The sequence below is a fragment of the Streptomyces sp. NPDC003284 genome, assembly GCF_053589675.1.
This window is the reverse complement of the sequence record NZ_JBSFSI010000009.1, coordinates 170,973-228,643: the sequence shown is the minus strand read 5'-3', so window position 1 is coordinate 228,643 and position 57,671 is coordinate 170,973. Positions and strand designations below refer to the sequence as shown.

The following is a 57,671-nucleotide window of genomic DNA, read 5'->3' as shown; positions in this document are numbered from 1 at the left end:
GTGCGCTTCGCCCGCGAGATCGGCTACCGCAACGCGGGCACCGTGGAGTTCCTGCTCGACCGGGAGGGCCGCCATGTCTTCATCGAGATGAACCCGCGCATCCAGGTCGAGCACACGGTGACCGAGGAGGTCACCGATGTCGACCTGGTCCAGGCCCAGCTGCGCATCGCCGCCGGGGAGACCCTGGCCGACCTCGGCCTCTCCCAGGACACCGTGCGGCTGCGGGGCGCGGCCCTGCAATGCCGTATCACCACCGAGGACCCGGCCAACGGCTTCCGGCCCGACACCGGGCGGATCAGCGCCTACCGCTCCCCGGGCGGCTCCGGCATCCGGCTGGACGGCGGGACCACGCACGCCGGGACGGAGATCAGCGCCCATTTCGACTCCATGCTGGTCAAACTGACCTGCCGGGGCCGGGACTTCAAGGCGGCGATCGGCCGGGCCCGGCGCGCGGTGGCCGAGTTCCGCATCCGCGGGGTCGCCACCAACATCCCCTTCCTCCAGGCCGTCCTGGACGACCCGGACTTCCAGGCCGGGCGGGTCACCACCTCGTTCATCGAGCAGCGCCCGCACCTGCTGACCGCTCGCTCCTCCGCCGACCGCGGCACCAAACTGCTCACCTATCTCGCGGACGTGACGGTCAACAAGCCGCACGGCGAGCGGCCCGGGACCGTCGACCCGGTCACCAAGCTGCCGCCGCTGCCCGCCGGCGAGCCGCCGGCCGGTTCCCGGCAGCGGCTGGTCGAACTCGGCCCCGAGGGCTTCGCCCGCCATCTGCGCGAGTCGCCCGGACTCGGCGTCACCGACACCACCTTCCGCGACGCCCACCAGTCCCTGCTGGCCACCCGGGTGCGCACCAAGGACCTGCTGGCCGCCGCGCCCGCCGTGGCCCACACCCTGCCCGGACTGCTCTCCCTGGAGTGCTGGGGCGGCGCCACCTACGACGTCGCGCTGCGCTTCCTCGCCGAGGACCCCTGGGAGCGGCTGGCCGCGCTGCGCGAGGCGGTGCCCAACATCTGTCTCCAGATGCTGCTGCGCGGCCGCAACACCGTGGGCTACACGCCGTACCCGACCGAGGTCACCGACGCCTTCGTCCAGGAGGCCGCGGCCACCGGCATCGACATCTTCCGCATCTTCGACGCGCTCAACGACGTCGGCCAGATGCGTCCGGCCATCGACGCCGTGCGCGAGACCGGGACGGCCGTCGCCGAGGTCGCCCTGTGCTACACGGCCGACCTGTCCGACCCCGCCGAGCGCCTCTACACCCTGGACTACTATCTGCGGCTGGCCGAGCAGATCGTCGAGGCGGGCGCGCACGTCCTGGCCGTCAAGGACATGGCCGGACTGCTGCGGGCCCCCGCCGCGGCCACCCTCGTCACGGCCCTGCGCCGCGAGTTCGGCCTCCCGGTCCATCTGCACACCCACGACACCGCGGGCGGCCAGCTCGCCACCTATCTGGCCGCGGCGCAGGCGGGCGTCGACGCGGTGGACGGCGCGGTCGCCTCCATGGCCGGCACCACCTCCCAGCCGTCGCTGACGGCGCTGGTGGCCGCCACCGACCACTCCGAGCGGCCCACCGGCCTCGACCTGAAGGCCGTCGGCGACCTGGAGCCGTACTGGGAGGGCGTCCGCAGGATCTACGCGCCCTTCGAGGCGGGCCTCGCCGCGCCGACCGGGCGCGTCTACCACCACGAGATCCCCGGCGGCCAGCTCTCCAACCTGCGCACCCAGGCGGTCGCCCTGGGCCTCGGCGACCGCTTCGAGGACATCGAGGCGATGTACGCCGCCGCCGACCGCATCCTGGGCCGCCTCGTCAAGGTCACCCCGTCCTCCAAGGTGGTCGGCGACCTCGCCCTGCACCTGGTGGGCGCCGGGGTCGACCCGGCGGACTTCGAGCGGACCCCGGACCGGTTCGACATCCCCGACTCCGTCATCGGCTTCCTCCGCGGCGAGCTGGGCACCCCGCCCGGCGGCTGGCCCGAACCCTTCCGCACCAAGGCGCTCCAGGGCCGCGCGGAGGCCAGGCCCGTCGCCGGACTGAGCGCCGAGGACCGCGAGGGCCTGGACAAGAACCGGCGCGCCACCCTCAACCGGCTGCTGTTCCCCGGCCCGACGCGCGACTTCGAGCAGCACCGCCAGACCTACGGCGACACCGGCGTGCTGGACAGCAAGGACTTCTTCTACGGGCTGCGCCCCGGCACCGAGTACGCCGTCGACCTCGAACCGGGCGTCCGGCTGCTGATCGAGCTCCAGGCGGTCGGCGAGGCGGACGAGCGCGGGATGCGCACGGTGATGTCCTCGCTCAACGGCCAGCTCCGCCCGGTCCAGGTGCGGGACACCGCCGCCGCCTCCGACGTCCCGGTGACGGAGAAGGCGGACCGCGGCGATCCGGGGCATGTCGCGGCGCCGTTCGCCGGGGTGGTGACGCTGGCGGTCGCCGAGGGCGAGGAGGTGGCGGCCGGGGCGACCGTGGCCACCATCGAGGCGATGAAGATGGAGGCCGCGATCACGGCCCCGCGCGCCGGCCGGGTGCGCCGGCTCGCCATCCACCGCATCCAGCAGGTGGAGGGCGGCGACCTGCTGATCGAGGTGGGCTGACCCGCCGCGCGACCGCGCGGACGAGGGGGGCGCCGACTGCCGGGAACGGCGGACGGCGCCCTCCTCGTCCGTGGTGTCCGTGCGCCTCCAGGACTTCCGCGCGGGGGCGTCCGTGCGCCCTCAGGACTCCTGCGGGGCGGGCACGTCCCGGCCGTTGAGCGCCCGGTAGGCGAACCGGGTGACGGCCTCCACGGCCTCGTCCTCGGGGAGGTCGGACCAGGGCTGGGTGACGCTGTCGAACGTCGCGGTCAGCAGGGTGAGGGTGGCCTCGGGGGAGGCCGGGAGGTCGGGGACGTGGCGGAGGTGGTCGCGCAGGTCGTCGAGCTGGGCGCGCCGCCAGTGCCGCAGGGTCGCGGCCAGTTCCTCGCTGACCAGGGACGCCTGATGCAGCGCGAGCAGGGTGGCGGCGTGCTCCCGGTACACCCGCACATAGGCGGCGACATGGAAGCGGATCGCGTCCGGGTCGGTGAAGTCCGCCTTGTGCTCCGCGCTGTCCGCGGTGCGGTCGCCGGCCGCCGAGACCTCCGCGAGCAGGGCCTCCAGCAGCTCCTGCTTGCCCGTGAAGTGGTTGTAGAAGGAGCCTGCCGAGCGCCCGGCCTCGGCCGTGATGTCGGTGATCTTGGTGTTCAGGTACCCGCGCGTGGTGAACAGCCGCTTGGCCGCCTCGATCAGCGCACCTCTGGTTTCGGCCGCCTGTACCGAACGTTTCACGCCGCTCTCCTCGTGACCTTGACAGGGCACGCTAGCAGCCCGCAGAGTGAATCTAAATTCAGTGAATGGAGATTCATTATGCGGGTTCTCATCGTCGGCGCCGGACCCACCGGACTGACCCTCGGCATCGACCTGGCGCGGCGCGGAGTGGAGGTGCGGATCGTCGACAGGGCCGAGGAGTTCTTCGCCGGGTCGCGCGGCGACGGCATCCAGCCCCGCACCCTGGAGGTCCTCGACGACCTCGGCGTGCTGGAGGCCGTCCTGAAGGAGGGCGCGCCGCCCGCCCCGACCCGTGTCCACCTCGACGGCCGCGCCGTGAGCGAACGCCGGATGTTCGCACCGCGCGAGCCGCGCCCCGACGTGCCGTACCCCAACCCCTGGGTCCTCGGCCAGTCCCAGCTGGAGGGCATCCTGCGCGCCCGGCTCGCCGCGTTCGGCGTGCGGGTCGAGTCCGGCACCGCGCTGGTCGGCCTGGAGCAGGACGCCGACGGCGTCACCGCACGGCTCTCCACCGGCGAGAGCGACCGGGCGGACCATCTGGTCGGCGCCGACGGCGGCGCCAGCCTCGTGCGCAAGGCGATCGGCGTGGCCTTCCCCGGCACCACCGACGAGACGTTCCGCATGCTGATCGGCGACGTGCGCGCCCCGGACCTCGACCCGGCCTTCGGGTACTGGTTCGCCGCGGGCGACGACCCGGCGGAGGGCGTCGGCCTGTCGCCGCTGCCGGGCACCGGCATGTTCCAGTTCGTCACCCGGCTCGGCACGGGCGACGACGCCTCGCTCACGACCATGCAGGCGGCCCTGGACCGGTTCTCGGCGGGCGTGCGCCTCACCGGCCACGGCTGGTCGACGGTGTGGCGGCCCAATGTGCGCCTCGCCGACCGCTACCGGTCCGGCCGGGTCTTCCTGGCGGGCGACGCCGCGCACGTCCACCCGCCGACCGGCGGCCAGGGCATGAACACCGGTGTCCAGGACGCCTACAACCTCGGCTGGCGGCTGGCCGCCGGACACGACCTCGACGGCTACGAGCGCGAGCGGCGCGCCGTCGCGGCGCGCGTCCTCGGGGCCACCACCGCGCTGCTGAACCGCTACACCGAGGGCCGCGAGGACGCCTACCGGCGCGGCGAGGAGAACTACGGCCTCGACATCACCTACCGCGCCCCCGGCGCCACCGGCCACCTCGTCACCGGCGACCGGGCGCCCGACGCCCCGGTCCTGGACGCGACCGGCGCCCGGGTACGGCTCTTCGACCTGTTCCGGGGCCCGCACTCCACCCGCCTCGTCTTCGGCGCCGACGCCCCCGCGGCGGAGCCGCACACCTACGCCGTACTGCGCCCCGGCGAGCGGCCCGGCCCCGGGCGGGGCGGCGAGTACGTGACCGACGCGGACGGCCACGCCCATGCGGCCTACGGGGCGTCTTCGGGCGACACCTTCGTCGTCCGCCCGGACGGCCATCTGGCCTGAGTCGGCGGCCCCGCGCGGCGGCGGCCGTACCTCAGCGGCCCGTGCCGTCCCCGGCACCGGCCAGCCAGGCGCGGGCGGCGGCGGTCAGCGTGGTGACACCGGTGCGCAGGGTCGGTTCGACGACCGGCGCGAAGAGCGGCGAGTGGTTGGACGGCAGGCCGTGGGCGATCCGGGCCAGCTCCTCGAAGGTGCGGGCCGCGGCGAAGGCCGCCGGGTCGGCGCCGCCCAGCAGCCAGTAGACGCAGGGCGCCCCGGCGGCCTCGGCCAGCACACCGATGTCCTCGCTGCCGGTGGCCGGCCCCGGATCGACCACCCGCGCCTCGCCCAGCGCCCCCGCGAGCGCCCGCCGGGTCAGCGCGGACGCCTCGGGGTCGTTGACGACCGCGGGGAACGACTCGGTGCACGAGATCTCCGGATCGCGCGGCGCGCCCGAGGCGGCGGCCTCGGCCCGGACGATCCGCTCCACGGCCGCCAGGACCGCGGTGCGCACCGCGGGCTCGAAGGTGCGCACGCTCAGCAGCAGCTCGGCGCGGTCCGCGATGACGTTCGGCTTGTTCCCGGCGTGCAGCGCGCCCACGGTGACCACCGCGGTGGCGGTGCCCGCGATCTCCCGGGCGACGATGCCCTGGAGCCGCAGCACCGTCGCCGCGGCCATGACGACCGGGTCGACACACGCCTCGGGCCGCGACCCGTGGCCGCCGCTGCCGTGCAGCACGACGCGCAGCGAGTCGGACGCGGCGAACGCGGGCCCGGCGTGCAGCCCCACGTACCCGGCGGGCAGCGGCGCCACGTGCTGGCCGAGCACGACCCGCGGCCGGCCGAACCGCTCGAACAGCCCGTCGTCGATCATCGCCTGCGCGCCCCGGCCGACCTCCTCGGCGGGCTGGAACACCAGCAGCAGCGTGCCCCGCCAGGAGGCGCGGTCCGCGGCCAGCGCCGCCGCGGCGCCCAGCAGACAGCTGACGTGCACGTCATGGCCGCAGGCGTGCATCAGGGGCACCGCGTTGCCGTCCCCGTCGGTGGCCCGCGCGGAGCTGGCGTAGGGCAGATCCGTGCGCTCCTCCACGGGCAGCGCGTCCATGTCGGCGCGCAGGGCCACGACGGGCCCCTCGCCGTTGCGCAGCACACCGACGACTCCCGTGCCGCCGATCCCGGTGGCGGTCTCGTACCCGGCAGCGCGCAGCCGGTCGGCGGCGATCTGGGCGGTGCGGTGCTCGCAGAAGGCGAGTTCGGGGTGGGCGTGGAGGTCGCGGTAGAGGTCGGCGAGGGCGGACGCTTCGGGGTGCGGGGAGGACGTGCTGGGCATCGTGCCACCTTCCGGTGCTCGGGACCGGCGCAGCCGCCGGGACGTACCGCTCGCCCTCAACATAACCAGCGCGGCCCGCCGGTACGCGCCCGTGGCGCCGGACCCCTCACCGTGCCGCGCGTCCGGTACGGGCCGGGGCCCCGTCCGGCTCAGGCCGCCCGGGAACGGCGGGCCGCCATCACCGCGTACACGAGGACGCCCGCGAACAGGAACAGCACCCCCTGGTACACGGCCGCGTAGCCCGCGCCCGCGACGAGCCACAGCGAGAAGGCGGCGGCCACCGAGGCGACCACGCCGTCCCGCACCAGACGGCCCCGGTCCACCCGGTCGCGGTGCCCGGAGACCAGGTGGAAGATCTGCGCGGCCGTGGCGAGCAGATAGGGCACGGTCGCGGTGAACGTGGTGACGAGGACGAGGACCCGGAAGACCCCGGCCGAGCCGGAGGCGTAGTTGTAGACGGTGAGCAGCGAGGCGAGGACCACGGTGACGCCCACCCCGAAGGTCGGCACCCCGCGCCGGCGCCGTGCGAAGGCCGCCGGGAACAGCCCGTCCCGGGCGGCGGCGTACGGCGTCTGGGCGCTCAGCAGGGTCCAGCCGTTGAGGCAGCCGGTCATCGACACCAGGGCGGCCAGCGCCACGGCCCAGCCGCCCCAGGAACCGCCGAACATGGCGTTCACGGCATCCGAGAAAGGTGCCCCGGACTCCACCAGACGGCTGTGCGCGACCGTGCCGAAGACGGACAGCGTGCCCAGCAGATAGACGAGGGCGGCGCCGGTGGTGCCGATGACGGTGGCCCGGCCGACGTTGCGCCGGGGGTTCCTGACCTCGCCCGCGCTCACCGCGGCCGACTCCACGCCCAGGTAGGAGAAGAGCAGCAGCGCGGCGGCGGCCGAGACCGCGCCGACCGTGCTGCCGCCGCCGGCGTGGAAGGGGCCGAGGTTGCGCGGGTCGAAGAAGAACAGCCCGCCGATCGCGACCAGCAGCAGCGGCACCAGCTTCAGCACCGTGGAGACGACCTGCACCGCCCCCACGTAGCGGGTCCCGGCGAAGTTGGCGAGCGCGGGCAGCCACTGGAGGGCGAGCGCGGCCAGGCACGCGGTCCAGCGGTGGCCGTTCACCGGGATCAGTACGTCCAGATAGCCGACCGCGGCGACGGCGAGCGCGGCGTTCGACACCCAGGTGGTGATCCAGTACGCCCAGGCCGCGAGGAACCCGGCGAAGTCGCCGAAGGCCGCGCGGGCGTAGACGTAGGGCCCGCCGGTGCGCGGATCGCGCTCGGCGAGCCGGCCGAAGACCAGGGCGAGGGCGACGGCCCCGGCGGTCAGGACGCCGAAGGCGACCAGGCTGACCGTGCCGTACGGGGCGACGGAGGCGGGGAGCAGGAAGATGCCGCCGCCGATGATGTTGCCCATGACCAGGGCGGTGGCGACCGGCAGCCCGAAGCGGCGGGCGTGCCTGCCGGGGGAGGGAGCCTCTTCGCCCGCGGGAGTGGTCCCGGCGGGAACGGGGGCCGCGGGGGTCTCCCGCGCGGCCGCGGCCGGCGGGACGGTCCCGGGGACGTGCATGGGGTGGTGCGCCTCTCGTCGGACAGTGCCCGGGGTCGCCGGGCGGCACCCGGGATCGCCGGGCAGGCCCCATGGTCGGGCAGGGTCCGGCATTCCGCCAAATCACACGTTTTTGTCCGGTATAGGATCGTCGGGAACCGGAAAAAGTGCGCCGTGGGGCGCCTGCGGGCGGGGATCGTCCGGCCTCCGGTGCGGCCCCGTCGCGGCCCGCGGCGGCGACCGGTGGGGAGCCCCGTGCCGGGGCCGCGCCGCGCGGGACCGGTCGCGCTCGGCGAGAGGAGTGACCGCAGGATGACCTAGCGTGGGCGTCATGTCCGAATTGCCGCACGGTGGGCACGGCCGGCCCCCCACCCCCGCCGAGCGCTGGGCCGCGTTCCGGAAGTCCCCGTTCCTGCCCGCGACCGTCCTGACGCTGATCCTCGCCGCGGCCGCCGGGCTCTTCGCCGGCTCCTACACGTACGCCATGGCCAACCCCACCCCGCACACCATCCCCACCGCTGTCGTCGGCCACCACGACACGCCGGAGAGCCGCCGCTTCGTCACCGGCATGGAGAAGGCGCTGTCCGCCTCCCTCAAGCTGCGCCCCTACGCCACCGCCGCCGAGGCCCGGACCGCGGTGGACGACCAGCGGGTCTTCGCCGTGCTCGACGTCCCGCCCGACCGGCGCACCGTCCTGCTCGACGTGTCCGGCGCCTCGGGCGCCACGGTCGCCCAGGTGCTGGAGGAGGCCGCGCAGCAGGTGGGGCGGGCCACCGGCGTCCAGGTCACCGTCCGCGACCTCAAACCGCTCCAGCACGGCGACCCGCGCGGCCTCGCGATCTTCTACATCTCGCTCGCCGCGGTGATCATCGGCTTCGTCGGCGCCATCCAGCTCAGCGTGCACGCGCGGGCGCTCGACCCGGCCGAGCGCATCGCCTTCACCGTCGCCTACGCGCTGCTCGGCGGCTTCGTGATCGCCGCCGTGGTGGACTGGCTGCTCGGCGCCCTCGACCTGCCGTTCGTCGAGTCCTGGCTGATCCTGGCGCTCACGATGTTCGCCTCCGGGATGGTCTTCTCGATGTTCAACACCCTCTTCGGGCGCTGGGCGATGCTGCCGACCTGGGGACTGATGGTGCTGCTCGGCAACCCCTCCTCCGGCGGCGCGGTCTCCTGGCCGCTGCTGCCGTCCCCGCTCGGCGCGGTCGGCCGCTGGCTGCCGCCCGGCGCCTCGGTGAACGCGCAGCACACGGCCGTCTACTTCGCCGGACACCAGCACGCCTTCCCGTTCCTGGTCCTCGCCGCCTGGGCCGTCGTCTCCTGCGCGGTCTTCTGGGTCTGGCGGCACCGCCACCCCGGCGGCCGCGAGGCCCGCCCGGCGCACGCGGCCGCCTGACGCGCCGACCGCTCCGCGGCTGCCGCCCCGCCGGTTACCTGTCAGGTCATCGACGCCGCCCCGCACCCGGTGCCACGATCACCGGCATACGCAGTGAGACCGGCGCGACCGACCGGAGGACGTCATGACCGCCTACGCCATAGCCCATCTGCGCGACGCCGCGCCGCACCCCGAGACCGCCGAGTACATCGAGCGCATCACCGCCACCTTCGCGCCGTACGGGGGCCGCTTCCTGGTGCACGCCACCGCGCACGAGGTGAAGGAGGGCGCCTGGCCCGGCCATGTCGTGGTCATCGGCTTCCCCGGGATCACCGAGGCGCGGGCCTGGTGGGACTCGCCCGCCTACCGGGAGATCGCACCGCTGCGCTCCCGCCATGTCGAGGGCGACATCATCCTGGTCGCGGGCGTGCCGGAGGGCTACGACCCGGCCGCCACCGCGCGGGCGATGCGCGAGGCGCTGCCCGCCGGACCGGCCCCGGACGCCTGACCCGTGCCGCCCGGACGGGCCCGGCCCGCCGCTCTCATCCGGCGGGCACCCGCCGCCCGCCGCGCCCGTCCGGACGCGGCAGCGCGGCCGGTGAGGACAGCGGCCCGCGGGGACCGGCGTCGTCGTCGAGGGTGCCGTTGACGCCCGCCGCCGCCTCGTCGGCCGCCGTGCCGGGCCCGCCCGCACGGCCCAGCCACTCCCGGTACGCCGGGGCCTGGCGCGCCGCCTCCCAGTACGCCTCCTCCAACTCGGCGTAACCCCGGTCCAGTTCGTCCTCGCTGCGCGCCGCGAGCAGCAGCCGCACCCCGATCGGGTCGCCGAGGAGAGGCCGGACGGCGAGGTCGGAACGCGGCCGCGTCGTGGGCTGGCTGACCGTCACCACCTCGCCGGTGGCCGCCAGCGAGTACGCGGTGAGGTAGTCGCCGTGCAGCATGTCGGGCCGCAGCCCCGCCGCGCGCAGCACCCGGCACAGCGCGTCCCACTCCCCGTCGACCGTGGAGTCCACCATCCACCGGTCCGCCGCCAGATCGCGCAGCCGCACCTCGTGCCGCGCCGCCGCCGGATGGTCGACGGCGAGACACACGAACTGCGGTTCGCGCTCCACCAGCACCCGCAGGCACAGCCCGGACGGCACCCGCAGCGGACTGCCCTCCACCTCGTGCACGAACGCCATGTCGAGCCGGCCCGAGGCCACCATGCGCAGCAGGGAGTTGGCGGAGACATCCATCTGGAGGGTCGGCTCGGTGCGCGGGGTGCGCGCCCGCAGCCGCCGCAGCCAGCCCGGGATGGCGCGGCTGGCCGTGGCGCCGATGCGCAACTGGGGTCCCCCGGCGCGGGCCGCGGCCGCCCGGGTCTCGGTGACCAGCGCGGCCAGCTCGCTCACCAGCGGCCGGGCCCGGCTCAGCACGGCGCGCCCCAGCGGCGTGGGCCGGCAGCCGGTGCGCGTGCGGACGAAGAGCTGACCGCCGAGGGTCTGCTCGATCCGGCGCAGCTGGGTGCTCAACGAGGGCTGAGCCATGCCGAGTTCACGGGCGGCCCGGTGCAGGCTGCCGGTGTCGGCGATGGCGCAGAGCACGCGCAGATGCCTCACCTCGAGCTCCATGAGGGGGAGCGTAGGGCGGGGCGGCGGCGCCGCACCAGACGAGCAAATGGCGACGGAACCGTACGAGTCGGCCCCCGATAGCCCCGTGCTATCCCAAGTTGCCATCATCCCGGCGGCGTTGGCCTGCCCGAGACTCATCCGCAACCGACCGTTCACACCCCACACCGAACGAGTAGGAGCCCCCACATGTCGTCCTCCCGCACCGGCGCCGCGGCCACGAAGTCCGTCCGCAGACTCGTGGCCCTCGCGCTCGGACTCGGCCTGGCCTCCGCCGCGCTGGGCACCGCCGGACCGGCCGCCGCCGCCCCGGACGCCTCCGGTCCCGCCACCGTCGCCCGGTACACGGGCACCGCCGCGCACACCGCCGACACCCAGGCGTTCTTCGACGCGGTCATGAAGTCGGTCGCCGAGAAGCAGGCCGCGCACCCCAACCTGAAGTCGGTCACCGTCTACTACAGCGCCGCCCAGGCGCCGAGCTTCCGTTCGCAGATATCGAGCGCCGCCTCCATCTGGAACAGCTCCGTCACCAACGTCAAGCTGGCCGCCTCCTCGGGCAGCGCCGACTTCTCGTACTACGAGGGCAACGACCCGCAGAACGGGTCCTACGCCTCCACCGACGGCCACGGCCGCGGCTACATCTTCCTGGACTACTCGCAGAACCAGCAGTACGACTCGGTCCGCGTCGTCACCCACGAGACCGGCCACGTGCTCGGTCTGCCCGACCACTACAGCGGCCCGTGCAGCGAGCTGATGTCGGGCGGCGGCCCCGGCCCGTCCTGCACCAACCGCTACCCGAACGCCAACGAGCGCGCCCGCGTCAACCAGCTGTGGGCCAACGGCCTGGCCAAGGCGCTGAGCAAGGTCAACAGCGTGCGCTGACGGCCCGGCGGCGCACTCCCCGAGCGAGCGCGACGGCGCGGACCGAGGCCCCGGCCCCGGTCCGCGCCGTCGCGCGCTCCGGCCGCCGCCCCGCCGCCCCAAGTGCCGTGCACGGCCCCGTCGTCGGCGCCACGGGCCCGTCCGGACGGGTAACGTCACCCCGTGCGCACCGGACGGCGGACGGCCGGGCGCACGACGAGGCGCGAGGGCGCGAGGGGGAGACATCGGATGAGCCGCACGGACAGTTCCGCCGAGGAGGCGGGCCACGGCGTCCCGCCGCGCGACCGCACCGGCCAGGCCGAGGCGTTCGACGCCATCGGCGACCGCTACGACGAGGCGTTCCCGCACAAGGAGGGCCAACTCGCGGCCACCGACCGGCTGATCTCCGCGCTGCCCGCCGGGGCCCGGGTCCTGGACGTCGGCTGCGGCACCGGGGTGCCGACCGCGCGGCGGCTGGCCGAGGCGGGCCTCGACGTCGTCGGCGTCGACCTGTCGGCCACCATGGTGGAGCTGGCCCGCGAGCGGGTGCCCGGGGCGCGCTTCCACCGGGCGGACCTCGCCGACCTGCGCCCCGGCGGCCCGCTCGGCCTCGGCCGGTTCGACGCGGCCGCGGCCTTCTTCTCGCTGCTCATGCTGCCCCGCGCGGAGATCCCCCTCGCCCTGACCTGGATCCGCGAACTGCTCGCGCCCGGGGGCCTGTTCGCCCTGGCGATGGTCGAGGCCGACGCGGACGACGTCCCGATCCCGTTCCTGGGCCGCACGATCCGGGTGTCCGGCTATCCCCGCGCCGCGCTGCGGACCGTGGTGGAAGGGGCCGGCTTCGACGTGCTGGCCGAGTCCTCGGCCTCGTACGCCCCCGCGGGCCCGGACGCGCCGCCCGAGGAACACCTCTTCCTGCACTGCGCACGACGCGGCTGACGGGCCGCGCGGCGCCCGCGCCGGTCGCTCGGCCTCCTCAGCCGGAGGACGGGCGCAGCACCAGGCAGACGAAACCGAAGCTGTCCCGGTAGCCGCGCAGCCAGCCCGCGCGGTGCTCGGCGGCCGCCGCGAGCGCCTGGGCGCCGTCCGGGTCGCCGGGGCGGTCCAGCGCCCAGGAGGCCAGCGACCCGGTCCACGCCCACTCGTAGGCGTCCAGTTCGCGGCGCGAGCTGATGTGCCCGCCGACCGGTGTCCAGCCATCGGCGGCGACGGTGTCCAGGACCGAGGGCAGGTCGCCGAGGTCCCCGAGCATCCCGACCGCCTCGGCCGAGGGCGGGTGCTCCCAGAAACCGTCGCCGATCAGCAGGCGCCCGCCCGGGGCCAGATGGCGGCGGGCCGCCGCCAGGGTGGCGCGCAGACCGCCGAAGGCATGCGTCGCGCCCACGCTGAGCACCGCGTCGAACGGGCGCGCGCAGGTGAACGCGGCCGCGTCCGCCTGATGCAGGAGCAGCCGGTCCCGTACCCCTTGGGCGTGCGCGGCGTCGCGGGCGCCGTCCAGCGCCTCCGCGGCGACGTCCACCCCCTCGGCGCGCAGCAGCGGACGCATGGCCAGGGCGCGCAGCAGCCACTCGGCGCCGCCGCAGCCGAGGTCGAGCACCCGGGCCTCCTCGCGGGGCAGCAGGCCGTCCAGCAGCAGGCGTACGGACTCGTCGTCGAGCGGGGCGGCGATCGGATGGCCGGCGTGGGCGAGCCGGGAGATCTGGGCACGGTTCACCGGCGGAGCCTGACACGGGGCGGCGTGCCGGGACACCGCATTTTCCCGGCGGCCCGCGGAAACCGGGCCCGCCGCCGGGGAACCACCGCCGGGGAACCATCCGCATCATCCGGGAGGAACCGGGGCGGTGCGGACCCGCCGTCGAGCACGCCGGAACCTCCAGGCACACTTTGGGTACCGCGATTCGCATGACCAGAGGATGATCAACGGATGATTACGCTGACGAAGGAAGACGGCCCGGCGGACCTGGACGGGGTCACGCATCTGTCCATCGGAGTGTCGTGGGACCCCACCGCGGGCGCCAGCGGCGGCGTGATGGGCATGCTGCGCCGCAAGGCCGGCACCGACCTCGACCTGATCGCCGTCGCGATGCAGGGCGGCGACCCGGTGCGCCTGGCGGGCCTGGACTCGCTGGACCCGATGGGCAACGGCTCGCTCGTGCACAGCGGGGACAACCAGACCGGCCGCGGTGACGGCGACGACGAGACGGTGACGGTCGAGTTCGCCCGGATCCCGCAGCAGATCACCTCGATCGTGTTCGTGGCCGCCGCCTTCAAGAAGGGCAGCTCCTTCCAGAAGGCGCGCAACATCAGCTTCAAGGTGTACGACGCGACCGGCGGCACCTCCCAGCAGGTCGCCGACATCTGGCCGAGCCTGCTCACCCAGGACAACGGCTGCGCCGTGGCCAAGGCGCTGCGCGTGGGCGGCTCCTGGAAGCTCGAAGTGATCAATGTGACGGGCAAGATCAAGCAGGGCGACGAGCACGCCCTGATGCGCTTCGCCGTCAGCAAGTGACCGCGGGCCCGGGGCCCCGGGCCGCCCGCGGTTCAGCGCCGCCGGTCCCGGTACAGGTCGCGCAGCAGGGCGATCTCGGCGCCGTGGTGCAGCACTTCCTGGTTGACCCACCACACGACGTCGGCGAACGGCTCCTCCGCGTCGCCGCCGTGCGGATAGGTGCAGTGTCCGACGGTGTCCAGCGCCGCGTCGTCCGCGCCGAGCAGGGCCCGCCGCCAGGCCGAGGCGCCCGCCTCCAGGGCCGTGAGCGCCTCGGCGGCGCCGCCCGGGACCGGGTGGCCGTCGCGGGTCAGCCGGTGCGAGCCCGCCGTGTGGTCGGCGCGCAGCGCCAGCATCTCGCCGAGGTGGCTCAGCCGCCAGGCCAGTGTCGTGAACGGCGGCGGCCAGGGATGCGGGTACGCGGCGGCGTCGCGCCCCCAGTCACCGGCACCGGCCAGCAGCGTCGCCCGCGCGCCCGGCCCGTCCGTCCGCCGCCGCACCGACCAGCACCGCGGCACCGGCTCCCAGAAGTACTCCTCGTCGGTGAGCGGTTCGACCCGGGTGTCCGTCCCGTCGCCGCTGTCCATGACCGGCCCGGCCAGCCGGCCGCGCAGCCGCGCGTACGCGAAGTCGAACTGCGCGAGCAGGGGGACGAGACGAGGGGGGACCACGGGCGCTCCTGGTGTTCCGTCGCCCCCGGCGGGGCGGCCGGCCGGTCACCCTGCCACAACGGGCCCCGCCCCGCCCGCCATTATCGGGCGCGGGCCGCCCGGCCGGTGTCCCTGCCCGCTCCGGCAGCGGGGACACCGGCCGGGCGGGCTCAGGAGGAGGGCCGGTTCAGCGGGGGCGGTCCCGCCTGCGCACCCGTGCCCCAGGTGGAGGGCCGGGCTCCCACGGTGAACGACAGCGACCGGGTGTGCCGGAGATCGCCGGTCGTCAGATACGTACGGCCGTAGGCGGAGCCGTCGAGGCGCGCCGACTGGATGTAGTGGCTCGCGTCCGAGGTGCCCGGCGCGGTGACGGTGAGGGCGCCGCGCGGGTAGTAGCGCCGGTCCAGCGTCAGGTCGACGCGCTCGAAGACCGGGGTGGACAGGCCCCAGGTGGCGTAGCCGGGCTGCACCGGGAAGACACCGATCGACGAGAGCACGTTCCAGGCGGACATGGTGCCCAGGTCGTCGTTGCCGGTCATCCCGGTCGGGGTGTCCGTGAACAGGGTCAGGGCCGCGTGCACCACGTCGGTGGTCTTCCACGGCTGGCCGGTCGACAGATAGGTGTACGGGGCGATGAGGTCGGGCTCGTTCTGCGGGTTGTACTTGTCCGCGTTGTAGTAGTCGTACGGCCCGTTGACCCACACCTCGCGGGCGGTCTTCGCCGGGTCCCGCACCAACTGCTCGTAGGCGAAGAAGGAGTCGAGCCGGGCGTTGGCCGCCTGCTCGCCGCCGATCAGGCCGATCATGCCGGGCAGGTCCTGCGGCACCAGCCACTGGTACTGCCAGGCCGTGCCCTCGTGGAAGCCCTCGCTCTGCGCCGGGTCGGCCGGTCCGGTGAAGGCGCCGGAGGCGTCGCGGGCGCGGAAGAAGCCGGTCGAGGGGTCGAGGACCGCGCGGTAGTTCTGCGCCCGTGCGGCGTAGCGCGCGGCGTCCGCGTCATGGCCGAGGCCGCGGGCCATCTCGGCGAGCATGGCGTCCGACAGGGCGTACTCCAGCGTCGCGGACGGACCGTGGTCGTAGTCCGAGTCGCCGGGCTTGGCGTGCGGACGGCCCTTGATGTAGGGCGCGAACCCCTTCGCCAGATACTCCTTGTTGGCCTCGCGGCCCACGGCGGGGGAGTCCGCGGGCGGTACGCCGTCGGCGTTCTTCCGCAGGGCGCGGTAGGCCCGCTCCTCGTACCCCTCGCGGCCCTTGAGCAGGCCCTGCTGATAGGCGTTGGTGAGGAAGGGGGTGACCGGGTCGCCGGTCATGATGTTCGTCTCGACCGTGCCGTAGCCCCACTTGGGCAGCCAGCCGCTCTCCTCGTCGATGTGGATGACGGAGACCGCCATGTCGCGCGCCTCGCGCGGCGCGAGCAGCGACAGCAGTTGCGACTGGGTGCGGTAGGTGTCCCACAGCGACCAGTTCTGGTAGTACGTGAAGCCCTTGGCACGGTGGACGCGCTGGTCCCAGCCGGTGTACCGGCCGTCGGCGTCGCTGCCGATGTTCGGCGCGAGGAAGGACCGGTACAGGGACGAGTAGAAGGTGCGGCGGAGCGTGTCGCTGCCGCCCTTGACCCGGACGTCGTCGAGCCGGTCCTCCCAGGACCGCCGCGCGGCCTCGCGCACCCGGTCGAAGGAACGGCCGCCCTCGGCCCGCAGGTTGAGGGCGGCGCCGCGGGCGTCGACGTACGACAGGGCCGTCGTCGCCTCCACGGTACGGTCCTTCGTCGTGTCGAAGCGGACGTAGGCGCCGCCGTGCCCGCTGCGCGAGCCCGCGGTGACGGAGGAGCCGTCCCAGGTGCCGAAGGAGGTGAAGGGCCGGTCGAAGCGGGTGATCGTGTACACCGTGTACGGCTCGGTGTCCTGGCAGAAGCCGCTGCCGGTGAGGGCAGTGCGCACGGTGCGGTTGTCGAGCACCTCCACCTGGGTGGAGATCACGCGGTGCAGCGACTGGCCCGCGTCGAGCAGGACGTTGGCCTTGTCGGTGGCGGGGAAGGTGTAGCGCTGGACGCCGGTGCGCGCGGTCGCGGTGAGTTCGGCGCCGATGCCGTTCTTCAGGCCGACCTTGTAGTATCCCGGGCCCGCCTGCTCGGTGTCGTGGCTGAACTCCGCCTCGTACCTGGCGTTGTCGGTCTCGGTGACGTCGCCGGTGGTCGGCAGCACGGGCAGGTCGCCGCCGAGTCCGCAGCCCACCCCGGACAGGTGCACCAGGGAGAAGCCCCGGATGTGGTTCTGGGAGTGGTCGTAGCCGGTGTTGTGCCCGGTGTCCGGCGAGAACTGCACCATGCCGAAGGGCACGGCCGCGCCGGGATAGGTGTTGCCCTCGTTCTCGGTGCCGATGAACGGGTTGACCAGGTCGGTGAGTTGGCCGGTATCGCGCGCGGCGGCCTGTGCGACCGGCGCGGTGAGGGCGGCGCCGAGGAGCGCGACGGCCGCGACGGCCGTTCCCACAGCGCGTGTTCGCCGGGTCCATCTCATGGGCGTCAACTCCTCCACCGAAAAACACGGACAACGTTGTCAGAGCGCGGCTCATTCTTCGGCGTTGTACGTGTACTCGTCAAGAGCGGACGCGGACCGGACCGTGGCGGGTCCGGTCCGCGTGCTCCGGCGGGGTGCCCAGGGCGCCCTCGCGGGTCAGGCCGAGCGGGTGGTGTCCTCGTGCAGGACCGGGTGGGCGAAGGGCAACCCGGCCGCGTAGCGGGCCAGTTCGTCGGCGGCGGCCGCCGCCATGCGGTGCAGTTCGCCGCCGAGGGAGCCCGCGACATGCGGGGTGAGCAGGACGTTGGGCAGGTCGTACAGCGGGGAGTCGGCGGGCAGCACCTCGGGGACCGTGACGTCCAGGACCGCGTTGAGCCGGCCGGTGCGCAGCTCGTCGACGAGCGCGTCCTGGTCGACGAGGGAGCCGCGGGAGGTGTTCACCAGGGTCGCGTCGTCGCGGAACAGGGCGAGCCTGCGGCGGTCGATGAGGTGCCGGGTGCCGGGCAGTTCGGGCGCGTGCACCGTGACCACGTCGCTCGCCGCGCACAGCGCGTCCAGCTCGACGGAGCGGGCGCCCAGCGCGGCCGCCTCCTCGGCGCCGACGTAGGGGTCGTGCAGCAGCAGGTCGAGGTCGTGGGGGCGCAGCAGCTCCAGGACCCGGCGCCCGATGCGGGAGGCGCCGACGACACCGACCGTGCGCCGGTAGTTGCCCGCGCCGCCGTAGGCGGCCAGCCAGTCGTGGGGGCCGCGCCGGGCGCGGTAGTCGTCGCGCATGCGCAGCAGTTGCTTGTTGGCGAGCAGCACCACGGCGACCGTGTACTCCGCGACGGGCAGGGCGTTGGCCCAGGCCGCCGAGGTGACCTGGATGCCGCGCCGCCAGCAGGCGTCGGTGATGTGGTGCTTGACCGATCCGGCGGCGTGGATGACGGCCCGCAGACGGGGCGCCCGCTCCAGGACGGACTCGTCCAGCGGCGGGCAGCCCCAGCTGCTGACGATGACCTCGCTCTCGCGCAGCGCGGCGGCGGCGCGCGGCTCGTCGAAGTCGTCGGCGACCAGTGTGGGGTCGAGGTCGGCGAGGGCGGTGAGCCGCTCCAGCGTGCCGGGGTCGATCAGCCGTGCGGCGAGGTCGGAGTGCATGGCGAGCAGGGTGCGCGGGCGCCGCTGACCGGGGGTGGCGGTGTGCGGCTGCGCGGCGGGTGCGGTAGGGGGGTTGGACACTCGGTTCTCCGGTGCGTGTGCGGCAGGGGCGGACGTCATTTGACGCTTCCTGCGGTGAGGCCGGCCTTCCAGTGACGCTGGAGGGCGATGAAGGCGATGACCAGCGGGACGATGCCGAGCAGGGAGCCGGTGACGACCAGCGGGTAGTACTCGGGGAAGGCGTGGGTCTGCGTGTTCCAGCTGTACAGGCCGAGGCTGACGGGGAAGAGCCGGTTGTCGGAGAGCATCACCAGGGGGAGGAAGAAATTGTTCCAGATGGCGGTGAACTGGAACAGGAAGACGGTGACGAAGCCGGGCATCACCATGCGCAGGCCCACCGACCAGAAGGTCCGCAGCTCCCCGGCGCCGTCCATGCGGGCGGCCTCCAGGACCTCGCCGGGCACGTATCCGGCGCAGAACACCCGCGCCAGATAGACCCCGAACGGGTTGACCAGGCTGGGCACGAAGACGGCCCAGAAGGTGTTGACGACCCCGAGTTCGCTCGCCAGCAGGTACATGGGCAGCGCGAGCGCCGTGGTCGGCACCAGCACGCCGAGCAGGACGAGACCGAAGAGCTGTTCCTTGCCGGGGAAGGTGTAGACGTGGAAGGCGTAGCCCGCGCAGACGCACACCAGGGCGCACAGCAGGGCGCCGATCCCGGCGTACAGCAGGGAGTTGAGGTACCAGCGGAAGTAGATGCCGTCGCCGGTGGTGGCGAGGGCGTGCAGGTTGGCGCCCAGGTGCCAGGTGGCGGGGGAGAGGCTGCGGCCGCCGAGCAGGTCGCCGGTGTTCTTGGCGGCGGCGGTCAGCAGCCAGACCAGCGGCAGCAGGGTGTAGGCCGTGGCCAGCACCAGGGCGCCGTTGACGGCCGCCTTGGACAGCGACCAGGGGCGGCCGCGGTCGCGCGGGGCGCCGGGGTCTGCGGTGGCGGTGGTCATGCGGCGGCCTCCGTGGCGTGCTGGGACCGGGTGCGCCGGCCCCGGCCGCGGGTGGCGCGGGTGACGACGAAGGAGAGCGCGGCGGCGGCCAGCGCCAGCAGGACGGAGGACGCGGCGGCCAGGCCGTAGTCGTGCCGTTCGAACGCCGCGGTGTAGGCGTACATGTTGGGGGACCAGGTGGAGACGACGCTCGGGGTGGTGCCGTGCAGGATCACCGGCTCGGTGAACAGCTGGAGCGAGCCGATGACGGTGAACAGGCCCACCACCGTGAGCGAGGAGCGGATGAGCGGGACCTTGATGCTGAGGGCGGTGCGCAGCGGCCCGGCGCCGTCGACGACGGCGGCCTCCAGGACCTCGCGCGGGATGGCCTGGAGCGCGGCGAAGAAGATCACCATGTTGTAGCCGGTCCACTCCCACACCGCCATGTTGACGACGGCGGGCAGCGGGTGTCCGAGCAGATCGGTCTGTCCGCCGAAGGAGTTGAGCGCGTCGATCACCGGGCTGATGCCGGGGGTGTACAGGTACACCCACACCAGCGCGGCGATGGTGCCGGGCACCGCGTGCGGCAGGAACAGCGCGAGCTGGAAGAAGCGGCGGGCCCTGACCAGCGCGGAGTCCAGCAGCAGGGCCAGCGCGAGGGCCAGCGCCATCATCAGCGGGATGTACAGCAGGCAGTACTGGAGGAGGTTCGAGAACCCGGCCCGGAAGGCGGCGTCGCCCAGGGCCCGGGTGTAGTTGCCGAGGCCGGTGAAGACGGTCTCGCTGCCGCCGAAGCCGAGGCCGGAGCGGTGCTCGGCGTACAGGCTCAGATGGACGGCGTAGCCGATCGGCACCAGCGTGACCGCGGTGAAGAGCAGGAAGAACGGCGCGAGCAGCACGGCGGGCGCCGCGAACCGCCGCCGCCGCGGCCGGGGGGCGGCGGCGCACGGGGAGGCGGCGGGCAGCGCGCGGGCTGCCGCGGGGGAGGCGGGCGTCATCGCGTGGCGACCTTCAGACCGCGGTTCTTCATCTCGGAGAGGGTGTCCTTCTGCGCGGTGGCCAGCGCCTGGGCGATGGTGCCGGAACGGGTGGAGAGCTTGCCGAAGGAGTCCTTGAGGGAGTTGTTGGTGACGCCCATCGCCGGTCCCCAGGTCCACTTCTGCCCGATGGACCGCGCGCCGCTCTGGTAGACGGCGTAGATGTCCTGGCCGCCGTAGAAGTCGGTGGCGAAGGCCTTGGCGGCGACCGGGACCAGCTCGGGGTCGGCCGGGTAGGCCGAGGAGTCGCCGGAGGAGATACGGGCCTGGATGCCCTGGGCGGTCGTGGTGGCCCAGGTGGCGAACTCCACGGCGGCCTTCGCCTTCTTGCTGTCCTTGGAGACGGCGAAGGTGCTGCCGCCGAGCATGCCGCTGGTCGGGGTGCCGTTCCAGGAGGGCAGCGGGGCGACGGCCCACTTGCCGGACTGGTCCTTGGGCAGGGTGCCCTTCAGCACGCCGCCGCCCCAGGAGGCGCCCAGGTAGCCGGCGGTCTGCCCCTTCTGGAGCGAGGCGGTCCACTGCTGGCTGAAGGAGGGCTCCACCCGCACCAGGTCGTCGTCGATCATCTTCTGCCAGTAGGCGGCGACCTTCTGGGTGCCGGGCCCGTCCACGCTCACCTGCCAGGAGTCGCCCGAGGTGCCGAACCAGGGGGCTTCGGCCTGCCACGCCATCGCCTCGAAGGTGGTCGGGTCGTCGGGGAAGAAGGTGGCGATCCGGCTGTCCGGCGCGGCCTGCTTCAGCTTCTCGGCGGCCGTGCGGAACTCGTCCCAGGTGGCGGGGGGCTTGATGCCGGCCTTGGCGAACAGGTCCTTGCGGTAGTAGAAGACCTGCGGCGCGGCGTCCAGCGGCAGCGCGTACGTGGCGCCGCCGAGCGTGGTCAGCTGCACCGCCTGCGGCAGGTACTTGCCCTTGAGGCCCGAGTCGACGTACTGGCTGATGTCCTGCACGGCGCCCTGGCTGACGAAGTCGGGCAGCTGCGGGTACTCGACGTTGAAGACGTCGGGCGCGTTGCCCGCCTTGACGGCGTTGGACAGCTTCGCGTAGCCGCCGGCCGAACCGGAGGGAATCTCCTCGTAGCTGACGTGGACGTCCTTGTGCGAGGAGTTGAAGGCGTCCACCACCTGCTTGGTGCCCTTGGCCCAGCCCCAGAACGTGATGTCGACGGGCTTGCCCGCTCCCGCGGCCGGGCCGTCGTCGTCGCCCGAGCCGCAGGCGGCGAGGAGCGTGGCGGACAGGGCGGCGGCGGTGAGCGCGGCGGCGGCTCGGCGGACTCTGCGACTGCGGGCGGGGGCAGCGGACATGGCTCGGCTCCTGGGGAACGAGACGGGTGGAAGGTGCCCGGTGCGGATCCGGTGACGACGACGCCTGCCGGACTCCGTGGCCGTCGGGCCCGGGTAGGCACATCTTGGGAACACTTACGATCGAAGTCAATACCTTCCGATCGAATGATCGAATCTGATCAATTGGCGAGGGTGCCCGAGCGGGCGCTCTCTGCGGATTTCGTAGCAACCCGCCGTCATGGGCAGATCATTCGATCGATCACATTGACGATCGATCGCCCGGCTCCTAGATTCGGCACCCCCGAGCCAGGAGCCCCGCCATGCCGTTGCCCCCCTTCCCGCCCGAGGACCGCGTCCGCAGCCCGTACACCGGCTGGACCCGCGCCCACTGGGAGGCGGCGGCGGACGGACTGCTCGCCGCGGTGGCACCGCACGCCGGACCGGAACACGCGCTGATCTCCCTGCCGGGGCCGCGCCCGAGCCGGTCGGGGCCGCGCTCGGACGGCCTGGAGGGGTACGCCCGTACGTTCCTGCTGGCTGCCCTGCGCGTCGCGGGCGCCGCCGGGCACGACCCGCTGGGCCTGCTCGACCGGTACGCCGAAGGGCTGGCCGCGGGCACCCGGTCGCCCACCACCGAGACGGAGCTGACCGGCCGCGACCCGGTGGCCTGGCCCGCCGTCACCGACCGGGGCCAGGCCATGGTCGAGGCCGCCTCGATCGCGCTCGCGCTGCGCCTGACCCGCCCCTGGCTGTGGGACCGCCTGCCCGCGCCGGTCCGCACCCGCGCCGCCGACTGGCTCGCCGGCGCGCTGCGCCACACCCCCGTCGACAACAACTGGTGGCTCTTCCAGGTCACCGTCGGCGGCTTCCTCGCCGGGACCGGCCACCACACCCGGGCCGCCGAGGACGCCGTCACACGGGGGCTGGCCCGGATCGAGCGCTGGTACCTGGGCGACGGCTGGTACACCGACGGCCGCCCGCGCGCCGTCGACCACTACAACGGCTGGGCCTTCCACCTCTACCCCGTCCTGCACGCCCACCTGGCGGGCGACGAGCGGCTCCTGGCCCGCCACGGAGCCCGCCTGGAGGCCCATCTCCAGGGCTTCGCGCACACCTTCGGCGGCGACGGGGCCCCGCTGCACCAGGGCCGCTCGCTCATCTACCGCTTCGCCTCCGCCGCCGCGCTGTGGACCGGCGCCCTGACCGGCCGCACCCCGCTGACGCCGGGGACCACCCGGCGCCTCGCCTCCGGCGCGCTGCGCCACTTCCTCGACCGCGGCGCCGTGGACGGGCACGGCCTGCTCACGCTCGGCTGGTACGGACCCTGCCCGCCACTGGTGCAGTCGTACTCGGGCCCTGCCTCCCCGTACTGGGCGAGCAAGGGCTTCCTCGGCCTGCTGCTGCCCGCGGACCACCCGGTGTGGACCGACCCGGAGGAGCCCGCGCCCGCCGAACGCGCCGACACCGTGCTGGGCCTGCCCGCGCCGGGCCGGCTGATCCAGTCCACCGCGGCGGACGGACTGGTCCGGGTGCACAACCACGGCAGCGACGACCAGCCCGCCGACGAGGTGCTGCCGGACGACCCGCTGTACTCCCGCCTGGCCCACTCCACCGCCACCGGGCCGGTCTTCGAGGGGACGGCCGACAACCACTTCGCCCTGCTCGACGGCGACGAGGCGAGCGAGCGCGGCCCGATCCGCCCGCTCGGTGCCGGGCCGGGCTGGGCCGCCTCCGCCCACCGGCCCCGGATCCGGGGCGCCGAGCTGCCCGGCACCGCCGTCACCTCCCTCGTCCTCGCCGACGGCGCCCTGGAGGTGCACGCGCACCTGGTCCGCGGTGCCGCCGCCGGGACCGCCGTACGGCACACCGGCTGGGCCGTGGCCGGGGAGGCGGTGGAGACCGTGGCCGGCGACGGCCGGGTGCGGGCACAGGCCACCGTGCCCGCACCCGGTTCCGGGCCGGAGGCCGCCCCGGAACCGCCCGCCGCACGCGTGCTGGTGTCCGAGGCCGCCGCCCTGCACGGCTTCGGCGGCGCGGCAGCGCACGCCCTGCCCGCCGGTACCGCCTTCGGGCCGTGCGGAGCGGTGCCGGTGCTCACCGGCACCGTGACGGATCAGGAGTGCCTGTTCGTCTCGCTGCTGCGGCTGAGCGGCACGGACACCGCCGCGCCGCCCGCCGCGCCGCCCGCCGCGCCGCCCGCCGCGCCGCCCGCCGCGCCGCCCGCCGCGCGGACCACCGTCACCGCCGTCCCCGGGGGGCACCGGCTGGTCGTCCACTGGCCCGGCGGCGGTGGCACCACGGCACTGCTCCGCGCGGACGGCGTCACCGTGACCCCGTCCGCGCCCGGCGACTACAGCCCGGGGCCCTCGTAGGCGCCGCGGTTGGGCTTGGCCGTGGCGGACACCGGCGCACCCCAGTAGTCGCGGCCGCCGTTGTCGGCGACGACCCCGCCGTTGCGCAGCGCGGGCGAGGCGGCCGTGAGCCGGTAGCCCGCGGCGGATTCCAGGGTGTCGCCGCCGGTGCCGGGGGCGACGAAGCCCGGGTCGCCCTCGATGCCGTTGGCCGTGGGGCGCGGCACGCCCTGGAAGACGTTCCACTGCCAGGAGACACCGGCCCCGGTGGGCAGCCGGGAGTCCGCGCGGCCCACCCAGATGTTGTTCTCCAGCAGGCTGTTCGCGGGCACGCCGATGTCGAGCCTGCGGTCCGGGCAGTAGACGACGTTGTTGTGGAAGCGCAGCGCCGACCGGCCGCCCGAGGCGCCCACCATGCGGCAGTCGTTCTCGGAGACGTTGTAGCGCACCACCTCGGTGGCGCCGCCGCTGGTCCCGCAGCCGTCGCAGTCCAGGAAGAGGCCGCCCGCGTTGTCCCGGCTGAAGTTGTACTGCACCGTGCAGTGGCCGGTGTTGCCCCAGTCGCAGTCGAACGCCTCGCTGTCGTAGGCCGACATGACGCTGCCGTACACGGCGTTCTTCTGGATCACGGCGTCGTGGTCGCCGAGCACCCAGATCCCGGCGAAGTTGCCGCCGGTCCACGGATAGGTGCCGGTGCCCAGGGCTGCCGCGGTGTTGTACTCGATCAGCGGCGACTCGGCGTAGGAGACGATGATGCCGTCGCCGCCGACCGCGGTGACGGTGTTGTGGTCGACGAGGACGTCGTGGCCCAGGAGGGTGTTGGCGGCGCCGACGCGGACCTTGATGCCTCCGCCGCCGCAGTTTCCGACCCGGGTGCGGTGGATGTGGACATCCGCCAGCAGGGAGCCGGTGCCGGACACGCCGGTGCGGATGCAGGCGGACTGGGAGAACGCCGTGGCGTGCGTCGCCTTGTCCGTCTCGCCCGCCACGCCGTCGACGATCAGCCCGTCGACGTCGAACCCGGAGTGCGTACGGCCGTCCGTGGACTCGATGAGCAGGCCCTGCCGCTGGGCGAGGGTGCTCGCCGGATCGGTCAGCCTGATCGCTCCGATGCGCCAGTGGTCCTGGTCCTTCAGGTGCAGCGCGTTCTCGGCGCCGCCCGCGTCGACGACCGGGGCGGCGCCGCTGCCGTAGGGCGCGATGGTGACGGGCGCGGCCGCGGTGCCGCTGCCGTGCGGGGTCAGCGTGCCGTGGCAGGTCGTGCCCGCGGCCAGGGCCAGGGTGTCCCCGGGCCGGAACGTCAGGGCGGCGACCGAGGCCAGGGAGTTGTACGGGGAGTCGAGCGAGCCGGTACCGTCGGTGGACCGCGAACAGTCCAGGTGCACGGTGGTGCCGGCGAGGCGGGGGGAGAGGGCGGTCGCCGAGGCGGGGGACGGGGCGAGGGCGCCGGCCGCGGCCAGGGCGGCCGCGACGAGGCCCGTGCCGAGGGTTCTGAGGCTCATGAGGGTGCTCCTCCTGGGCTGCTGGTGGGGCCCAGAAGCTAGGAGCACCGTTCGATCGAGTCAATACAAACGAACAAGGCGATCGACTATCGATCAAAATTTGCGTTTGATGGGCTTGGATGACCGATAGCTGAGCACTAGATCAATCGGCTATCGAATGATAGCCTCGACGAGGAGTCAGGCCAGCTGAGAAAGGGACCGTCATGTCGATCGCGGCGGACGAGCGCCGGACGCGGATCCTCGAGATCGTGCGCAAGCTCGGCACGGTCCGGGTGACGGACCTCGCGGCCCGTCTCGACCTGCCGGCCGTCACCGTGCGCCGCGATGTCGCGGCGCTCGCCGAGGCGGGGCGGCTGCGCCGCGCGCACGGCTCGGTCTCGGTGCCCGACGAGCGCTCCGGCACCCCGGCCGACGCCCGCACCCTGGGGCTGATCGTGCCCACGGTCAGCCACACCGTCAGCCAGTACTTCGACGAGGTGATCGCCGGGGCCCGCGCCGCCGCGGCCGACGCCGGGGCCCACCTGGTGCTCGGTATCTCGTCCTACGACCCGGGAGCCGACCGCGCGCAGGCGGAACAGCTCCTCAGGTCGGGCGCCGAAGGGCTCATGCTGACCCCCAACTGGATGTCCAGGGCCGAGCCCGAGGACCGGCGCTGGCTGCACGAGCTGCCCGTGCCCGCCGTACTGGTGGAGCGCCGCGCCGCTGCCGGCACCCCCGCCGCCGAACTGGACTCGGTCAGCTCCGACCACCACCACGGCGTCCTGCTCGCCCTGCGCCACCTGGCCGCGCTCGACCATCTGACGGTCGCCCTCGCGGCCCGCCGCGACACCTGGACCGCCCTGCGGGTGCGCAGCGGCTACGCCGAGGCGTGCGAACTGCTGGAGCTGACCCCGCAGCCGGTGATCGACATCGACGACCCCGCCACCGCCCCCGAACTGGTGTCCCGGAGCCTCGCCGAGGCCGCCGACCGGGGCGTACGGGCCGCGCTCGTGCACAACGACCAGGACGCCATCCAGCTCCCGGCACTGCTGCGGGCGCGCGGCCTGTCCGTGCCCGAGGACCTGGCGCTGATCAGCTACGACGACGTCTTCGCCGCGCTCGGCGCCCCGCCGCTGACCGCGGTGGCCCCGCCCAAGCGCGCCGTCGGCGCCGCCGCCGTCGACCTGCTGCTGCGCCGGCTGCGGCACGGCGACGCCCTGCCCGTCCACCGGATCGAACTGCTCCCGGAGCTGAAGGTGCGCTCCTCCTGCGGCGGCGACTGACCTCGCGACGGTCCTCGCGACGGACCTTCGCGACGGTCCGCGCGACCGGCGGGGGACGGCGGACGTCGGCCGGCCGGTCGTCCTGCGGGCCGGGCCGGACCGACCGGCTGCCCCGGCAGTTGATCGATCATTGCGCGGTCCGATCGATCAAGCTGCGGACTATTGGCATTCCATTCATCAGTGCATAGTCTGCATAGCCATATGCAGCCGGTCCGCGCTCCTCGGGCACCGGGCCTGGCGAGATCGTCCAGCGTGTCCACCAGGACGGAGCAATCATGGCCCAGACAGTGGTGGAACGGCGTTCCATCGACGTCGTCCCCGACGAGGAGCGCCACGGCACGGCGTTCTCACAGTTCACGCTCTGGCTCGGGGCCAACCTCCAGATCACCACGGTGGTCACCGGTGCCCTCGCCGTGGTCCTCGGCGGCGACGTGGTCTGGTCGCTGATCGGCCTGCTGTCCGGAAACCTGCTCGGCGGCGCGGTCATGGCCCTGCACTCCGCGCAGGGGCCCCGGCTCGGACTGCCGCAGATGATCTCCTCCCGGGCCCAGTTCGGGGTGCGCGGCGCGGTCGTCCCGCTGGTCCTGGTCGTCGTGATGTACATCGGCTTCTTCGCCAGCGGGTCCGTGCTCGCCGGGCAGGCCGTCGGCAAGCTGACCCACCTCGGACCGGTGCCCGGCATCCTGCTGTTCGCGCTGGTCACCGCGGTGGTGGCGGCCGTCGGCTACCGCGTCGTGCACGCCCTGGGCCGGGTCGCCAGCGTGGTGTGCGCGCTCAGCTTCCTCTATCTGGGCGGCAGACTCCTGGGCCGGATCGACCTCGGGGACGTCGTCGCCCACCAGCACCACTTCTCGCTGCCGATGTTCCTGCTGGCGATGTCCCTGTCGGCCTCCTGGCAGCTGGCCTTCGGACCGTACGTGGCCGACTACTCGCGCTATCTGCCGCGGACCACCTCCGCCCGCGCGACCTTCGGCTGGACGCTCGGCGGCACCGTGCTCGGCGCCCAGTGGTCCATGGCCTTCGGCGTCCTGGTGGCGGCGACCGCGGGCCCGGCCTTCCTCGACGACCAGGTCGGCTATGTCGTGGGCCTGGGCGGCGCCGGCCTGGTCGCGTCCTGTCTCTACTTCGTCGTCGCGCTCGGCAAACTGACCGTCAACGTGCTCAACACCTACGGCGGCTTCATGTCGATCGTGACCGGGGTGAGCGGCTTCCGCGGCCAGCGGGCCCTGTCGCAGCGCGGACGCGCCGCCTACATCGCCGCCGTCATGGTCGCGGGCACCGCCGTCGCGCTCGCCGGGCGGAACTCCTTCCTGGACTCCTTCGCCGACTTCCTGCTCTTCCTGCTGACGTTCTTCACCCCGTGGTCGGCGATCAACCTGGTCGACTACTACCTGATCTCCAAGGAGCGCTACGACCTGCCGGCCCTCTCCGACCCGGACGGCCGCTACGGCGGCTGGCGGCTGGGAGCGCTGGCCGTCTACGGCATCGCGCTGGCCGCGCAGTTCCCGTTCCTGTCCACGAGCTTCTACACCGGTCCCCTCGTGGACCCGCTGGGCGGCGCCGACATCTCCTGGATCGTGGGCCTGGTCGTCCCGGCGGTGCTCTACTACGTCGTCGGCACGCGCCGCCGCGCCACCGCGCCCGCTCTCCCCGAGACGGCCGGGGCGCCCGTGCTGTCCGGGGCACCAGGGGCGTTTGAGGGGCCGACCGGCTCCCGGCTCGACGGACGGGGGCCGGCCGCCCCCGCGGACCGGCCGGGCGCCGCGCCGCTCACCCCGCGGGGGGAGTGACCGGCCGCCCGCACCCGGTGGGACGCGCCGGGGCGGCCCGGCCGACGCCGGAGGCGGCCGCCCCGGCCCAGGTCACGGCCGGGTCCGGCCCGGCAGCACCTGGACGGTGCCGCCGACCGCGCGCTCGCCCGTGGCGTCCGAGGGGTTGTTGACCAGGACGCCGCCGACCGCCATGGCGGTGGAGCCGCCGCCGTCGAGGTTGAGCGCGTCCACGGCTCCGAGCGAGCGCATGAAGGCGGCGGCCTCCTGGAGGGTGAAGCCCTCGCTGCCGTCGGTCCTGCGGCCGTCCACCGTGGCCAGGATCAGCCGGCCCCGCGCGTCGACCCCCGCCATGGTGCGCGGCTGTCGGACGTTCGACCAGGCGTAGCCGAACGACAGGTCCCGGGGATCGACGACGCCCTCGGCCGCCGCGTCGATGTGGATCCGGCCATGAGCGAGGAGGGTGGGGGCGGCGCTGACGATGCTGTCGCCGCGGCCGAGCCGCACCCGGCGGCCCGCCGTGTCGCGCACGACCTCCTCGACGCCGATCCGGTGCCCGGGACGGGCGTGGGCGGCCAGCCAGTCGCCGGCCGGACCGATGCCCTGCACGACCCTTGCGCCCGCCGGGACCGAGCCGCCGCGGGCCCCGGCCGACACCACCCGGCCCTGGGCGTCCAGGACGGCCTGCGTACCGGGTCCGGTGGGCAGCGGCGCCCCGAACTCGTCCGTGAACAGGACCAGTTCGTCGGTGGAGTGGCAGGTGACGTCCTGCCAGGGGCGTTCGCTGGGCGCCGCTCCCGGGCGCCCGCAGTCGCGGACGAGTCCGGGCGTCCGGTTGATGCCCTGGGCCGCGTGGCTGCGTGTGCCCGCGTGGACGGTGACGGTCGACGTCAGGTCCGCCACCCGGGCCCGGCGGCCCCCGTCCTCGATGATGAGCGCCGCCCGGGAACCGGCCGCCATCGACTGGAGCTCGCCGTCGTCCGCGCTGAGCCCCGACTGCGTCCCCTGCACGCCGTCGGCGTCGGCGGTGACGAAGAAGCCCGCGTTCACCCCCACCAGCGAACCCAGTTTCGCGGCGACCGACGAGGTGGTCGCGCGCCGGGCCACGGCGCCGTCGTGGGTGCCCTGGACCGTACCGGTGAACGTGCGCGGGTCGACCACGGCGACGTGCACGTTCTGCCGGTCGGCGGGCTGGTCGGCGTCGTAGCCCGTCCAGTCGACGGCGGTGCGGAACCCGGCCGCCGTCACCTCCTGGGCGGCGGTGCGCGCGGCGGCCTCGGTGGCGTAGGAGCCGATCCGGACCCGCAGGCCCATGACGCCGTGCGGGGTGTCGGCGTACGCGGGCCAGCGCACCGGCTCTACGCGGGGCACGAAGCCGCCCGCCCGCAACCGCTCGGCGGTCGCGTCGGCCCAGGACCGCGAACCCAGCGGCGCCCAGGTCGCGGCGCCGCTCAGGCGGCTGGTCGCCGGTGCCTGCACGGTGACCGTCCACAGTGGTCTCGCGGCGGTGTTCTCGATGGTCGCGCTGCGCACCTGCACGCCCGGCGCGAGCGTCGTGCTCGTCCAGACCGGCGCGGGCGCGGCCGGACGGCCGGTGGCCGCCGGGCCGGGCGCGGCGGCCTCGGCCGTTCCCCACAGTCCGCCCGACGCGACGACGGCGAGCACCGCGCCGGCGCCGAGCAGTACGCGTGCTCGCGCGGTGTACCGGGCGCGCTGGTGGCTCATGGCGTTCTCCCTACTCCCCTTGCCTGGGGCCCGCACGAGCTGTGCCGGCCGTCTGTCCGAACCGATGAGAACCCGCGGGCGGGAGCGGGGACGGCTCCGGCCGGTGACGGCGCGGGGAACACTCGACGAACACCTGCGCGACGCGTGGCCGGGCGCCGTGGACGCCGGGGCGGAGCGACGAGTGAAGAGCGCGGGACGGGGCAGCCGTCCCGCCGGGCACAGGTTGCCGATCTTCAGCACAATGTCCCTGCACGACAAAGACGGAAAAAACCATGGAAACCGGAGAAGGAAAGCCGAGGCGGACGACGGCGGACGCGGGCCCGCGGCGACGGACGGCAGGCGACCGGCGACCGGCGACGGACGACGACCGGGCGAACAGGCAAGGTGGCGTGGTGGTGGATGTGACACCTGACGGACAGACCGGTTCCTCGGGCGGGGAGCGACTGCGGGAGACCGTCGCGAGCATGCCCCGGCAGGTCCGCGAGGAACTGACCCGCAGACTGCGGCGGAACAGGCGCGCGCTGCGCAAGGAGGACGTCCAGGTCGTCGAACCGCCGCTGCTCAGGCGCGCGGTGGGCGCCTCCGCCCTCGGCAACTGCATGGAGTGGTTCGACTTCGGCGTCTACAGCTATCTCGCCGCCACCATCGGCAAGGTCTTCTTCCCCGGCGCCTCGCCGGGCGCCCAGGTGCTCTCCTCGTTCGCGACCTTCGCCGCCGCCTTCGTGGTGCGTCCGCTCGGCGGCCTCTTCTTCGGCCCGCTCGGCGACCGCCTGGGACGGCAGAAGGTACTCGCCACCACCATGATCATGATGGCGGCCGGCACATTCGCGATCGGACTGATCCCCAGTTACGGCACGATCGGCATCGCCGCCCCGGTACTGCTGCTGCTCGCCCGGATGGTCCAGGGCTTCTCCACCGGCGGCGAGTACGGCGGCGCCACCACCTTCGTGGCCGAGTACTCGCCCGACCGGCGCCGCGGCTTCCTCTCCAGCTGGCTCGACTTCGGCACCTTCGTCGGGTACGCGCTGGGCTCCGCCCTGGTCACCGTGCTGAACTTCCTGCTCACCGACCCCCAGATGCTCTCCTGGGGCTGGCGGATCCCGTTCCTGATCGCCGGTCCGCTCGGCGGCATCGGCCTGTACATGCGGCTCAAGCTGGAGGAGTCGCCCGCCTTCCAGCAGCAGCTCGACGAGCACGAGAAGAGCCTCGCCCAGCAGTCCGCGGGCAGCGAGTTCCGGACCATCGTCAAGAAGCACTGGGCGGCGCTGCTCATCTGCATGGGCATCGTGCTGCTCTACAACGTCACCAACTACATGGTGACCGGCTATCTGCCCACCTATCAGACGGAGACCCTGCACCGCTCCAGCAGCTCCGCCGACCTGCTGGTGCTGCTGGGCATGGTGTGGATCGTGCTGCTGATCACCTTCATCGGCCGCCTCAGCGACCATGTCGGCAGGCGGCCGGTCTACGGGGTGGCCGCCGCCGCGATGATCGTCCTCGCCATCCCCTCCTTCCTGCTGCTCAAGATGCACGGCACCTGGCCGCCGATCGCGGGCGTGCTGATCCTGTCCACGCTGCTGGCCTGCTTCGCCGCGCCCAGCGCCGCCACCCTGCCCGCGCTGTTCCCCACCGCCGTCCGCTACGCCGCCATGGGCATCGGCTTCAACTTCGCCGTCGCCGCGTTCGGCGGCACCACCCCGCTGGTCACCGCGGCGCTGGTCAGCGCCACCGGCGACGACCTGATGCCCGCCTACTACCTGATGCTCGCCGGGGTCATCGGCCTGGTGACCGTCAAGTTCCTCCCGGAGAGCGCGCAGGTGCCGCTGAGCGGTTCCCAGCCGATGGTCGGGTCCGAGGAGGAGCAGCGCGAACTGGTCTCCACCTCGGCCGAGCTGTACCGGGCCACGCGGAAGCCGGACTAGGGTCTCCAGGCTCTCTCGCCGGTCGGGTCGGCCTGAGGTCCGGCCGGGTCCGGCCGGACCCAGCCGGGTCAGCGGGCGGTCTCGCCGGTCAGCAGGTCACCGGCGATGCCGGACTTCTCCGGGCGGTAGTAGTCCCGGATCGCCTCCGCCCAGGCGTCCACGGCCACCCGGTCGCCCTGCGCCGGGCCGAGCGCGTCGAACAGGGCCTCGATGTTCGGCTGCCGGAAGCCGATGGCGGTCATCAGGGCGATGAAGTCGGGACGGGCGACGAAGCCCTCACCGGTCAGGTCGCCCACCGCGGACAGTGCCCGCGCGAACTCGTCGACCGTCTCGGCGAACCGCTCCGGGTTCAGCACACACGCGGTGAACTCCTCCGGGCTGATCCGGCCGTCGCCGTTGGCGTCCAGCTCCGTGACCAGCGTCGTCCAGTACCGGCGCAGGGAACCGAGCAGCGCGCCCTTGGCGGCGTCACCGGCACCGGGAACCGCCGCGACCACCCGGGTGCCCATCAGCTCGAAGTCGTCCGGTTCCAGGAAGCCGTTCCCGTCGGCGTCGAACAGGGAGAAGACGAGCTGGATCCGGTCGTTCGCCTCAGGAGTACGCATGAAGCCCTCACTTCTTCGATGTGCTCAGCTCTTCGATGTGCTCAGCGGGCCGCGCGGCTCCGGGCCGGGCGGCGGCTTCACTATCCGGCGGCGCGGTGCGGCCCGCCCGGGAAAGCCGGGCGCGTGCACTCGAACGAGGGGAATCGCTCCCACGGCGCATGAACCGGACCCGGCCAGGAAAGCGCCTCCGGGCACCCGGGCGGACGTACGTATGCGTGCAGACGTACGGGAAAGGCAAGCAGACGTACGGGAAAGGTAAAGGGAGAATCAGGGGCGAGTACGTGTCCGAGAAAGAAATGCGGGGCGGGTCAAAGGAATGTCCGGCGCGGATGAGAAATTCCTAGAAGCGGCCTGCCCCGGCGGTCCGCGCACCCGTCGTGCCGAACACTGCCGCGTATGGCTACGACAGTTCTCGACCAGTCCGGCGCCCCGCGCGCCGATCGCCCGGCCTTCCGGGACGGGACGGCCGGCCGCCCCCGGTACGAGCGCCCGGCGCTGCTGCTCATCGCCGTGGCGGCCGCCGTGCTCTACGCCTGGGGAATCGGCCACAGCCAATATCACACGTTCTACGCGAACGCCGCCCGCAGTATGTCGGAGAGCTGGAAGGCGTTCTTCTACGGGTCCTTCGACCCGGCGAATTCCATCACGCTCGACAAGGCGCCGGGATTCCTGTGGCCGCAGGCGCTCTGCGCCCGGATCCTCGGTTTCCACCCCTGGACACTGGCGCTTCCGCAGGCGGTCGAAGGGGTGGCGAGCGTCCTGGTGCTGCACCGCCTGGTGCGGGGCTGGGCCGGTGCGGGCGCGGCGCTGACCGCCTGCGCGGCGTTCCTGCTGACCCCCGCCGCCGTCGGTGTCTTCCGCACGGCGGTCGAGGACGCGGCCTTCACCCTGTGCCTGCTGCTGGCCGCCGAGGCCACCCGGCGGGCCGCGCTCGGCGGCCGGGTCCGTCCGCTGCTGTGGGCCGGGCTGTGGGTCGGGCTCGCCTTCCAGGCCAAGATGCTGGAGGCATGGGCGGTCCTGCCCGCGCTCGCCGTGACCTATGTGCTCTCGGCTCCGGTCGCGCTGCGCAGGCGCCTCGCCCACCTCGCCCTGTCCGGGCTCGTCATGACCGCCGTGTCGGCGTCGTGGATGCTGGCCGTCGCCCTCACCCCGGCCGCCGACCGCCCCTATGTGGACGGCACGACGGACAACTCGGCGTTCGGCATGGTGGTCGGCTACAACTTCCTGAACCGCTTCTCCTCGCTCGGGGTCAGCGCCGCCGCGACCGGCAGCGTCAGCGCCACCCAGGGCGGGGGCGGCCGCGGCGAGCGGCACACGGCGCCGGGCGCGGACCGAGGCGCGGCGGCGCGCACGGGCGGGGAGCGGAGCGCCGCTCCCGCCGCCGCGGTCGGCGGCCCCGCCGCCGGACCGGGCGGCGCCGCCGGTGCCTGGGGCAGCGACCGCAAGGGCTGGCTGAAGATGTTCGACCCGGCCATCGCCGTCCAGACCGGCTGGCTCTACCCGTTCGCCGCCCTCGCCCTGGTCTGCGGGGTGCTGTGGCGCCGGGGCCGGCCCCGCACCGACCCGCTCCGCGCCGGGTTCGTCCTGTGGGGCACCTGGCTCGCCACCTTCTTCCTGGTCTTCAGCGCGGGCAGCATCGGCGGCCACACCTACTACATGGGAGTGATCGCGGCACCGCTGGCGGCCCTCACCGGCGGCGGCGCCGCCCTGCTGCGGCGGGCCCACCGCGGCGGCGGCCGACGCGCCCTGGTGCTGCCCGGCGCGGTGGCGGCGACGGCCGCCTGGAGCGCGTACCTCGCCTCGGGATACTCCTCCTTCCTGGCCTGGCCGGCGCCCGCCGTCGCCGTCCTCGGCCTCGCGGCGGCGATGCTGCTGCTCGCCGCCCGGCCCGGACGGAGCCGCTTCGCCGGGCGGATCGCGGTCGCCGGTGGTGTCGCGTCCGTCGCGGCGGTGCTGACCGCGCCGGGCGTCTGGACGGCACAGGTCTTCGACCCCGCCGCCGCGAGTTCCGCCATGGGGGCGGTCGGCCCGGCCGGCGGCTCGGGGCAGCACGGTCCGCGATCCGCCGCCGCTCCCGCCCGGGGAGCGCCCGCGAGCGGCGCGGGAGCGGACACCGCCCGGCCGGTCCGGGCGGCGCGGACCGGACAGGGCACCGGCCGGGCGGCCGGGGGCGGCGGACCGCTCGGCATCCTCAGCGGCGAGGACCAGTTGAGCGCCGACCAGCGCGGGCTGCTCGCCTATACGCGGGCCCGTCAGGGCCGGGCCGCGTACGTCTTCGCGACCACCGGCTGGAACGGCGCCTCGCCGTACATCCTCGGTGCCGGGGCCCGGGTGCTGCCGCTGGGCGGCTTCAGCGGCCGGGTGCCGTTCCCCACCGAGGCGGGGTTCCGGAACCTGGTGGACACCGGCCGGCTGCGGTACGTGCTGGTGGGCGGCGGACGCGGGCTCGCCCCGCTGTTCGGCGGGGACGGGGCGCCGAGCACCGCGGAGCGGATCACGGCCCGCGTCAGGTCGGACTGTTCCGTGGTCCCCGCCTCCGCCTACGGCGGCGGGCGCCCCGCCCGGACCCCCGCCGCCACCGCCGGGGGAGCGGCGGCCGCGCCCGGCGGCGCGGCGGCGGCCCCGCAGACGCTGTACCGCTGCGACCCCGGCCGCCTGACGGCCACCGCGCCCCGGCCGCCGACACCGTCGCGCTCCGGCCGCTGACAGCCGCCGTGCCCCCGGGGCGCCCCGGCGTGCTCCCGGGGTGTGCCCCGTCGCGCTCCGGCACGCCCCGGGAGGCCCCGCGCTTCGACCGCCCCCCATTCCCAATATTTTCTTACGGAGATTTGATAGGGCACCTATATAAGCGCGTGATACGAAGAAGTAATGGACCAGTCACAGCGCGCCCGCTCCCCGCGGGACACCGCACGGGAACTCGCCGATCTGGCCTCGGCGGTCGTGCGGGCCCTGGCGGACCGGCGGGAGCTGAGCTTCACCGCCGCCGCCACCCTGGCGCGCCTCGAACGCGAGGGCCCGGCCCGGCTGACCGCGCTGGCCGTGGCCGAGGGCGTCAGCCAGCCGTCCATGACCCAGCTGGTGCAGCGGCTGGAGGCCCAGGGCCTCGTGCTGCGCGTCGGCGACCCCGACGACGGACGGGCCACCCTGGTCGGCGTCACGGCGGCGGGCCGGGACGTGCTCGCCGCCCGCCGCGAGGCACGCGACACCCGGCTGGCCGAACTGCTGACCACTCTGCCCGAGGAGGACCGACAGGCGTTGGGAACAGCGATACGCACCGCCCTGCCGCTGGTGCGGCGGATGCTCGGCGACGACGCCGTGCCGCCGCGCCCGCTGCCCGGACCCCACACCACCGGGAGCCTGCGATGACCACCGAGGACACCGGCCGCACGGACGGTCCGGGGCACGACGACGGCACGGGCGGGACAACCGGTCCGGCCGCCGCACGCCCGGACGCCGCCCCGGCGCGCAAGGCCCGCGGCACACGGATCGACGTCGACCACCCCCGCTACAAGTGGGTGGCGCTGACCAACACCACGGTGGGCATGCTGCTCGCCACCATCAACAGCTCCATCGTGCTCATCTCGCTGCCGGGCATCTTCACCGGCATCCGCCTCGACCCGCTCGAACCCGCCAACGTCAGCTATCTGCTGTGGATGCTGATGGGCTACATGCTGGTGACCGCCGTGCTGGTGGTCGCTCTGGGCCGGCTCGGCGACATGATGGGCCGCGTCCGCATCTACAACGCGGGCTTCCTCGTCTTCACGCTCACCTCGGTGGTGCTCTCCCTCGACCCCTTCCACGGCGGCAGCGGCGCGCTGTGGCTGATCGGCTGGCGCATCGTGCAGGCCGTCGGCGGATCCATGCTGATGGCCAACTCCGCTGCCATCCTCACCGACGCCTTCCCGGCCCGGCAGCGCGGCATGGCGCTCGGCGTCAACATGGTGGCGGGCATCGCCGGTTCGTTCCTCGGACTGGTCCTCGGCGGTCTGCTCGTCACCTGGAACTGGCGCTCGGTGTTCTGGGTCAACGTGCCCATCGGACTGATCGGCACCGTCTGGGCGTACCGGTCGCTGCGCGAGACCGGGGTGCGCCGCCCCGGCCGGATGGACTGGTGGGGCAACATCACCTTCGCCGTCGGACTGACCGCGCTGCTCGCGGGCATCACCTACGGCATCCAGCCCTACGGCGGCCACACCATGGGCTGGACCAACCCCTGGGTGCTGGCCGGACTCCTCGGCGGCCTGGCGATGCTCGCCGCGTTCTGCGTGATCGAGACCAGGGTCGCCGAACCGATGTTCCCGCTGGCGCTGTTCCGCGACGCGGCCTTCGCCGGGGGCAACGCGGCCACCCTGCTCGGCGCCGTCGCCCGCGGCGGACTCCAGTTCATGCTGATCATCTGGCTCCAGGGCATCTGGCTGCCGCTGCACGGCTACGACTACGTCGACACCCCGCTGTGGGCGGGCATCTACATGCTTCCGCTGACCATCGGGTTCCTGCTCGCCGGTCCCGTCTCCGGGGTGCTGTCGGACCGGTTCGGGGCCCGGCTCTTCGCCGCGTCCGGGTTCGTGGTGATGGCCGTGTCGTTCGCCGGACTGCTCGTCCTGCCCAGTGACTTCGACTACTGGACGTTCGCCGTGCTGATCCTCCTCAACGGGCTCGGCGGCGGACTGTTCGCCGCGCCGAACACGTCGATCATCATGTCGAGCGTGCCGGCCGACGCCCGCGGCGCGGCCTCCGGGATGCGGGCCACCTTCCAGAACGCCGGCATGGTGCTGTCCATGGGCGTGTTCTTCTCGCTGATGGTGGCCGGTCTCTCCGGGACCCTGCCGCACACCCTGACCTCCGGGCTCACCGCGCAGGGCGTACCGGACGCGGCCGCGCACACCGTGGCCGGGCTGCCACCGGTCGGGGTGCTGTTCGCCGCGTTCCTCGGCTACAACCCGATCGAGCATCTGCTCGGCCCGTCCATCCTCGGCGGGCTGTCTCCGTCCGCCGTCGGGCACCTCACCGGACGCGAGTTCTTCCCGCACCTGATCTCGCAGCCCTTCCACGACGGACTCGTGGTGGTCTTCTCGCTGGCCATCGCGATGTCCCTGGCCGCCGCCGCGGCCTCGCTGATCCGCTCGCGCCCGGTCCGGGCCGCCCTCGCCGCACCGAAGACGCCTCCCGCCCCGCCCCGTCCCGCCGCCCCGGCCGCCGCGGCGCCCGCGGCCGTCGCCCCCGGCCCCGCCGCGGCGGACCCGGCACACTCCCCGGCCCGGGACAGGGCACCGGACGGCGGCCACGCACCGCGTACACCGCACCCGCCGCACCCCCCGGAGACCTGAGCCCCGGGCCGGGCCCGGCCCCGCACCGGGACGGGCGGGGACCGGGACCGACGGGGATACAGTTCCCGCACCGTGACACGGAGGTGGGCCCCTTGGAGACCGTCGACCTCGCCGCACTCGGCGAGTCGTTCACCCGCGACCCCTATCCGGTCTACGCCCGGTTGCGCGAACGCGGACCGGTGCACCGGATACGGATGCCCGAAGGGGGCGCCGAGGCCTGGCTCGTCGTCGGGTACGAAGCCGGGCGGGCCGCGCTCGCCGACCCCCGGCTCTCCAAGAACTGGGCCAACGCGTCCCCCGCGCTGCCCCTCAGATCGGCCTCCTCCGGCCCCCACATGCTCGGCATGGACCCGCCGGACCACACCCGGCTGCGGCGCCTGGTCGCCCGCGAGTTCACCCCGCGCCGGGTGGCCGGACTCGCCCCGCGGATCCAGCGGACGACCGACGGACTGCTCGACGCGATGCTGGCCGCGCCCGGCGGCCGCGTCGACCTCGTCGAGGCACTGTCCTTCCCGCTGCCCATCACCGTGATCTGCGACCTGCTCGGCGTCCCGGACCTGGACCGCGAGGCGTTCCGCGCCTGGTCGAACGACGCGATCGGCGCCACCGTGCTCGACCGGCGCAGGGCGGCCACCGAGGCGATGGCCCGGTACATCGAGGAACTGGTGGACGGCAAGCGGCGGCGCCCCGGCGACGACCTCATGAGCGCCCTGATCCACGGCGAGGACGACAGCGGCGACGTCCTCGCCCACGAGGAACTGGTCGGCATGGCCTGGCTGCTGCTCGTCGCCGGCCACGAGACGACCGTGAACCTCATCTCCAACGGCGTCCTCGCCCTGCTCACCCATCCCGGGCAACTGGCCGCGCTGCGCGCCGATCCCACCCGGCTCGACGCCGCGATCGAGGAGATGCTGCGCTACGACGGCCCGGTGGAGACCCCCACCTACCGCTTCACCACCGGCCCGGTGACCATCGGCGGCACCGAGATCCCCGGCGGCGGGGAACTGGTCCTCGTGGCACTCGCCGACGCCGACCGGGATCCGCGGCGCTTCCCGGAACCGGACCGCTTCGACATCTCCCGGGACGCCCGCGGCCATGTCGCCTTCGGCCACGGCATCCACCACTGCCTGGGCGCGCCACTGGCCCGGCTGGAGGCCCGTATCGCCTTCCGCACCCTGCTGGACCGCTGTCCCGGTCTGGCCCTGGACATCCACCCGGCGGCCGTCACCTGGCGCGAGGGGCTGCTGATCCGCGGCCCGCGCAGCCTGCCGGTGCGGGTCGCCTGACGGCAGCGGGCAGCGGGCAGCGGGCAGCGGGCAGCAGGCGGCGTGCGCGGGGCCGGTTCCCGCGTCCGCCGCCCGCCGGGCCGCCGGTCAGCACGGCTGCCGCCACACCCCCAGCCCCAGCTTCTTGCGCATCGACGAGAGCCGAAGCCGCCGGGACTGCGCGCAGAACTCCTCGACCGGCTCCTTGTACTCGACGTGGAAGACGGCCTTGCCCGCCGCGACGAACGGGGCGAGCCGCGCGCACTCGCCGTACTGCGCGCACTCCTCGTTGACCGCGAAGTCGAAGTCGCCGACCAGCTGCGGGATCTGCGGCAGATCGTTCTTCAGCCCCACCGACATGCCGCGCGCGTGCGCGAGGGCGGCGATCATCCGGTTGTAGCGGAGCTGGTCGGTGGCGGTGAGCGGGAAGCCGCTGTGGTCGGAGTAGGCGTCCACCAGGTCCGGTTCCACCGCGTCGAAGCCCTTGTCGCGGCACATGTCGAAGCGTCGTTCCATGATCGGCCGCAGCACGGACAGCCGCCGGATGTCCAGCCAGCGTTCGCCCTGCCAGCCGTTGGCGGCACCCAGCACCGACCGCGGGAAGGTCTTCGCGTCGGGCCGGAAGTCCTCCCAGGAGCCGACATCGACGTAGCAGATCACCTTGCGCCCGGCCCGGTGCAGCCGGGCGACGTCGGCCGCGGTGTTCTCGAAGCCGTCGATGTCGTAGACCGGCACGTCGACCGAGGAGTCCACCCGCCCGTCGAGCTGCCACTGCCAGGCGAGGCCGGGCCCCGGCCGCCAGCGCGCCGGGTGCGGCACACCCGGCACGGTGTGCGCGCCCCCCGGGGCGTGTGAGCCGTGCGCGCCGGGCGGCCGGGCCTCGCCGCCGTTCCCGTCCGCGGCCGTGCACCCGGCCAGGGACGGCACCGCCAGCGCGGCCAGCGCGCCCGCGCACGCCAGCAGCGTCCTCGTCGTCCTTCTCATCGCCTTCTCCGGGTCGGACTCATCGGTCCGACCCGGCCAGCGCCGGGGTCAGACCGCTCCAGGGGTTGGGCGGCTCGCCGGTCACCGGCCCGCACACGGCCGCCCCGCGCTCGCGCGCGGTGCGCACCGCGAGCGGCACCAGCGCCTCGGGCACGCCGTACACCAGGTGGCACAGCGGGCCGGGCGGCAGCCGCGCCGCCCAGGCCGGACGGCTGAACGCCGAGACGTACGCCGACCAGTGGCCCTCGAAGGTGACCGTCAGATCCGCGAGCCGGGCGTAGCCGGGCGCCGGATGCACGCCCGGGTTGAGCACCACCGTGCCGGTGCCGAGCCTGCGCACCGACCGCACGAGGCGCCGGCAGGCCGGCAGCCCGGCGGGCGCCGCCGTCACCCGGTCCAGGAAGCAGCCGTCGGCCCCGTACCAGTCGCGGTGCCGGCGCACGTCGTCCACGACCGCGGCCGGATCGCGCGTGCCGTAGTCGGTGTCGGCGTAGCCGAGCAGACGGGCCCCGGCCCGGCGCAGCGCGTCGGCGACCGCGGCGAACGCCGGGTCGGGAGCGGTCCCCGGGCCGTCGGCCGGGTTGAGCACGACCGCGTAGGTGCGGGCCGCCGCCGTGATGAGGCGGTGCCAGGCGCCCGGGTCCTCGGCCGGATGCACATAGAGCGGGATCAGCAGCTTCACGGGACGCGCTCACCTTCCGGGCCGGACCGCGCGGGGGCACCGGCGGCCCACAGCGCGGCCACCGACGCGTCGAGCGGGTGGACGGGCCGCCAGCCCAGGGCGCGGGCGGCGGCGGTGATGTCCGAACACTGCCACGACACCCGCGCCGAGCGGGACGACCCGGCCGAATCCTCTTCGATCCGGCCGCGGAATCCGGCCGCGTCCGCCAGCTTCCGCACCAGCGTGCGCACCGGTACGGCCTCGCCGCCGCCGATGTTGAGCACCGGCGGCAGCGGACCGGGCGCGGTGAGGGCGAGCGCGACGGCCCGCGCGACATCGCGTACGTCGACGAAGTCGCGGTACGCCGACAGGTCGCCCAGCGGCAGGACCGTGCCGGTGCCCTGCCCGGCGGCGCGCAGCAGCGCGGTCACCCGGCCGGGCAGCCCGGTGGCCGGCGCGCCGGGACCCACCGGGTTGCCCACCCGCAGCACCACCGCGTCGAGTCCGGCGGAGGTCAGCGCGACCGTGCCGGCGAGCTTGGTGGCGCCGTACGGGCCGAGCGGCCGGGTGGCCGCCGACTCGGTGGTGCGCCGGCCCGGCCGGCCGGGGCCGTACTCGGCGGCCGAACCGAGGTGCACCAGGCGGGCCGCCGGTGCCGCCGCGCGTACCGCGGCGGCCAGCACGGCCGGGCCGCGGGCGTTGACCTCGGCCAGGGTGACCGGGTCGCCGCCGGTCGCCCCCGCGCAGTTGACGACGGCGTCCGGCGCCGCCGCCGAGACGGCCTCGGCCACCCGGTCCGGTGTGTGCCGGGAGAGGTCGATGTCCACGCCGGCGGCGGGGGAGCGCCCGGCGCCGAGCACCCGTGCGCGCGGCAGCTCGCGCAGGTGCCCGGACACATGGCGTCCCAGATAGCCGGTGTGGCCCAGGACGAGGATGCGCATGGGAGACTCAGACCCCCTTGAGCAGGAGCGGTTTGCGGGTGGTGAACTCGGCGTTGGCCCGGTCGTAGTCGTCGGGCCGGCCGATGTCCAGCCAGTACCCGTCGAACTGGTAGGCGTGCGGCGGGTGTCCGTCGGCCAGCAGGTCGAGGACGAGTTCGTCGAAGCCGAGCGGCAGGCCGGGCGTGTAGGCGTCGAGCGTGGACCGGGACAGACCGTAGACGCCCATGGAGACGCTGTAGTCCAGGCTGGGCTTCTCGGTGAAGGCGACCACCTTGCTGGCGTCGGTGGTCAGCACCCCGAAGTCGATGTGCACCTTGCGGGCGTACGTGGCGATGGTCAGCGGCGCCCCCGAGTCGCGGTGGCGGCGCAGCACGTCGGCGTAGTCGAGGTCGGTGAGCACGTCGCCGTTCATGACGAGGAAGCTCTCCGGCAGGCGGTCGCGGATGGTGAGGAGCGGCCCCATGGTGCCCAGGGGACTCTCCTCGGCGGAGTAGTCGACGTCCAGGCCCCACCGGGAGCCGTCGCCGACATAGGCGCGGATGATCTCGCCGAGGTGGCCGATGGCGATGGTGCAGCCGGTGAAGCCGGCCGTGGAGAGCTGGCGCAGTACGATCTCCAGGATGGCGTGCTGGTCGCCGATGGGCACGAGCGGCTTGGGCAGCGCGGTGGTGTACGGCCGCAGCCGGACGCCCTTGCCTCCCGCCAGGATCACTGCATGCATGGAGCCTCTCCTTCCGTGGACGTGCTGGACGTGCCGGGCGGTCAGATGTTGTAGATGCCGGTCTTGTAGCGGGCCAGGTTGGCCGGGTCGCGGAAGAACTCCACGGTGCGCGCGAGTCCTTCCTCCAGGGTGTGCGCGGGCCGCCAGCCGGTCGCCCCGGCCAGCCGGGACGCGTCCGCGACCAGCCGCATCACCTCGGAGCCCGCGGGCCGCAGCCGGGCCGGCTCCGCGCGCACGTCGAGCGCGGTGTCCATCACCTTGCCGATCAGCGCGACGAGGTCGCCGACCGAGATCTCCCCGCCCGTACCGGCGTTGAAGGTGCGCCCGACGACCCGCTCGGCCGGTGCCGTGCCGACCGCGAGGAACGCCCGCGCGGTGTCCGCCGCGTAGGTGAAGTCGCGGGTGGGGCGCAGATCGCCGAGGGTGATGGTGCGCGCTCCGGCCGCCACCTGCCCGATGACGGTGGGGATCACCGCGCGCATCGACTGGCGCGGGCCGTAGGTGTTGAACGGCCGCAGCGTCACCACGGGGGTGCCGAAGCTCGCGTGGTAGCTGTCGGCGAGACGGTCGCCGCCCGCCTTCGAAGCCGCGTACGGCGACTGGGTGTTGATGGGGTGGTCCTCGGTGATGGGCACCGTGAGCGCGGTGCCGTACGTCTCGCTGGTGGAGGTGTGCACCAGCCTCGGGGTGCCCAGGGCGCGCACGGCCTCCAGCACGTTGAGGGTGCCGGTGACATTGGTCTCCACATAACTGTGCGGTGCCCGGTAGGAGTACGGGATCGCGATGAGGGCGGCCAGGTGGTAGGCGCAGTCGGCCCCGTCGAGCAGGGCGCGCACCGAGCCGGGGTCGCGGACGTCGCCGAGGACGACGTCGACCTGGTCGAGGACGTCGGCGGGCAGGGTCTCCAGCCAGCCGTAGGAGGAGAAGGAGTTGTACTGGGCCATGGCCCTGACCCGGTGCCCCGAGGCGACCAGGGCCTCGGTCAGGTGCGAGCCGATGAAGCCTTCGGCCCCGGTGACTGCGGCGAGCGGTGCGGATGTCAACGCGGTGTCCTTTCCAGGAGGTCGGGCGGTTCGGTGGCGGGCGCTCGGCGGCGCGTCCGCGGTGGGCGGTGGAGGGTGACGCGGCGGGCGGTGACGCGGTACGGGCCGGTCACAGGTGCGGGGCCGGACGGCCCAGCAGACACAGCGCGCACACCGCGAGACACAGCGCGGCGCCGCCGCAGCACAGCGGGAGCGCCTCGGCCCCGGGCGGCAGCCGCAGCACGGTGACCGCGCCGGCGCCGCCCGCGGCCAGGAGACAGACGGCGGCCGGCGGCCAGGCCGCACCGAACGCCTGGAGCAGCAGCGCCGTCCACAACGCGGCGGCCAGCAGCAGCAGTTCGGCCGGCGGGGCACCGGTCAGCGGCGCCGCGGGCAGCAGCGGCAGCAGATAGGCCAGCAGGCAGCAGCCGAGCACCCCGGCCGAGCGCAGCAGGAAGCCCGCCGGTGTGGTGGCCCGGCGCAGCGCCGCGACCGACCAGCCGCGGTAGCGGTACAGCAGCCACTCCGCCGGGCCCATGCTCACGGTCAGCACGATCACGGCGTACGGGTGCAGCCGCCCCTCCAGCAGCACCAGGACCGCCGCCGACAGACCGAACAGGCCGTACGGCAGGGAGGTCACCGGGCGGGGGCGCGGGCCGCCGGTCCCGGCGGGCGCCGAGCAGACCTCGCGCAGGACGCGGGCGGTCGCGGCGAGCGTGGCCAGCAGCGCCAGCAGCACCAGCCCCGCCCGTACCGCGGGGCCCGGCTCCCACCACGGCAGCAGCGCGGCCCCGGCGATCAGCGGGGAGAGCGCGGCCAGCAGCCACCGCTCGCGGGCGAGCACCAGCAGGACGCCCGCCGCCGCCAGGTACGCCGACTGCGCCGCCGCCACCCAGAGCACCGCCTTGCCGCCGGCCGCGAGAGCGGCGGCGGCCGTGGCCAGCAGCGCACCCGGCGGAGCCCCGGCGAGCAGGGTGCGTCCGGCCTCCCGGCGGCCCGCGGTCATCCGCAGATGGGCGCGGTGTCCCAGCGCCTGGCCCCAGGCCCAGGAGACGACACCGGCCACCACCAGCGGGGAGGCGGAGCCGTCGGCGGACCACAGGGGCGCGGTCAGGAGATAGGCCAGGCCGGGCAGCGCGAACAGGACACCGCGCAGCAGGCAGCGCACATGGTCGGGGCGCCAGGGGTCGGGCGCCGGGGCGGGTTCGGGGAAGCTGCGGGGCACCCGTTCGTAGAGCGCGGCGGCCAGCGAGAACAGGTCCGGATGGCCGTAGCGGTCCCGGATGACGTCGGCGGACAGCCCTTCGGCCTCCAGCAGCGCGGCCACCTCGTAGGGGTGGACCGCGGAGCCCACCCGTTCGGACAGGTCGGCGGCGAGCGCGCTGACCGCGCTCTCGTCCGGCGCGAGCCGGGGCAGCCGCAGGGCGAGGGTGCGGTCGTCCCCGCGCCGGGCGCGGACCCTGCTGGTCCCGGCGAGGCGCAGGGCCAGCGTGTCCTGTTCGGCGCCGCCGGGTTCCAGCGCCATGGGGCCGCTCACAGGGCCACGCTCCCGGTGCCCGAGCGGACCGGACCGGCGGGAGCGGCGGGGGAGATGCCGGGCAGCGGGTGCGCGCCCGCCGCGGCGCCGCAGCGCGATCCGGACCGCTCCGTCACCGCCGAAGGCGCTCCCGAAGCCGCCGTCGCCGTCCCGGAGGAGGCCGACAGCTCCAGGTAGATGGAGCGGAACGTCTCGATGGTCCGGCGCAGGGTGAACTGCTCGATCACCCGCAGCCGGGCCGCCTCGCCCATCGCCGCGCGGCGCCCGGCATCGCCCAGCAGCCGCAGCGCGGCGGCGGCCATCGCGGCCGGGTCGCGCGGCGGTACGACCAGACCGGCGTCGCCGACCGCCTCCCGTACGCCGCCCACATCCGTGGAGACGGTCGCCCGCCCGCACGACATGGCCTCGATCAGGGTGAACGGGAAGCCCTCGCTGATGCTGGAGAGCATCACCACGTTCCCGGCGGCGTAGGCGTCCTTGATGTCGTCCACGCGCCCCTCGAACCGGACGGCGTCGCCCTGGCCGAGTTCGGCCGCCAGCGCCTCGCAGCGCTCCCGGTACGCCTCGCCGCCGCGCGGTGTGCCGCCGAACAACCGCAGCCTGGCCTCGGGGAGTTCGGCCCGGACCAGGGCGAAGGCGCGGATGAGGGTCTCCAGGTCCTTGATCGGGTCGACGCGGCCCGCCCAGCTGAGGGTGGGCACCTCCGGCTCGGGTCCGGCGGGCGGGAAGGCGGCCGGGTCGACGCCGTTGTAGACCGTGCGGATCGCCTCCGGGTCGGCGCCGCCCTCCTCCTCCCACAGCCGGTTGTAGCGGTTGCCCGGTGTGATCAGCGCGGCCCTGCGGTAGGTCTCCTCGGCCAGCAGCCGGAAGAAGCCGAGGACGACCGCCTTGACGGGCCAGCGGTAGGGCGCCGTGCGGTAGCCGAGGAAACGTTCGCGCAGATAGACGCCGTGCTCGGTGAGCAGCAGCGGCACCCCGTGCTGTTCGAGCGCGGCGAGGCCCGGCAGGACGGCCACCCCGCCGCTGACCGCGTGCGCGACCCCGGTGTGCGGCGGCGGCGCGGCCAGCGGGCGCAGCGCGTGTTCGAGCAGCCCGGTGGCGGTCAGTGCGTCGTGCACGGTGGGCCGGGCCTCCCGGACCACCAGTCCGGGCCGGTTCCACACGGCGCTCAGCACGGCGACCGCCCGGTCGCCGCGCAGGAACGGGCCGAGGGTGCCCGCGGCGGCGGCCCGTGCCAGGGCGTGCAGCGCGGGCGCGAAGCCGTCCTCGGCGCCCGGGTCGAGCAGTGCGGTGAGGAACCGCTCGTAGTCGGCGGTGAGTTGCCGCCGCGCGCGGCCGCGGGGCGGCCGGCCGCCGGGCGGGCTGCCCCACATCGGGACCGACAGCACGCTGCCGACGTGCGGGGGCAGCTCCCACACCAGCGGCTCGCGGCCGGTGCCGGTCACGGCGAGGACGTCGAAGGCCAGATCGGGCATGCCGGTGACGAGCTGGTCGCACCAGACGCTGACACCGCCGTGACTGTGCGGGTAGGTGCCTTCGGTGAGCAGGGTGACGCGCGCAGGGGCGGAGTCGCGCGCGCCGTGGTGAACGTGCATCGAGGTGTGCTCCACGGCCGAGGTGTGGGGTGGCAGTGCCGGTCCCGGCCGCTGGGTCGCGGCCGGGACCGTTTCGGTGCGCCGTTCAGTGCGCCGTGGTGGGCGCGCTCCTGGCTGTCACGCCGGAGGGGATCCGGGCGTGCGGTGCGGGTGCGGTGACCGGTCCGGTCACGGTGGTGCCGGGTGCGGCCGGGGACGCGGGTGCGGCCGGGGCCGAGGCGGGCAGGGAGTAGGCGAGCGGCTGCCCGGCCGAGGCGGTCCAGCCGGAGCGGGCGCCCGCGTAGGCGGTGCCGAAGTCCTGTCCGGCCAGGGTGGTTCCGGCGGGCAGGGTGGCGCTCACGTCGACCCCGTCGGGGGCGGACACGGTGACCGTGTCGCCGATCCGGTACGCGGTGACCTGCCCGGCGCTCAGGGCCGACTGCCAGGCGCTGCGGCGCTGCATCTCGGTGCCGATGTCCGCCATCCGCAGGTTCACCAGCGGGGTGTCGTCGGCGAACAGCGCGCGGTAGCCGTCGAGCACGCCGTCCAGGACCGGGTAGGCGATGCGTTCCTCGGCGAGGTTGGACTGGTGGACGAAGTGCGGCCGGGGGTCGTTGGCGAGGACGTGGCCGAGGGCGATGCGGGTCTCCAGCGGCACGATGTGGTCCGTGTAGCCGGTGGCGGTGTCCAGCGGGGCCGGCAGGCAGGTGGTGGTGGCCGGGTTGTCCTCGCAGATGCCGCTGCCGCCCTGGGCGCGGCTGGTGTAGAGCCAGTTGTACTCGTCGACCTGTTCGCCGGCCCGGCCCGCGTTGTAGAAGACGTTCATCGGGTAGCGCGAGACGGTGGTGGCGGTGCCGACCCGGCGCTGCTCGGGGTCACGGGAGTTGTCCGAGGCGAGCCAGGTCACGCCGTTGTCGGCGAGGGCGGGCGCCAGGTTGGGGTTGTCGTCGGGCTGCTGCGGCAGCACCCGCAGACCCGAGTGCTCGCCGGTGACCAGTTCCGTGTCGTCCAGCGGCAGCCCCGCCTTCTCCCCCCAGGCGCGGTTGACGGAGATCTCGTCGGAGATGTCCTGCCGGCTGACCCACTCGGTGGCGCCGTCCTGGTCGGTCTCGCACTTCCAGGGGACCACCGAGACGTCCTGCCGGCAGCCGAGGAAGGCGTGGGTGTAGGTGTGGTTGACCCAGCGGAAGCGGTCGCGGTCGGCGATCAGCTTGTCGGCCAGCGGGTCGGCGCCGTTGTGGTCGGCGCGCTCGTCGTCGCTGCCCACCGCGTTGTAGACCAGGTCGAGGGTGAAGCCGTGGCTCTGCTCCCAGGAGGTGGCGTAGTCGACGTCCGCCGGGGTCATGCGGATCGGGTCGGGCGTGCCCTGGCCGATGGGGCAGTCGACGTCGCCGGGCGTGCAGTTGAGCTGGGTGTCCCAGCGGTCGTCGGCGGCGAAGACGTCGTCGACGTGCACGGCGAAGTAGTTGCGCGAGGCGCCCAGGTGCACACCGCCGGTCATCCACTCCACGATGCCGCGGGCCAGCAGCCGGAACTGCTGCTGGTACTGGTTGTAGACGAAGGTCACGACCAGTTCGCGCCGCCCGTCGTGGCGGTACTCGCCCACCAGCGAGCCGCGCCGCCCCGACTGCCCGGGGATCGGGGCGTCCACGTACGGCGTGAAGTCGGCCCCGGCCGCGGGCTGGGAGAGATAGGCGTAACTCTCCGCGACGGTGGGGGAGTTGTCCTCGAAGGGCACGGCTCCGGACAGATAGCCGAAGGGTCCGGCCCTGCCCGCGGCCGTCACCTGGGCCTCGACCCCGTCGACGCTGCCGGAGTAGCCGCCGGCGGTCGGCAGCTGGAGCCCGGCCTGGGGGCGGGCGTAGGTGTAGGCGTCGACCTGCGGGACGCCGTAGGTCTTCTCGTAGGCGGCGAGTGCGGCCATCTCGGGCGAGTTCGCCGGGAACGGGTTGTCGTCGGGCAGGACGACGGCCTGGAATCTGGCCCGCGGCCGGCCGTCCACCGTGTCCGCGAGGAAGGCCGCGTCGATCACGGGTCTCCCGGCCCGGGTCAGGTCGATCTCCGTGTACGGCGTGCCGGCCGCGTCGAGTTCGGCGGCTATCGCGCCGGTGGACGGGCCGCCGTCGCTCACGATCAGGGTCCGCAGGTCGACGCGGGGCGCGGTGCCGTCGGCGTGGGCGGCCCCTGCGGGCAGTCCCAGCGCGGCGACGAGCGCGCCGACCGTGAGCGCGGTCGTGCGTATGGTCCGCTTCATGCGGTGAGGTCCTCTCCCCGGCAGGGCGGCGCGGCTCTTGTGGAGCGGGCGCGGCCCCTCGCGTGACGCCGGTACCCCCCTCGGACACCGGCCGTCGACGCATCCGTCGCGTCATATGGTGAAGGGTTTGTGTGCCTGATGGAGCCGTGTGCCGGGTCCTGACGGAAAATCGGCAGGGACTCGCCGGTCGGGCCGCGGGCCGCGCGCGCCCGGCGCGGGCGCCGCGGCCGGTCCGGACGCGCGGCGCCCGGACCGGCCGGGTCCCAGGTGGCGGCCCGCGCGCGGACCGGCGGCCGGGTCCGGCCCACCGGTCCGCGCGCCGCGCATCCGGGTCGCGGCGCCCGCTTCGCCCCGGGCCGAAATCCGGTCCCTGCGGCGGGGGGTCAGGCGCAGTTCACCCGTGTCTCGGGCGTGTAGACGGGCCCGCCGCTGCTGTTGGTGCTGTCGCTGAACTCGGCGTAGTAGTACGAGTAGAAGCCGATGGTGCCGTTGCAGCCCGAGTCCGCGGCGACCTGGAGGGTGAGGGTGACGGTGCGGCTCTGCCCCGGCGGGACGGTGGCGCCGTAGTTGGCGCCCAGGTTGGCCGGGCCGGTGCCGGAACAGGGCGTGCTGCCGGTGGCCGTGGCGAGGCTGCACCCGGTGAAGCTGTACTTGAGGTCCGGGCGCTGGGTGGTCAGCCAGGTGGGGTCGATCGTCTGATGGACGAAGAGGACGTCGTACGTCTTGTTGTTGGTCAGCGTCATGGACAGCTGGACCGTGCCGCCGGGTGTGGTGGCGGCGGTGTCGGTGGCGAACGTCAGGGAGGCCGGCGCGGGATCGGCGCTCGCGCTGGGGGCGAGGCCGAAGACGGCGAGGGCGAGACCGAGGACCGTGGCGAGGCCGAAGCGGCGCATCAGAGGTGATCGCATGGCCCGGGAGGCTAGGCACCCGGCGGGCGCCGCGTCTGCCCCCGGCCGGGCGCCCGGAAGGCCCGCTGGCCGAAGGTGTGCGATCGGTGAAGGACTCGTGCGGGATATGTGCGTGTACCCCTCATGGAGTGAACACGCACCGTACCGGCACGGTGACGCAAGGTCGAGGGGGCGGGGGAGGTGCCGGGCCGGTGGTATCCGCCCCGGCGCACTTTGGCCTGTACCAAGTGCCTTCCATGCGGCGCACACGGCGCTCGGTGGGGCGCGTGGATGCCGGAACGGGCGCCCAGCGCTCCCGGCAGGCGCCCGACTGCTGTCGATGCGCCCGCGCGCACGGGTGCGCGGAACGCGGGCCGGGCGACCGGGCGCCGGGGAGCCCTCGTGCCGCACGCCTTGACGGGGCAGGTGCGGACCTTTAGGTTCCCGGAGCACCGGCAGTCCATGTACGCGGTCAAAGTTCAGCCCGCTGAACGGTCATGACTCGCCGTTCCCCGTCTCCCCCCACCCGGCAGGAACCCCCATGACGTCATCCCAGCGTTCCCGGACCATCGCCGCCGCGACCGTCGCGGCGCTCACCGCCGTCCTGTCCGTCCTCGGCACGGGCGGCGCGGACGCCGCCGATCCCAAGGTCGCGCCCGGCGGCAACTTCGACCTGTCCACCTGGCAGCTCCAGGAGCCGGTCGGCTCACCCGGCTCCCCGACCACCATCTCCTCCGCGCGCCTCCAGGGGCGCGACGGCTACCAGGACGCGTACTTCTACACCGACACCCGCGACGGCGCGATGACCTTCTGGGCCCCCGAGAAGGGCGTCACCACGCCCAACTCCCACTACGCCCGCTCCGAACTGCGCGAGATGAACCGGGGCGGCGGCGCCGCCGACTGGCCGCTGCGCGGCACCCACCGGCTGAGCGCCACCCTGCGCGTGGTCTCCGTGACATCCAATGTGTGCGTGGGACAGATCCACCTCGGCAGCGGCGGCAGCTCCACCAAGCCGCTGGTGGAGCTGTACTACCGGGCGGGCGGCGACATCGTCCTCGGCACCGAGAACTCCCCCTCGGGAGGCCAGACCCTCCACCCGGTCGGACACGTCCCCACCGGCAAGACCTGGCGCTACACCATCGCCGTCACCGGCGGCGACACCATCGACCTGACCGTGAACGACAGCACCACGCACTACGCCGTCCCGTCCTCGTTCCAGCAGTACAAGCAGTACTTCAAGGCCGGTTCCTACAACCAGTCCTCCTCCGACAGCACCACGAAGGGCGCCCGGGTCGCCTTCTACGGACTCACCGTCAGCCACAGCTGACCCGGTGCGCCGAGAACCGGTCGAAAGCCGGGGCACCGGCCCCGCCGCACAGCTCCCCGTCCGCACCCGCGCAGCAGCAGCTCACCGGGCCCGCCCCCGAGCCCCGGCCGGACCCGGCGGCCCCGTCCGGAAGTCGCCGCCGCCGGACCCCGCCCGTTGATGCCGCGCCCCTCCGGCCGCTTCGATGGCGCCTTGCCGGACGGCGCTCGGCCGACGGCACCGCCGACGAGGGGGGTTGGGGAGACCGTGCGTCACTCTGGGAGAAGAACCGGCCGCGCAGCCGGAGGCAGAACACGGCCCGGCGGCCCGTGGACGAGTGCGGCGGCACTGCTCGGTGCCGCCGCACTCGTCGTCTCGCTGGCCCCGGCCGCCGCGGCGGCGACCGGAGCCGCCGGACCGCCGGGCCCGGCAGAAACCGCCGGACGGGCCACGGCGACACCCGCCCTGGTGAGCGGCATCCGCGAGCAGGCACCCGCCGAGGACAGCGCGGCGGACGCCGCCCGCGCCTACCTGGACCAGCGGCGGGACCGCTACCGGATCCCCGACGCCCGGCACGACCTGGTGCCTGGCGGGACGGTCGGCGCCCACGGCGAGGAGACCGTCCGGCTGCGGCAGCGCCACCGGGGCGTCCCCGTCCTGGGCGGCGAGTACGTCGTCCGGATGGAGAACCACGACGGCCGCCGCACCGTCACCGGTACCTCGGGGAAGTACTTCACGGGGCTGACCACCGGCACCACCGACGGCATCGGCTCCGCGCTCGCCGTGGAGCGGGCCGTGGACGCGGTCCTCGGCGACCTCGACGACCACCACTTCGCCGGACGGCCCGCCGCGGCGCCCGGCACCGACCCGGCGGACCTGCTGCACGGGACCGACCACGGCCTGGTCGTCCTGCCCGCCGGGCCCGGCGTCCTCACCCGGCACATCACCGTGCGCGGCACCGGCGCGGCGGACGGCGCGCCCGTGGTGCGCGAGGTCTACATCGACGCCCGCGCCGGCTACCCCGTCCTCCAGTACAGCGGCGTCCAGACCTTCGGCGCCGAGCGCCCGGCCGCCCGCGCGGCTGCCCGTCCGGTGCCGCGCACCCCGGCCGCCCGGCCGCTCGCCGCCGCCGAGAAGGGCACCGGCGTCCGGCTCGACGGGACCGAGGTCCCCCTCGACATCGAGCACGACGAGACCGAGGGCACCTATGTGCTGCGCGACAGCACCCGCATCCCCCAGGACGACTACCACTACGGCGTCCTGTCCACCTGGGACGCCCGTGGCAGGGAAGTCGCCGACACGAGCGGCACCTGGCCCGACGGCATCAGGGAGTTCAGCTCCCCGGCGCCCGCGTTCGGCGCCGACGCCACCGCCTCGGGCGCCGTGGACGCGCACTGGGCCGCCGGCCGGGTCTACGACTACTTCCGCGCCGAGCACGGCCGCGACAGCCTCGACGGCCACGGCATGACCGTCAACTCCCTGGTGGGAGTGACCGGTTCCTACGGAACGCCGTACGCCAACGCCTTCTGGGACGGCCAGAAGATGGTCTACGGCGGTGGTGACGAGGAGTACCTGCCGTTCTCCGCCGCCCTGGACGTCGTCGGGCACGAGATGACCCACGGCGTGATCGCGCACACCGCGAACCTGATGTACGCCGGCCAGTCCGGCGCGCTGAACGAGGCCATCGCCGACTACTTCGGCAACACCATCGAGGCGTCCGTGTACGGCATCCCCGCCGACGACCCGGACTCCGGGCTCCTGGGCGAACGGCTCTGCCGGACCAAGGGCCCCCGCGCGTGCGCGACCCGCGACCTCGACGACGGCCGCACCACCACCGGCTCGTTCGTCGGCGTGGACTTCCTCAACGACAACGGCGGCGTCCACCTCAACTCGACCATCTTCGGCGGCGCCCTGTGGGACGCCCGCAGGGAGCTGGGCGCCGCCGCCACCGACCGGATCGTCTACCGGGCGCTCACCCGATACCTCACCCCGCTCGACGGGTTCACCGAGGGACGCGCGGCCGTGCTCGCCGCCGCCAAGGACCTCGGCACCGGCGCGGCGCGACTGAAGAAGCTCAAGGGCGCCTTCACCGCCCACGGCATCGTGCCCGGCTGGGAACTCGCCCTCGGCAACGACAGCCAGGTGCTGCTCGACCGGATCAACACGGCCGGCACCGAACTGGGCGCGGGCGGCGGCTGGTGGGCGGCGTCCAGGTCCAACGAGGACGGCTCGGAACCGTACTCGGTGTGGGCGGGCCGCGCCGACGGCAAGGGGCAGCCCAGGCTGATGAGCCCCAACGACGGCCGCTACCACACCAGGCCCGCCACCGACGGCAGGACGGTGGTGTGGCAGGCGCACGGACCCGGCGGCGTCGACATCCTCGCCCGCTCGCTCTCCGGCGGCCCGGTCCGCACCCTGTGGCACGGCCGCAGCGTGGGCGGCGCGACGGGCGTCGACGGTGACGTGGTGGCCTTCGACTACTACACCTACGGCGGCCGCAGCGGCATCGTCCATCTCAGCCTCAAGGACCCGCAGGACGAACACGCCGTCGGCGGCGGCACCTACCACCGCGCGCACGGGTCGTCGGTGAGCCACGGCAAGGTCGCCTACCAGGACATGAGCCGGGTGGGACTGACCGCCACCTACGCGTGGACCACCCGCGTCGAGGACGTGGCGACCGGCGAGGACCGGGCGGTCCAGCAGTACGACGGCTCCACGTCCCTCGGCCCCACGGCCCTCAACGGCACCCATGTCTTCTGGCTGCTCGACGAGGGCCTGGACGCGAACGCGACGACGCTGCGCCGCGCCGCCCTCGACGGCTCCGAGGTGGCCGACCTCAGTCCGGGCAGCGGCCCGGACGCCCTGAACGCCTACGACCTGGCGGTCTCCGAGGACGCCGCGGTCGTCGGCACCTACCTTCCCGACACCGTGATCCGCAACGAATCCACCCCCAAGCTCTACCAGTTCGCCGCGAACGGCACCCCGGGCGCGCCCGGCACCCGGCTGGGACGGGTGTCCTGCAACCGGGGCGCGCAGACCGGGGCCTCCGCCCCGGGCGGCAGTCAGGTGATCTGGCTGGACTCGACGACCGGGAGGACCGACGTGGTGACCCGGGCCAAACCCACGGGCCGCTGCGGCTGAGACGGCACGCGCCGTGGCCGGCGGTGCGGTCCGTCCCCGAGGGCGGACCGCACCCCCGCGTCACCCGCTGACGCTCGGGGCGCCGGTCTCCAGATGACCGGTGAACCGGCGCGACCACGCGCTGTCGGAGTCGACGGTGACCGTGAAGTCGTACCAGCCGTTCTGGAACGCCACCGCGTTGAAGAAGTCCTCCGTGGTGGCCCCGGCGGCGACCCGGTAGCGCCAGGGGCCGTCGCCGCGGTAGTGGTCGGAGGTGATGGTGAACGTCACCGGCGCGGAACCGGAGTTGGCCATCGCGAACCAGATGGCGAGCTTGCCGGTGCCGGGCTCGACCGCGTACCGCGTGCGGACCTCGGCCTGCCGGCCCGCCGTGGTCGCGTTGCCCCGGAAGCGCCGCTGGAAGCGGTTGGGGCCCAGCATGACGATGTCGTACTTCCCGTCGCCGTAGGCGGGCCCGATGTTGAAGAAGTCGGAGGCGGTGCCGCCCGCGCCGACCGTGTACTGCCAGGGCGTGGACTCCCGGTAGGCCACCGGCTGGAGGGAGAAGTGCGCCGCCCGGGTGGCGGGCGCGCCCTGGTTGGCCATGACGCACCAGGCGTAGATCTGGCCGTTCGCCAGATACTCGAACCGGTCCAGGTACCCGTTGGGCTGGTACGGCAGCGCGCGGGCCGGGCGGGTGCCGGGCTCCTGCGCGGGCCGGGCGTTGGTGGTCGGCACCGGGTTGGGCAGCGGGCCGCAGGTGGCGTAGCCGATGACGCTCGTGGCGGGCAGCGAGACCGGCCCGGTGACCGGGTGGGCGAAGTCGAAGACGCCGGTGAGGTCCCCGCAGACGGTGCGCCGCCAGTCGCTGATGTTCGGGCACTTGGCGGGCGTGCCGAGCGCGGCCGTCCAGGTCTCCAGGAACCGCAGCACCGAGGTGTGGTCGAAGACCTCCGACGACACCCAGCCGCCCCGGGTCCAGGGTGAGACGACGATCATCGGCACCCGGAAGCCGAGCCCGTAGGGCACCCCGTTCAGGAACTCACCGGGGGTCCCGGCGGGCGGCGACGGCGGCGGCACATGGTCGAAGAAGCCGTCGTTCTCGTCGTAGTTGAGGAACAGCACGGTGGAGCCGAAGACATCAGGATCGGCGGCCAGCGCCTGGTGGACGAGGTGGACGAAGTGCGCCCCGTCGCCCGGAGTGGAGTACGGGTGCTCGGAGAACGCCTGGTTGGGCACCACCCACGAGACCTGCGGCAGGGTGCCGGCGAGCACGTCGGCCTTGATGGCGGCGGCGATGTCGTCCGGGGTGGAGCCGGTGACCCGCGGCACGGACGACATGCCCCGCACATGCAGCGGATCGGTGGCCGGGGCGTCGGTGAACTTCTTGAAGTAGGCGCAGCCGTTGTCGCCGTAGTTGTCCTGCGCGTTCTGGTAGACCTTCCAGCTCACCCCGGCCGCCTGGAGCGCCTCGGCGTAGTTCTGCCAGGTCAGCCCCGTCTCGTCGCCGCCGTCGTAGCTGGCGGCGTCGACCTTGCCGCTCCACAGGTAGGTGCGGTTGGGGCCGGTGGCGCTGAGGGCGGAGCTGAAGTAGGCGTCGCAGACCGTGTACGCGTCGGCGAGCGCGTGGTGGAAGGGGATGTCGGTGCGGTCCAGATAGCCGAGCGAGCGCACATTGCCCACGCCCGCCACCCAGTTGTCCATCCGGCCCTTGTTCCACGCCGCGTGCTGCGAGGTCCACGAGTGCGGCAGGTCGCCGCTGCACTGGGCCAGCGTCTCCCCGTCCTTGCCGCCCGCCGCGGGGGTGGCGCTGAGCTTCCACGGGTACTGGCGGCCGGTGCCGTTGGGCTGTTCGAAGACCGAGCGGTCGCCGGGCAGCGGCACCCCGCTGCGGTCGTCGAAGCCGCGCACCCCCTTCAGCCGGCCGAAGTAGTGGTCGAAGCTGCGGTTCTCCTGCATGAGGATCACCACGTGCCGTACGTCCTTGACGGTGCCGGTCGCCGCCCGCCCGGCCGCGTACGCCGTGCGCTGGCCGGCGCCGAGCGCCACGCCCGCCGCCACGGTCGCGCCGAACCCCACGAAGCCCCTACGGCTGATCGGTCTCATTCGCCCCGCCTTCGTCACCGGAGTGCCCCTGCGGCACACCGCGCGCAAGCGTGCCCCTGTGCGCGGTGAAACACCAGAGCGCGTAAGGGAGTTGGGGGGGCGGACCCCTCGAAGGGGAGCGAGGGGTCCGCCCGGCTCGGGAGGTCCGGGGTCAGGCGGTCTTCAGTCCGAGCCCGGCCGCGACCGAGTCGGTGCGGACGAAGACCGACACCGGGTACTGGCCGTCGCAGTACTTGTTGCCCGCCGACACGATGCCCACCACCTTGCCGCCGCTGACCAGCGGACCGCCGGAGTCACCCGGGCACACGCTGGCGGCCGTGCCGCGCTCGGGCGTCCCGCACAGCATCGCCCTGGGGTCGGTGTCCTCGTCGGTGTAGGGGCGGCAGCCGGTGAGCGGGGAGAGGACCAGGCTGGTCTGCTTCAGCCGGGTCGCCGAGACGCCGGGGCCGGTGCGGCCCCAGCCCAGCACGAGCGCCTTCCGGCCGGAGGCGACCAGCGCGGCGTCGTGCGGCCCGGCCACCGGGATCGGCCGGTAGGGCATCGCCCGGTCCAGCGTGAGCACGGCCGCGTCGTGGGCGAGGCCGGGGGAGGTGTAGTGCGCGTCCATCCGCGCGGACTTCACCCGCCGTACGGTGCCGTCGGTGCCGTTCACCTGCGTCCGGCCGCCGATCACCCGCAGCGCGGAGAGCTTCCCGGCGTCCTGGACGCAGTGCCCGGCGGTGAGCACCTTGGTCGGTGCCACCAGGGTGCCGCCGCAGAACTGCTGTCCGTTCAGCTCGATGAGCATGGTGTACGGCTGGTCCGCGGCCTTGGCCGGACCGCCGCCCCTGACCGCGGCGGCCTGGCCCGCACCGGCCAGCAGTGTGCCCGCCGCCAGGAGCGCGGTGACGGCCGCCGCGCCACGTACGCCCGCGGAGCTGCCCGGGAACCTGAAGGAACGGAAACGCATGACGGGATCCCCCTGAACCGATCGCCCGACCTGGCGGTCCGTACGGACCGGCGGACGGCCCCCACGGCCGCCGCTTCGCGATCGACCGGGAAGACGGGCCGCGCACGGTCCGGGTTGCACGGCCGGCGCCCCGGATCGATCTTTTTCCGCCGGGCCCGCCCCACCCGTGCGGCCAACGGCGCCCCGCCCCCGCGTCCGGCACCGGGCGGCCCGTGCGGCAGGGCCGGTCAGCTCCGCGCCGGGGCCCGCCGCGCCCATGCGCGCACCACCGGCACACAGGACTCGGCGAAGCGGTCGTAGTCGGCCGGGGTGTTGTAGACGTGCGCCGAC

The 57,671-nt window shown here is 74.2% G+C and carries 43 protein-coding genes (2 of these 43 cut by a window edge); 17 read left to right on the top strand and 26 right to left on the bottom strand.

Annotated elements, in window-relative coordinates:
- Nucleotides 1-2,598, top strand: the 3' portion of a protein-coding gene (locus ACWDYF_RS21060; RefSeq protein ID WP_381744609.1) for a pyruvate carboxylase. Its footprint begins 777 nt before the window's first position; 2,598 of the gene's 3,375 nt are visible here — the last part of the coding sequence; the start codon falls outside the window, past its left edge; it ends in the stop codon at nt 2,596-2,598.
- 120 nt (nt 2,599-2,718) lie between these two features.
- Here ACWDYF_RS21060 and ACWDYF_RS21055 read toward each other — a convergent pair whose 3' ends face one another.
- A complete protein-coding gene (locus ACWDYF_RS21055) occupies nt 2,719-3,309 on the bottom strand; it encodes a TetR/AcrR family transcriptional regulator (RefSeq protein WP_389464704.1) in 591 nt (196 codons plus the stop codon).
- A gap of 78 nt (nt 3,310-3,387) precedes the next feature.
- On the opposite strand from ACWDYF_RS21055, the gene ACWDYF_RS21050 reads away from it, so the two are divergent.
- Complete coding sequence (locus ACWDYF_RS21050; protein ID WP_389464706.1) at nt 3,388-4,773, top strand: FAD-dependent monooxygenase; 1,386 nt, start codon at nt 3,388-3,390, stop codon at nt 4,771-4,773.
- Between the two features lie 31 nt (nt 4,774-4,804).
- On the opposite strand, the gene ACWDYF_RS21045 is transcribed toward ACWDYF_RS21050, so the two are convergent.
- Nucleotides 4,805-6,079, bottom strand: a complete 1,275-nt coding sequence (locus ACWDYF_RS21045) for an amidohydrolase (RefSeq protein ID WP_381744322.1) — start codon at nt 6,077-6,079, stop codon at nt 4,805-4,807.
- A gap of 149 nt (nt 6,080-6,228) precedes the next feature.
- A complete protein-coding gene (locus ACWDYF_RS21040; RefSeq protein ID WP_389464708.1) occupies nt 6,229-7,644 on the bottom strand; it encodes an amino acid permease in 1,416 nt (471 codons plus the stop codon).
- Nucleotides 7,645-7,954: 310 nt separating this feature from the next.
- On the opposite strand from ACWDYF_RS21040, the gene ACWDYF_RS21035 reads away from it, so the two are divergent.
- On the top strand, nt 7,955-9,016 hold the full coding sequence (locus ACWDYF_RS21035) for an ABC transporter permease (RefSeq protein WP_389464710.1): 1,062 nt from the start codon (nt 7,955-7,957) through the stop codon (nt 9,014-9,016).
- 124 nt (nt 9,017-9,140) lie between these two features.
- Complete coding sequence (locus tag ACWDYF_RS21030; RefSeq protein WP_018569877.1) at nt 9,141-9,503, top strand: DUF1330 domain-containing protein; 363 nt, start codon at nt 9,141-9,143, stop codon at nt 9,501-9,503.
- Nucleotides 9,504-9,537: 34 nt separating this feature from the next.
- Here ACWDYF_RS21030 and ACWDYF_RS21025 read toward each other — a convergent pair whose 3' ends face one another.
- The gene (locus ACWDYF_RS21025) at nt 9,538-10,605 is read right to left on the bottom strand and encodes a LysR family transcriptional regulator (RefSeq protein ID WP_389464713.1); all 1,068 of its coding nucleotides are present in this window, start codon (nt 10,603-10,605) and stop codon (nt 9,538-9,540) included.
- Between the two features lie 186 nt (nt 10,606-10,791).
- Here ACWDYF_RS21025 and snpA point away from each other — a divergent pair, with 186 nt between their 5' ends.
- Together snpA and ACWDYF_RS21015 are read left to right on the top strand one after the other, a co-directional pair.
- On the top strand, nt 10,792-11,484 hold the full coding sequence (gene snpA / locus ACWDYF_RS21020) for a snapalysin (protein WP_381744324.1): 693 nt from the start codon (nt 10,792-10,794) through the stop codon (nt 11,482-11,484).
- 228 nt (nt 11,485-11,712) lie between these two features.
- Complete coding sequence (locus tag ACWDYF_RS21015) at nt 11,713-12,402, top strand: class I SAM-dependent DNA methyltransferase (RefSeq protein WP_389464716.1); 690 nt, start codon at nt 11,713-11,715, stop codon at nt 12,400-12,402.
- A 37-nt stretch (nt 12,403-12,439) separates the two neighbouring features.
- Here ACWDYF_RS21015 and ACWDYF_RS21010 read toward each other — a convergent pair whose 3' ends face one another.
- Nucleotides 12,440-13,177: an SAM-dependent methyltransferase gene (locus ACWDYF_RS21010; RefSeq protein ID WP_389464719.1), complete on the bottom strand. Its 738-nt coding sequence runs from the start codon at nt 13,175-13,177 to the stop codon at nt 12,440-12,442.
- A gap of 210 nt (nt 13,178-13,387) precedes the next feature.
- Between ACWDYF_RS21010 and ACWDYF_RS21005 the strand changes: the two genes are divergently transcribed.
- The gene (locus ACWDYF_RS21005) at nt 13,388-13,972 is read left to right on the top strand and encodes a TerD family protein (protein WP_018569872.1); all 585 of its coding nucleotides are present in this window, start codon (nt 13,388-13,390) and stop codon (nt 13,970-13,972) included.
- 32 nt (nt 13,973-14,004) lie between these two features.
- On the opposite strand, the gene ACWDYF_RS21000 is transcribed toward ACWDYF_RS21005, so the two are convergent.
- From ACWDYF_RS21000 to ACWDYF_RS20975, 6 genes are all read right to left on the bottom strand, one after another.
- Nucleotides 14,005-14,622: a DinB family protein gene (locus ACWDYF_RS21000; RefSeq protein WP_389464722.1), complete on the bottom strand. Its 618-nt coding sequence runs from the start codon at nt 14,620-14,622 to the stop codon at nt 14,005-14,007.
- A gap of 149 nt (nt 14,623-14,771) precedes the next feature.
- Complete coding sequence (locus ACWDYF_RS20995) at nt 14,772-17,120, bottom strand: GH92 family glycosyl hydrolase (protein WP_389464724.1); 2,349 nt, start codon at nt 17,118-17,120, stop codon at nt 14,772-14,774.
- A 156-nt stretch (nt 17,121-17,276) separates the two neighbouring features.
- Nucleotides 17,277-18,257 (bottom strand): hydroxyacid dehydrogenase, encoded by a 981-nt coding sequence (locus ACWDYF_RS20990; RefSeq protein ID WP_389465116.1) that lies wholly within the window; start codon nt 18,255-18,257, stop codon nt 17,277-17,279.
- A gap of 116 nt (nt 18,258-18,373) precedes the next feature.
- Complete coding sequence (locus ACWDYF_RS20985) at nt 18,374-19,255, bottom strand: carbohydrate ABC transporter permease (protein ID WP_018569868.1); 882 nt, start codon at nt 19,253-19,255, stop codon at nt 18,374-18,376.
- Nucleotides 19,252-20,232, bottom strand: a complete 981-nt coding sequence (locus tag ACWDYF_RS20980; RefSeq protein WP_389464729.1) for a carbohydrate ABC transporter permease — start codon at nt 20,230-20,232, stop codon at nt 19,252-19,254. The genes ACWDYF_RS20985 and ACWDYF_RS20980 overlap by 4 nt, the downstream gene beginning before the upstream one ends.
- Entirely contained in the window at nt 20,229-21,572 is a 1,344-nt protein-coding gene (locus tag ACWDYF_RS20975) for an ABC transporter substrate-binding protein (protein ID WP_389464732.1), read from the bottom strand. Before ACWDYF_RS20975 ends, ACWDYF_RS20980 begins: the two co-directional genes overlap by 4 nt.
- 299 nt (nt 21,573-21,871) lie before the next feature.
- On the opposite strand from ACWDYF_RS20975, the gene ACWDYF_RS20970 reads away from it, so the two are divergent.
- Nucleotides 21,872-23,923, top strand: coding sequence for a DUF2264 domain-containing protein (locus ACWDYF_RS20970; RefSeq protein WP_389464735.1), 2,052 nt, complete (start codon nt 21,872-21,874; stop codon nt 23,921-23,923).
- Here ACWDYF_RS20970 and ACWDYF_RS20965 read toward each other — a convergent pair.
- Entirely contained in the window at nt 23,902-25,404 is a 1,503-nt protein-coding gene (locus ACWDYF_RS20965; RefSeq protein WP_389464738.1) for a right-handed parallel beta-helix repeat-containing protein, read from the bottom strand. The genes ACWDYF_RS20970 and ACWDYF_RS20965 overlap by 22 nt on opposite strands.
- A 203-nt stretch (nt 25,405-25,607) precedes the next feature.
- Between ACWDYF_RS20965 and ACWDYF_RS20960 the strand changes: the two genes are divergently transcribed.
- Nucleotides 25,608-26,666, top strand: coding sequence for a substrate-binding domain-containing protein (locus ACWDYF_RS20960; protein ID WP_018569863.1), 1,059 nt, complete (start codon nt 25,608-25,610; stop codon nt 26,664-26,666).
- Nucleotides 26,667-26,941: 275 nt separating this feature from the next.
- On the top strand, nt 26,942-28,456 hold the full coding sequence (locus ACWDYF_RS20955; protein WP_389464742.1) for a purine-cytosine permease family protein: 1,515 nt from the start codon (nt 26,942-26,944) through the stop codon (nt 28,454-28,456).
- 72 nt (nt 28,457-28,528) lie between these two features.
- Here the strand turns inward: ACWDYF_RS20955 and ACWDYF_RS20950 are convergent, their stop codons facing one another.
- Complete coding sequence (locus ACWDYF_RS20950) at nt 28,529-30,160, bottom strand: phosphodiester glycosidase family protein (RefSeq protein WP_389464745.1); 1,632 nt, start codon at nt 30,158-30,160, stop codon at nt 28,529-28,531.
- Nucleotides 30,161-30,552: 392 nt separating this feature from the next.
- Between ACWDYF_RS20950 and ACWDYF_RS20945 the strand changes: the two genes are divergently transcribed.
- Entirely contained in the window at nt 30,553-32,082 is a 1,530-nt protein-coding gene (locus ACWDYF_RS20945) for an MFS transporter (RefSeq protein ID WP_381744337.1), read from the top strand.
- A 68-nt stretch (nt 32,083-32,150) separates the two neighbouring features.
- Here the strand turns inward: ACWDYF_RS20945 and ACWDYF_RS20940 are convergent, their stop codons facing one another.
- Complete coding sequence (locus ACWDYF_RS20940) at nt 32,151-32,687, bottom strand: EF-hand domain-containing protein (protein ID WP_389464749.1); 537 nt, start codon at nt 32,685-32,687, stop codon at nt 32,151-32,153.
- A 396-nt stretch (nt 32,688-33,083) separates the two neighbouring features.
- On the opposite strand from ACWDYF_RS20940, the gene ACWDYF_RS20935 reads away from it, so the two are divergent.
- The 4 genes from ACWDYF_RS20935 (at nt 33,084) to ACWDYF_RS20920 (ending at nt 39,300) form a co-directional block, all read left to right on the top strand.
- Nucleotides 33,084-35,393 (top strand): ArnT family glycosyltransferase, encoded by a 2,310-nt coding sequence (locus ACWDYF_RS20935; RefSeq protein ID WP_389464752.1) that lies wholly within the window; start codon nt 33,084-33,086, stop codon nt 35,391-35,393.
- Nucleotides 35,394-35,555: 162 nt separating this feature from the next.
- Entirely contained in the window at nt 35,556-36,053 is a 498-nt protein-coding gene (locus tag ACWDYF_RS20930) for a MarR family winged helix-turn-helix transcriptional regulator (RefSeq protein ID WP_037890413.1), read from the top strand.
- Nucleotides 36,050-38,014 (top strand): MFS transporter, encoded by a 1,965-nt coding sequence (locus tag ACWDYF_RS20925; RefSeq protein ID WP_389464757.1) that lies wholly within the window; start codon nt 36,050-36,052, stop codon nt 38,012-38,014. The genes ACWDYF_RS20930 and ACWDYF_RS20925 overlap by 4 nt, the downstream gene beginning before the upstream one ends.
- Nucleotides 38,015-38,106: 92 nt before the next feature.
- A complete protein-coding gene (locus ACWDYF_RS20920; RefSeq protein WP_389464760.1) occupies nt 38,107-39,300 on the top strand; it encodes a cytochrome P450 family protein in 1,194 nt (397 codons plus the stop codon).
- Between the two features lie 87 nt (nt 39,301-39,387).
- Here ACWDYF_RS20920 and ACWDYF_RS20915 read toward each other — a convergent pair whose 3' ends face one another.
- The 9 genes from ACWDYF_RS20915 to ACWDYF_RS20875 all read right to left on the bottom strand — a co-directional run bounded on the left by ACWDYF_RS20915 (nt 39,388) and on the right by ACWDYF_RS20875 (nt 49,881).
- Entirely contained in the window at nt 39,388-40,263 is an 876-nt protein-coding gene (locus tag ACWDYF_RS20915) for an endo alpha-1,4 polygalactosaminidase (RefSeq protein WP_389464762.1), read from the bottom strand.
- A gap of 19 nt (nt 40,264-40,282) precedes the next feature.
- The gene (locus ACWDYF_RS20910) at nt 40,283-40,945 is read right to left on the bottom strand and encodes a spherulation-specific family 4 protein (protein ID WP_389464765.1); all 663 of its coding nucleotides are present in this window, start codon (nt 40,943-40,945) and stop codon (nt 40,283-40,285) included.
- Nucleotides 40,942-41,865 carry an NAD-dependent epimerase/dehydratase family protein gene (locus tag ACWDYF_RS20905; RefSeq protein ID WP_389464768.1) on the bottom strand — a complete coding sequence of 308 codons (924 nt, stop codon included), beginning with the start codon at nt 41,863-41,865 and terminating at the stop codon, nt 40,942-40,944. The genes ACWDYF_RS20910 and ACWDYF_RS20905 overlap by 4 nt, the downstream gene beginning before the upstream one ends.
- A 7-nt stretch (nt 41,866-41,872) precedes the next feature.
- Nucleotides 41,873-42,586, bottom strand: coding sequence for a nucleotidyltransferase family protein (locus ACWDYF_RS20900; protein ID WP_381744343.1), 714 nt, complete (start codon nt 42,584-42,586; stop codon nt 41,873-41,875).
- Between the two features lie 41 nt (nt 42,587-42,627).
- Nucleotides 42,628-43,629 carry an SDR family NAD(P)-dependent oxidoreductase gene (locus tag ACWDYF_RS20895; protein ID WP_018569850.1) on the bottom strand — a complete coding sequence of 334 codons (1,002 nt, stop codon included), beginning with the start codon at nt 43,627-43,629 and terminating at the stop codon, nt 42,628-42,630.
- 109 nt (nt 43,630-43,738) lie between these two features.
- Nucleotides 43,739-45,145 (bottom strand): hypothetical protein, encoded by a 1,407-nt coding sequence (locus ACWDYF_RS20890; RefSeq protein ID WP_389464771.1) that lies wholly within the window; start codon nt 45,143-45,145, stop codon nt 43,739-43,741.
- Entirely contained in the window at nt 45,142-46,740 is a 1,599-nt protein-coding gene (pelF, locus tag ACWDYF_RS20885; RefSeq protein WP_389464773.1) for a GT4 family glycosyltransferase PelF, read from the bottom strand. Before pelF ends, ACWDYF_RS20890 begins: the two co-directional genes overlap by 4 nt.
- Before the next feature lie 85 nt (nt 46,741-46,825).
- The gene (locus ACWDYF_RS20880; RefSeq protein WP_389464777.1) at nt 46,826-48,973 is read right to left on the bottom strand and encodes a hypothetical protein; all 2,148 of its coding nucleotides are present in this window, start codon (nt 48,971-48,973) and stop codon (nt 46,826-46,828) included.
- A 383-nt stretch (nt 48,974-49,356) separates the two neighbouring features.
- Nucleotides 49,357-49,881, bottom strand: coding sequence for a hypothetical protein (locus ACWDYF_RS20875; protein ID WP_037874067.1), 525 nt, complete (start codon nt 49,879-49,881; stop codon nt 49,357-49,359).
- Between the two features lie 520 nt (nt 49,882-50,401).
- Here ACWDYF_RS20875 and ACWDYF_RS20870 point away from each other — a divergent pair.
- Together ACWDYF_RS20870 and ACWDYF_RS20865 are read left to right on the top strand one after the other, a co-directional pair.
- The gene (locus tag ACWDYF_RS20870) at nt 50,402-51,187 is read left to right on the top strand and encodes a polysaccharide lyase family 7 protein (protein WP_389464780.1); all 786 of its coding nucleotides are present in this window, start codon (nt 50,402-50,404) and stop codon (nt 51,185-51,187) included.
- A gap of 447 nt (nt 51,188-51,634) precedes the next feature.
- A complete protein-coding gene (locus ACWDYF_RS20865) occupies nt 51,635-54,307 on the top strand; it encodes a M4 family metallopeptidase (protein WP_451584294.1) in 2,673 nt (890 codons plus the stop codon).
- A gap of 60 nt (nt 54,308-54,367) precedes the next feature.
- On the opposite strand, the gene ACWDYF_RS20860 is transcribed toward ACWDYF_RS20865, so the two are convergent.
- From ACWDYF_RS20860 to ACWDYF_RS20850, 3 genes are all read right to left on the bottom strand, one after another.
- Nucleotides 54,368-56,392, bottom strand: a complete 2,025-nt coding sequence (locus ACWDYF_RS20860; protein WP_389464786.1) for a phosphocholine-specific phospholipase C — start codon at nt 56,390-56,392, stop codon at nt 54,368-54,370.
- A 151-nt stretch (nt 56,393-56,543) separates the two neighbouring features.
- The gene (locus tag ACWDYF_RS20855; RefSeq protein ID WP_389464789.1) at nt 56,544-57,341 is read right to left on the bottom strand and encodes a S1 family peptidase; all 798 of its coding nucleotides are present in this window, start codon (nt 57,339-57,341) and stop codon (nt 56,544-56,546) included.
- A 227-nt stretch (nt 57,342-57,568) separates the two neighbouring features.
- Nucleotides 57,569-57,671, bottom strand: partial view of an aminotransferase class V-fold PLP-dependent enzyme gene (locus ACWDYF_RS20850; RefSeq protein ID WP_381744352.1) — the 3' end only. It continues 1,142 nt past the right edge of the window; only the last 103 of its 1,245 coding nucleotides appear in the window; the start codon falls outside the window, past its right edge; it ends in the stop codon at nt 57,569-57,571.

Excerpts from the sequence above, each read along its gene's own strand:
- ACWDYF_RS21035 (WP_389464710.1), top strand. The coding sequence starts at position 7,955 with ATGTCCGAATTGCCGCACGGTGGGCACGGCCGGCCCCCCACCCCCGCC.
- ACWDYF_RS20940 (WP_389464749.1), bottom strand. The coding sequence starts at position 32,687 with ATGCGTACTCCTGAGGCGAACGACCGGATCCAGCTCGTCTTCTCCCTG.
- ACWDYF_RS20990 (WP_389465116.1), bottom strand. The coding sequence starts at position 18,257 with ATGCACTCCGACCTCGCCGCACGGCTGATCGACCCCGGCACGCTGGAG.
- ACWDYF_RS21025 (WP_389464713.1), bottom strand. The coding sequence starts at position 10,605 with ATGGAGCTCGAGGTGAGGCATCTGCGCGTGCTCTGCGCCATCGCCGAC.
- ACWDYF_RS20900 (WP_381744343.1), bottom strand. The coding sequence starts at position 42,586 with ATGCATGCAGTGATCCTGGCGGGAGGCAAGGGCGTCCGGCTGCGGCCG.
- ACWDYF_RS20955 (WP_389464742.1), top strand. The coding sequence starts at position 26,942 with ATGGCCCAGACAGTGGTGGAACGGCGTTCCATCGACGTCGTCCCCGAC.
- ACWDYF_RS20915 (WP_389464762.1), bottom strand. The coding sequence starts at position 40,263 with ATGAGAAGGACGACGAGGACGCTGCTGGCGTGCGCGGGCGCGCTGGCC.
- ACWDYF_RS20930 (WP_037890413.1), top strand. The coding sequence starts at position 35,556 with ATGGACCAGTCACAGCGCGCCCGCTCCCCGCGGGACACCGCACGGGAA.
- ACWDYF_RS21030 (WP_018569877.1), top strand. The coding sequence starts at position 9,141 with ATGACCGCCTACGCCATAGCCCATCTGCGCGACGCCGCGCCGCACCCC.
- pelF (WP_389464773.1), bottom strand. The coding sequence starts at position 46,740 with ATGCACGTTCACCACGGCGCGCGCGACTCCGCCCCTGCGCGCGTCACC.
- ACWDYF_RS21050 (WP_389464706.1), top strand. The coding sequence starts at position 3,388 with ATGCGGGTTCTCATCGTCGGCGCCGGACCCACCGGACTGACCCTCGGC.
- ACWDYF_RS21005 (WP_018569872.1), top strand. The coding sequence starts at position 13,388 with ATGATTACGCTGACGAAGGAAGACGGCCCGGCGGACCTGGACGGGGTC.
- ACWDYF_RS20855 (WP_389464789.1), bottom strand. The coding sequence starts at position 57,341 with ATGCGTTTCCGTTCCTTCAGGTTCCCGGGCAGCTCCGCGGGCGTACGT.
- ACWDYF_RS21015 (WP_389464716.1), top strand. The coding sequence starts at position 11,713 with ATGAGCCGCACGGACAGTTCCGCCGAGGAGGCGGGCCACGGCGTCCCG.
- ACWDYF_RS20995 (WP_389464724.1), bottom strand. The coding sequence starts at position 17,120 with ATGAGATGGACCCGGCGAACACGCGCTGTGGGAACGGCCGTCGCGGCC.
- ACWDYF_RS20960 (WP_018569863.1), top strand. The coding sequence starts at position 25,608 with ATGTCGATCGCGGCGGACGAGCGCCGGACGCGGATCCTCGAGATCGTG.
- ACWDYF_RS20875 (WP_037874067.1), bottom strand. The coding sequence starts at position 49,881 with ATGCGATCACCTCTGATGCGCCGCTTCGGCCTCGCCACGGTCCTCGGT.
- snpA (WP_381744324.1), top strand. The coding sequence starts at position 10,792 with ATGTCGTCCTCCCGCACCGGCGCCGCGGCCACGAAGTCCGTCCGCAGA.
- ACWDYF_RS20925 (WP_389464757.1), top strand. The coding sequence starts at position 36,050 with ATGACCACCGAGGACACCGGCCGCACGGACGGTCCGGGGCACGACGAC.
- ACWDYF_RS20975 (WP_389464732.1), bottom strand. The coding sequence starts at position 21,572 with ATGTCCGCTGCCCCCGCCCGCAGTCGCAGAGTCCGCCGAGCCGCCGCC.
- ACWDYF_RS20860 (WP_389464786.1), bottom strand. The coding sequence starts at position 56,392 with ATGAGACCGATCAGCCGTAGGGGCTTCGTGGGGTTCGGCGCGACCGTG.
- ACWDYF_RS21040 (WP_389464708.1), bottom strand. The coding sequence starts at position 7,644 with ATGCACGTCCCCGGGACCGTCCCGCCGGCCGCGGCCGCGCGGGAGACC.
- ACWDYF_RS20980 (WP_389464729.1), bottom strand. The coding sequence starts at position 20,232 with ATGACGCCCGCCTCCCCCGCGGCAGCCCGCGCGCTGCCCGCCGCCTCC.
- ACWDYF_RS21045 (WP_381744322.1), bottom strand. The coding sequence starts at position 6,079 with ATGCCCAGCACGTCCTCCCCGCACCCCGAAGCGTCCGCCCTCGCCGAC.
- ACWDYF_RS20950 (WP_389464745.1), bottom strand. The coding sequence starts at position 30,160 with ATGAGCCACCAGCGCGCCCGGTACACCGCGCGAGCACGCGTACTGCTC.
- ACWDYF_RS20880 (WP_389464777.1), bottom strand. The coding sequence starts at position 48,973 with ATGAAGCGGACCATACGCACGACCGCGCTCACGGTCGGCGCGCTCGTC.
- ACWDYF_RS20935 (WP_389464752.1), top strand. The coding sequence starts at position 33,084 with ATGGCTACGACAGTTCTCGACCAGTCCGGCGCCCCGCGCGCCGATCGC.
- ACWDYF_RS20985 (WP_018569868.1), bottom strand. The coding sequence starts at position 19,255 with ATGACCACCGCCACCGCAGACCCCGGCGCCCCGCGCGACCGCGGCCGC.
- ACWDYF_RS20970 (WP_389464735.1), top strand. The coding sequence starts at position 21,872 with ATGCCGTTGCCCCCCTTCCCGCCCGAGGACCGCGTCCGCAGCCCGTAC.
- ACWDYF_RS20905 (WP_389464768.1), bottom strand. The coding sequence starts at position 41,865 with ATGCGCATCCTCGTCCTGGGCCACACCGGCTATCTGGGACGCCATGTG.
- ACWDYF_RS20870 (WP_389464780.1), top strand. The coding sequence starts at position 50,402 with ATGACGTCATCCCAGCGTTCCCGGACCATCGCCGCCGCGACCGTCGCG.
- ACWDYF_RS20965 (WP_389464738.1), bottom strand. The coding sequence starts at position 25,404 with ATGAGCCTCAGAACCCTCGGCACGGGCCTCGTCGCGGCCGCCCTGGCC.